Source organism: Brevundimonas sp. LM2 (assembly GCF_002002865.1).
Lineage (GTDB): Bacteria > Pseudomonadota > Alphaproteobacteria > Caulobacterales > Caulobacteraceae > Brevundimonas.
Genome location: NZ_CP019508.1, coordinates 56263 through 112329, shown reverse-complemented (window position 1 = coordinate 112329; position 56067 = coordinate 56263). Strand labels below are relative to the sequence as shown.

Genomic DNA, 56067 nt, shown 5'->3' with positions numbered 1-56067 from the left:
TATACGGTCGACGAGCACACGCTGCAGGCCATCGGCATCCTCAACGACATCCAGCGCGGCAAGCTGAAGGACGATCATCCCCTGGCCACCGAGGTGATCCACCTGATCGCCGATCCCGAGGCCCTGATGCTGGCCATGCTGCTGCACGACGTCGGCAAGGGCGGGGAGCGGGGCCAGCTGGAGGAGGGGGCCATCGCCGCGCGGCGGGCCTGCGAGCGGCTGGGGATCGACACCCGCCGGATCGAGATCGTGGTCTGGCTGGTGCGTCACCACCTGGCGCTCAGCGACTATGCCCAGAAGCGCGACATCTCGGATCCGGCCACGGTCCGCGCCTTCGCCGAGATCGTCGGCGACCCCGAACGGCTGCGCATGCTGCTGGTCCTGACCGTGGCCGACATCCGCGCCGTGGGGCCCGGCGTGTTCAACAGCTGGAAGGGCCAGCTGATGCGCACGCTCTACAGCCGGGTCGAGGCCCTGTTCCGGGGCGAGACGGCGGTCGGGGCCGATCCCCTGGCCGACCACGCCGATCTGGTGGCCCGCGCCGCCGTCAGCGGGGCGGCGGCCGAGGCGCGCGAAGGCCCCGGCCGGGTCGAGGCGACGACCGAGATCGCCCTGGCCGCCCGCGACCGGCCCGGTCTGTTCGCCGACCTGACGGCGGTCCTGGCCGCCGCCGGGGCCGATGTGGCCGGGGCCCGGGTGGCCACCGCCGCCGACGGCACGGTGCTGGACGTCTTCCAGGTCCAGGACGGGGCCGACCGTCCCTATGGCCGGGACGAGCCGCGTCGCCTGACCTCCCTGATCGCCGCGCTGGAGGCGGCGGCCCGGGGCGAGACCCCGGTGGCCCCACCCGCCATGCCCGCGCCATCGCCGCGCCGCGCCGTCTTTGACGTCCGCCCCGTGGTCATGATCGACGCCGCCGCCAGCGAAAGCGCGACCGTGATCGAGGTGTCGGGCGCGGACCGGCCGGGCCTGCTGGCCGAGCTGTCGCGCACCCTGTCCGACCACGACCTGTCGATCCGATCGGCCCATGTCGCCGGGTTCGGCGAGCGCGCGGTCGACAGTTTCTACGTCACCGACCGCAAGGGGCGGAAGATCACCTCGGACGCCGTTCTGGACGCGGTGCAGGTCGCGCTGGAGGCGGTGCTGGACCGCGCGCCCGAGCCGCCCAAGGGCCGCCCCATCACCGCCGCCCGCGCCAGCGCCCGCGACGTCTCGGACCTGCGCCCCCGCAACCCCGTTTCGCCCGGGCCGGAACCGCGCTAAGGGCCGTCAACCTCCCGCGAGAACCCATCGATGAGTCTGGCCCGCAACGCCTTCGTCCAGGCGTCCCTGACGCTCGGCAGCCGGATCCTGGGCTTCGCCCGCGACCTGTTCCTGTCGGCCCGTTTCGGCCAGGGACCGATGATGGACGCCTTCACCACGGCGTTGATGCTGCCCAACATGTTCCGCCGCCTGTTCGCCGAAGGGGCCTTCGCCCAGGCCTTCGTGCCCATCTATGGCGGCGTTCGCGCGCGCGAGGGCGAGGCCGCCGCCGCCGTCACGGCGTCGGAGGCGCTCAGCTTCATGTTCGCCGTGGTGGCCGGCTTCTGCATCGTGCTGCAGATCGCCATGCCCTGGATCATGCCGGTGCTGCTGTCGGCCTGGAAGGACGACAGCGGGGTGATGTTCGCGGCCACCACGGCGGCCCAGCTGACCATGCCCTATCTGGCTTGCATGACCATCGCCTCCCTGCTGTCGGGGGTGCTCAACACCTCGGGCCGGTTCGCCCTGTCGGCGGGCGTGCCGGTGTTCCTGAACCTGTGCACCCTGGTGCCCCTGCTGGCCCCCTACCTGATCCCGATGAGCCAGCCCACGACCCTGCTGGCCGTGTCGGCCGCCGTCACCCTGTCCGGGGTGCTGCAGGCCGGGCTGCTGTGGTGGGGGGTGCGCCGGCTCGGCATCCGGCTGAACCTGAGCTGGCCCCGGATGACCGCCGGCGTGGCGCGGACGCTGAAACTGGCCATTCCCGGGGTCCTGGCCGGAGGGGCGCTGCAGCTGAACTCGGTGGTCAGCCAGCTGCTGACCGGCTCCAATGAGGGGGCGCGGTCGGTGCTCTACAACGCCGACCGGCTGTATCAGCTGCCGCTGGGCCTGATCGGGGTGGCGATCGGCCTGGCCCTGGTGCCGCGTCTGACCAAGGCCTTCGTCTCCGGCGACCATGAGGGCGGGCGGCGCACCCTGGACGACGGCATCACCCTGTCGATGGCCTTCACCCTGCCGGCGGCCGTGGCCCTGTTCGTCATCCCCTTCTTCATCATCGACGCGACCGTCACCCGCCTGGCCTTCACCAGCCAGGACGCGGCCCGCACCGCCGACGTGCTGCGTCAGTTCGCCTGGGGCGTGCCCGCCTTCGTCCTGGCCAAGGTCCTGACCCCGCCCTTCTTCGCGCGGGAGGACACCCGCCGGCCGATGATCTTCGCCATCATCTCGGTCGCCGTGACCGTGGCCCTGGGGTCGGGCCTGTTCTTCTGGTTCAGCCGCATCGGCGTCGACGGCGTGCTGGGCCTGGCCATCGCCACCAGCGTCTCCGCCTGGATCAACGTCGCCCTGCTGGGCGGCACCCTGCTCCGCGAGGGGGTCTGGGGGGCCTCGCCCCGCTTCGTCAGCCGGATCGCCCGCGTCGCCGCCGCAAGCGCGGTGATGGCCGCCGCCCTGGTGCCCGCCAGCGTCTTCTACCGCGACATCAGCCGGCTTCTGTGGGCCAAGGAGATCGCCGTGATCGCGGTGGTCGCCGCGGGAGGCCTTGTCTATGCCGCCTGCATCGTGCTTTTCCGCGCCGTCAGCGTGTCCGAACTGAAGGCGACGCTGCGACGTGAACCGGGGGCTCCCACCCCGACCGGACTGGACTGATGACCGACGCTGCCCCCACCGAGACCCCCGCCTATAGCGGCCCGCGCCGCATCCTCAGCGGCATCCAGGCCTCCGGCGCCCTGCACCTGGGCAACTATCTGGGGGCGCTCAAGCGGTTCACCGCGCTGCAGGACTCGGGCGCGCCCTGTTTCCTGTTCGTGGCCGATCTGCACGCCATCACCGTCTGGCAGGACCCGGCCCTGCTGGCGGCCCAGACGCGCGAGATCGCCGCCGCCTATCTCGCCTCGGGCCTCGACCCCGCCCGGTCGACCATCTTCCCCCAGTCGGCCGTGCGCGCCCATGCCGAACTGGCCTGGATCCTGAACTGCGTCGCCCGCCTCGGCTGGCTGGACCGGATGACCCAATTCAAGGAGAAGTCGGGCAAGCACAAGGAGCGCTCCTCGGTCGGCCTCTATACCTATCCGGTGCTCCAGGCGGCCGACATCCTGCTGTACAAGGCCACCGAGGTGCCGGTGGGCGAGGACCAGAAACAGCATCTGGAACTGACCCGCGACATCGCCGCCAAGTTCAACACCGACTTCGGCGCGCCCGGCTATTTCCCCCAGCCCGAGCCCCTGATCCAGGGTCCGGCGACGCGGGTCATGTCGCTGCGCGACGGGGCGGCCAAGATGTCCAAGTCCGACCCGTCGGACCAGAGCCGCATCAACCTGACCGACGATGCCGACACCATCGCCGCCAAGATCCGCAAGTCCAAGACCGACATGGGCGTCATGCCCGAACCGGGCGAAAGCCTGGACGACCGGCCCGAGGTTCGCAACCTGATCGCCATCTACGCCGCCCTGTCGGACCGCACGCGCGACGACGTGACCGCCGAATTCGCGGGCCAGGGCTTCGGGGCCTTCAAGCCCGCCCTGGCCGACCTGGCCGTCTCGGCCCTGGCCCCGGTCACCGCCGAGATGCGCCGGCTGATGGATGATCCGGCCGAGATCGACCGCGTCCTGAGGGACGGGGCCGAGCGCGCCGCCGCCATCGCCGATCCGGTGGTCGACGAGGTCAAGAAGATCGTCGGCTTCTGGCGCTGATCGTCCCCGCCTTCGCGGGGATGACAAATCCCGCCTTCGCGGATGACAAAGGGCGAGCGATTTTCGGACGCGGCGTCGGCGTCCAGGCTGGCGCGGCATCGCGCACCCGCTAAAGCTTGGCCATGACCCATCCTCTGGACCGCGCCGTGTGGAACGCCCTGACGACCCGGCTGTCGGGCTTCGTCACGGCGGACTCCGATGATCGGGCCGTGCGGATCGATCCGGAGGTCGGGGTCTTCCTGTCCGGCGCCGACGCCACGCCGGAGAGCCTGGCGGCCATGGCGGCCCTCGCCCTCGCCCACCCCGGCGCCGGCATGGTCGAGGCGACCGGCGGGCCCATGGCCGAACTCGACCTGCCGGGGGTCGGGGTCGTCGACCGTATCCCCCTGGTGCAGATGGTGGCCACGGCCCTGACCCCGGGCGGGCCCGACCTCGCCTTCGAGATCCTGACCGAGGCCGACGTGCCGGACATGCTGGCCCTGGCAACCCTGACCAGGCCGGGTCCGTTCCGCTCGGCGACGCGGCGGCTGGGGCCCTTCATCGGCATCAAACAGGACGGCCGGCTGGTGGCCATGGCCGGGCGGCGGTTGCGGGTCGACGGCTTCACCGAGCTGAGCGGGGTCTGCACCCATCCGGACTGGCGCGGACGCGGCTATGCCGCCGGCCTGTCGCGGGCGGTGGCGGGCACGATCCTGGCCTCGGGCGAGCAGGTCTTCCTGCACGCCTTCGCCGCGCACGACGCCACGCTGGCATTCTATCGTTCGCTGGGCTTCGAGGCCCGAATCGGGATGACCTACACGCTGTTCAACTGAGGGGCATCGGCATGAGCGAACACCTGGTCACCGTCGAATGGACGCGCGCGGCCCAGCCCTTCACCGACAACCGCTATTCGCGCGCGCACGACTGGATCTTCGACGGTGGTTCGGTGGTGCGGGGCTCGTCGGCCCCGACCAGCGTGGCGGAGCCGATGTCCGACCCGACCGCCGTGGATCCGGAAGAGGCCTTCGTGGCGGCCCTCAGCAGCTGCCACATGCTGTTCTTCCTGGCCTATGCCGCACGGTCCGGCCTGGTGGTCGACCGTTACCACGACAAGGCGGTCGGGATCCTGGGCAAAGACGATCGCGGCAAGATCTCGATGACGCGGGTGACGCTCCGCCCCGAGGTCGCCTTCAGCGGTTCGGCCCCCGACCCCGTGACCCTGTCGGAGCTGCATCGCCGGGCCCACGGAGCCTGCTATATCGCCAATTCGATCAGGGCCGAGGTGCGGATCGTGCCGGTCGAGTGAACCGATCCAGGAAGCCCGCGAACCGACCCATGGATTCCCGGCTCAGCGCCTCGTCATAGCGCATGATGCGGGCCATCAGGCCGGGCTCGTCGAAGGCGTGGGTCGCGTCGACGCCCCAGATCGCGACCTCCGACCCCGCCGCGACGGCGCTGGCCAGGGCCCGCATATGCCGCCGCACCGAGGCCAGGTGATCGCGCCGGGGCACCACCGACAGCAGGGTCAGGGCCCGCGGCCAGGGCCGACCGCCGCGGCTCGCCGAGGCCAGGCCGACATAGGGATAGGCCAGGAAGGCCCCCCGCACCCCCTCCAGCGACACCGTCGCCGCATCCGACAGCCCGACCGCGCCGGGCCGGTCCAGCCGGCTCGCCCACAGGTCCATGATGGCCCAGGCCCCGTGGCTCCAGCCCGCCAGAACCAGTCGATCGGGATCGACCAGCGGCAGGCGGCGGGCCCCGGCTATGGCCGCCAGCACGTCGCCCGCCCTCTGCCCGCCCCGGAACCGCAGCCCGGTGCAGACCAGCATCTTGGCATGGTCGCGGCTCCAGCCCCGGGGGGTGAAGGAATCGATCAGCAGGGCGGCCCAGCCGACGGCCACGGCGGCCCGGGCATAGTCGTGCAGATGCTGGCGCACCCCGCCGCAGCCGTGGAAGATCAGCACGGTGGGAAACGGCCCGCGGCCGGCCGGGGTCAGCAGCTCCGCCTCGGGGGCCAGCCGCTGCCATCGCTGCCGCGCGCTGTCCATGGCGGTCAGGCGCGGCGGCGGGCGGCGATCGGGGCGGGCGCGACGTCGTCCAGCAACCGACCGAACCGGTCCAGCGCCTGCAGGCTCAGCGGTTCGTCGAACCGCATCGGCGGGGCGGTCATCGGCTCGTCGAAACTGTGGGTGCCCTCGGCCACCCAGGTCTCGACCTCGGCCCCGCAGTCGCGGACCATCGCATGGACCCGCTCGGCGTTGCGCACCGTGGTCAGGTGATCGCGGGCGGCGATGACGGCCAGGGTCTTCGGACAATGCCGCCAGGGCCGCATCCGGTTCAGGGCGGCGATCCCGACATAGGGATAGGCCAGATAGGTCGCCTTGACCCCGTTCAGCGGCACGCCCTGCGCGTCCACCAGCCCCAGGGCCCCGGTCAGGTCACGGTCGCCGCTCATGGCCTCCATGATGCCCCAGCCGCCGTGGCTCCAGCCGCCCAGCAGCAGGGTGTCCTCATCGACCTCGGGACGCGCCGACAGGCCGTGGATCGTGGCCAGGATGTCGCCGGCCCGCTCCCAGCCGCGCAGCAGCAGGCCGGTGCAGACCGTGGCCATGGCGAACTCGCGGCTCCAGCCGCGCGGCGCATAGGAATCGACGATGGCGGCCCGCCAGCCCCGCGCCTCGGCCACCGCCGCATAGCGCGGCAGATGCCCCCTCAGGCCGCCGCAGCCGTGGAACAGCAGGGCGGTCGGCCGCGGCCGGTCGTCGTCCGGCCCGACCAGGGTGACATGGGGCTCCAGCCGGGCCCAGCGGGTCGCAAGCGTATCCATCGTCAGCCGGCGGCCTGCCGACAGGCCTGGCCGGCCTCGAAGACGGGCGACACGATCGGCTCGAGGCTCGATCCTGCGCCGATCCCGACGTCGTCCTCATCGAAAAACTGCAGCCGATAGCGCCACCGCGTGGCGTGGGGTCGGGGTGCCGGAGGCACGGTGTCTTCGGCCACGCCCAGCAGATCGATCCGCCACTCCAGCATCCGGCCCTCGACCGCCTCCAACGCCGTGACCAAGGCCGGGCATGTGCGGCCATCCACGGTCCGGGTCTGTGTCTGGCTTCGCAGGACGTCGAGGGGCGACGCCATGCCGGCGAAGACGGGCGCAAGATCGGTGCGCCATGCATCGGCGTCCGGCGGAACATCCGCCGCCTTCAGAGCCTGGACCAGCGCTACGGGGTCGTACTGCTCGCGAATCCAGCTCGAAAGAGGGGTGTCCGCGCCATAGCCGCCCGCCGACGCCGACGCCGGGATCGTGATGTCTCGCATCTGCGGGTAACACCCTCTGGTGTCCGACAAGCTGTTTGTACTGGGACAGAAGATCAGGATATCCGCGACCAGTGCCAGACCCTGATCTCCGGAGGCGCGGGCCTCCATAATGGCGCTGCCGTGACGACGCATGCCTTCGGGGGTTTCCACCTCGGCCAGGGCAGCTTCCAGAGCCTCCCCCTTGCTGCGCTCGACCCACATCACCCAGCGCTGAAACAGCGTGCGGGTGTCATAGCCCTCGACCTGGCTGGGACCGTCATACTGCGCCGGCGGCGCTAGGACCTGGGCGTCGGCGCGCACGGAGATCAAGGCGAGCAGGAGCCCGAGGATGAGCGGCTTGAACCTGAGCATCTTGCCTCCCCCGATCCCCGGACCCTAGCCATGTGGTCGCCACACCGGCAAGTGAAGCCTTCGTGTAGCCTCCGCCGTCCCGATGCCTGTCGCAGCGCGCGGCCACGACAGGCGTCGGAGGCCGGGGGGGGGCGAGTCTAGCTCAGGACGACGATGGCGACGCGGCGGTTCTGGGCGCGGCCTTCGGGCGTGGTGTTGGGGGCGACGGGGGCCTCCTCGCCGTAGGAGATGGTGGCCATCCGGTTCAGGGCGACGCCCTGGACGCTGAGATAGCGGCGGACGGCCTCGGCGCGGGATTCGCCGAGCGCGTTGTTGTAGCCCTCGGGGCCGCTGGCGTCGGTGTGGCCCTGGATCTCGAGATAGACGTTGCGGTTCTCGGCCTTCAGGCGCTGGACCAGTTCGGCCAGGCGGGCCTCGGCCTCGGGCGACAGGGTGTCGGCGTCGGCGGGGAATTTGACCGAGTCGTCGCTGAGCACGACCTCATACAGGAACTTGCCCTCGGCCAGTTTCTGGGCGGCGGTGGCGCGGGTCAGGGCCTCTCCGGCGGTGCCGGCGACCTCGGTGACGCGGGCGTCGGTGGCGTCGACGCGGCTGTCCACGACGGCGACGTTGTCGCGCACGAAGCGGTGGCTGGCGCAGGCGCTGGCGGTCAGGCCGACCAGGGCAACGACACCGACGGTCATCAGATGGCGGGCGGCCGACCGGCGGGGGGCGGGGGTCAGGGCGGTGGGGGTGGCGGTGATCAAGGCATAACTCCGATGCAGGCGTCCCGGGGGCGGACGCGCGCATGACAGGTGCGAGGGGACTCAAGGCTGGGTCATGTCCCGGAAGGGGCGAGAATGGGTCCAGCCTGCCCCAGAATGGCCCCAGGCAGTCGGGAGGACTGGGTCATGACGCCGCCCCGCAACCCCGCCGGAACGCCATGAGGCGGCGCGCGAAGCTGGCCTGTCTGGCCGCGGTCCTGGGCCTCCACCTGGCCCTGCCGCTGCTGTTCCGGGGCGGCGCTGTCCCGCCCTCGCTCGCGGTCGAGCCTGCGCGGGCGCCGATCGAGCTGTGGCTGCGACCGCCTCCGCCGCTGCCTGTGCCGCCCGTCGTGTCGGACACGCCCACGGCCCAGAGCGCCGAGGGGGGATCGCCGGCCAGCGCAACCGTCGCGCCCAGCCCCCCGACGCCGCCCAGCCCGGTCCCGGTTCGTCCGGCCCGGCCGACGACGCGGGTCCCCTCCGTGCCGCTCGCCCCGGCCCAGGCCAGGCCCGAGCCGGTGCCCGCCGTCCCGGCCCTGACGGTCCTCAGCGGGGGTCAGCTGGCGGGGGCTCTGAGGGCCGGTTCCGGTCGCGCCGGCACCGGCGGCGGGTCCGGGGCCGGCGACGGCGCGGGGGCCGGCGACAGTTGCGATATGGTGGCCCGGCTGGAGGCGGCCCTTAGGGACGACGCCGAGATCAACGCCGCCGTGGCCGCCGTGCCCGGCGCGGCGGCCGGGGCCGTGCTGGTCTGGAACGGCGACTGGATCCAGAGCCCCGGCCAGGCCGGCAAGGGCCTGGCCACGGTGCGCCAGGCCATCGCCCTGGAGGTCGCCTTCGCCCCGCCCGCCTGCCGCGCGACGGCGGTCCGGGGCCTGGCCCTGATCCGCCTGGCCGAGGGGCCGGATGCCCCCCGGCTCGCGCTCGGCAAGGCGGCCTGGCGCTGGTCCGACCTGGTCTCAACGCGACGCTGACACCCTGTCTGTCCTCAGACGGCGGCGACCCCGCCATCCACGAAGAGTTCGTGACCCGCGATGAAGCGGCTGTCCTCCGACGCCAGGAAGAGCACCGCGCGCGCCACTTCGTCAGGCTGTCCCAGTCGCCCGAGCGGCACCCCCTGATTAAGCGCCTCCTCCGCGCCCGGCCGCGTGTCCAGATAGCTGCGAATGAGGCGCGTCTCGGTGCCGCCCGGCGCCACGACGTTCACGCGAATACCGCGGTCCTTGAGGTCGGTCGTCCAGCTCCGCGCAAAAGAGCGAACGGCTGCCTTGCTTGCGTTGTAGAGCGACTGGCTGGGGATTCCTTTGGAGCCGGCGATCGAACCATTGAGGACGATCGTGCCGCCGGCGGCCATCAGCGGCAGCGCCTTCTGGACGGTAAAGACCATGCCCTTCACGTTGAGACCGAACATCGCATCGAAATGGGCTTCGTCGATCGCCTCGAGCGGGACGGCCTCGTGCATGCCGGCGTTGGCGAACACGACATCGACCTTGCCGTGGTCCCGCTCGATACGCGCGTAGAGCCTCGCAAGGTCTGTGAGGCTCGTGGTGTCGCCCTGCACGCCGACCGCACCGTGTCCGATCTGGCTGACCGCCTGATCGAGCAGGGCCTGACGCCGGCCGGTGATGTACACCCGGCCACCTTCCTCCGCGAACAGCTGTGCCGTCGCCAGGCCGATGCCGTCGCTGCCGCCGGTGATCACCACGACCTTGTCTTCAAAACGCTTTGCCATATGCCTACCTTCTACGAAAATGGAGGGTTGTTCCACTTACAATATGGAGGCACCCTCCGTTTGGCAAGGCGGACGGAAGAGATGAGCGACGACACGGAACTGCGCGCTGATGCGCGACGGAATCGCGAGAGCATTCTCATGGCAGCGGAAGACCTCTTCCTCGAGCGGGGCGTCGGCGTCGCGCTGGAGGAGGTCGCAAAGCGGGCCAAGGTCGGGATCGCCACGCTCTATCGTCGATTTCCGACGCGCGAGGCGCTTCTGGCCGCCACCAGCAATGAACGGTTCCTGGCCCTCGCGGAAACCAGCCGTCTGCGAGATACGGAAGATGATCCCGGCCCCGCCCTGCGCGCCTATCTCGAGGAGCTCGCCCTGAACACCAGCATCTACCAGAGCTTCGCGGGCGCTCTGGGCACGGTGATTCAATGCGGCACCCCGGGTTGCAATGCCATCACGGCCGAAGGACACCGACTGCTTCGGCGTGCCCAGGACCATGGCCGCATCGGTCCAGCGGTCACGTTCGACGATGTCATCACCGTCGTCAGCGCGATCTCGATCGCGATCGAAAAAGAGAGTTCACCCCAATCCCGGGTCGCTCATCTGGTCGATCTCTTCCTCTACGGCATCCTTCGGCGTTAGCGAGCACGTCTTACCCGCAGCCGCGCTCAAGCCACGAGGCGTCGGTCCGGGGCCTGGCCCTGATCGCCCTCGATGACCGGCCGAACGGGCCGAATGTGGTCCTCGGCCGGGGTGCCTGGCGCTGGTCAGACCCGGTCTCGACGCGGCGATGGGCGGACGGACGCCGAAACACCGTCCGACCCGTCCGACCCGTTCGGATCGACCGGGTGCTGTCCTTCACGTGTCAAAAGACCGTGGGCGCGATCTGGGAGCGGGCATGCCCCGCCGCAAGGGGTCAATAGGAAAATATTCCCTCAGCGCCCTTGCGAAGCCAGGCCTGACCGAACGGGGCATTCGTCGTTTGCGTGGACGCCAGGTTGACCGACGCTGGCGGGTTCATCACAAAGGGCACGAAGGCAAGCCACAAAGGACACAACGGGTCCTGTGAGGTCGCTTGAACCGGGTTCATCTTCGCCCTGGATCAAATGCGGCGTACGCCGCGAGTCAACCAACCCCGGACGGCATCGACCTCAATACGACTCCGCTGCCTTCGTGTCCTTTGTGGCTCCCTTTGTGCCCTTTGTGATGAACCGGTCTGCCGCGCCCTGGTCCGGCGGTTTGGCGACCATCCAACTCAACGGACCTTGGCTCTAGTGCCGGAACACCCGCACGCCGGTGAAGGCCATGGCGATGCCGCGCTCGTCGGCGGCCGCGATGACCTCGGCGTCGCGCATCGAGCCGCCGGGCTGGATGACCGAGGTGGCCCCCGCCGCCACCGCCTCCAGCAGGCCGTCGGCGAAGGGGAAGAAGGCTTCCGAGGCGCAGGCGGATCCTTGCGCCAGGGAATGGGCCAGGCCCTTGGCCTCGCCGGCCTCTTTCGCGCGGATGGCGGCGATGCGGGCGCTGTCGCGGCGGTTCATCTGGCCTGCGCCGATGCCGGCGGTCTGGCCGTCCCTGGCATAGACGATGGCGTTGGACTTGACGTGCTTGGCCACGGTGAAGGCGAACAGCATGTCCTCGATCTCCTGCGGCGTCGGCTGGCGGCGGGTGACGATCTTCAGGTCGGCCGGCTTGATCAGGCTGCGATCGCGCGACTGGACCAGGAAGCCGCCGGCGACGCTGCGGAACACCTCGCCCGGGCCGTGCGGGTCGGGCAGGCCGTCGGTGATCAGCAGGCGCAGGTTCTTCTTGGCCGCGAAGACGGCCCGGGCCTCGTCGTCGGCCCCGGGGGCGATGACGACCTCGGTGAAGATCTCGGTGATGGCGCGGGCGTCGTCACCGTTCAGCGGCCGGTTGACGGCGATGACGCCGCCGAAGGCCGAGACCGCGTCGCACTCCAGGGCGCGGGCGTAGGCTTCGGACAGGGTGTGGCCGACGGCCACGCCGCAGGGGTTGGCGTGTTTGACGATGACGCAGGCCGGGGCCTCGAACTCGGCGACCAGCTCATAGGCGGCGTCGGCGTCGGCGATGTTGTTGTAGCCCAGCTCCTTGCCCTGGATCTGTTCGGCGTAGGCGACGCCGGGGCGGGCGCCCTCTCCTGCGACTGGGGCGGTGCGGTAGAAGGCCCCCGACTGGTGCGGGTTCTCGCCGTAGCGCAGGGTCTGGGCCAGGGCGCCGGCGATGGACTTGCGGGCCGGGGCTGCGTCCTCCAGCTGCCCGGCGAACCAGCCGGACACGGCGGCGTCATAGGCGGCGGTGCGGGCGAAGGCGCGGGCGGCCAGCCGCTTGCGCAGGGCCAGGGAGGTCGTGCCGTCGGCCTTCAGTGCGGCGACGATCTCGCCGATCGAGGCGGCGTCGACGGCGACGGCGACATAGCCGTGGTTCTTGGAGCCCGAGCGGATCATGGCCGGCCCGCCGATGTCGATGTTCTCGATCACCGCGTCGAAGCCCGCGCCCGAGGCGACGGTTGATTCGAACGGGTACAGATCAATCCACACGATATCGATCGGGCCGATGCCGTGTTCGTCCATGGCGGCCTTGTGCTCGGCCGCGTCGCGCACGCCCAGCAGGCCGCCGTGGACGATCGGGTGGAGAGTCTTGACCCGGCCGTCCATCATCTCCGGGAAGCCGGTCAGGTCGGCCACGTCCTTCACCGGCAGGCCGAAGCCGGCGATGGCCGCCCGGGTGCCCCCGGTCGAGACCAGCTCGACGCCCGCGTCGTGCATCGCGCGCGCGGCGTCCTCCAGCCCGGCCTTGTCGGACAGGGAGATCAGGGCGCGGACGGGTTTGACGGCGTCGGGGGCGGGCGGGAAGTCGGGGGCGGCGGGCATGGAGGTCGAACCTTGGGGGGAGGAGCGGGAACGCGCGGCCCTTAGCACCGCCCGCGCCGCGTCGTCACCCCGCCGTGTCGGGCCGGGCGGGTGCCGCATCCGCCGCCCGGACCCCGGCGAAGGTCCAGCGCAGGGTCTTGGCCAGACCCATCGTGCCCGCCCGCACGAGGGGGCGGGCCAGGACCGGGGCCGGGAGGCCGTGCATGGACCGGGCCCAGACCGGCAGCAGCTCGACCCCGGCCTGCAGGGTCATGGCCTGGACGGGGGCGGCGGCCCGGCTGGACGCGGGCTGGTTCAGCACCAGGCGGGCGACCTCGCGCGTGCGGTCGTCGACGCGCAGCTGGGGCCGCATCCGGTCGATCAGCCGCCGCGCTTCGGCCCGGGTGCGGGGCAGGGGATCGGCCCCCAGCATGTCTCCCATCACCGCCATCTCGGCGAAATAGCGGTCCTGGTCGGCCGCCGACATGTCGGGCTCGCCATAGCGGATCCAGCCGTTCAGGAAGCTCCAGCACTCGGTCACATGGACCCAGGCCAGCAGCTCGGGATCGGACACCCGATAGGACTCGCCCGACGGCAGGACGCCGCCCAGATGGCTGTGAATGGTGCGGACCCGGTCGATGGCCCGTTTCGCCTCGTCCGGGCCGCCGTAGGTGGTGACGGCGATGAACCGCGCGGTCCGCCGCAGCCGGCCGTGCATGTCGGCGCGGAAGTTGGAGTGGTCCCAGACCCCGGCCAGCACCTTGGGATGCAGCATCTGCAGCAGCAGGCTGGAGACCCCGCCCACCAGCATGCCCACGACGTCGCCGTGCACCCGCCAGGCCACCGAGTCCGGCCCGAACAGACCGTCGTCGCGGCGCACGATCGGGGTCTCGCCCTTGGCCGGATCGTTGAACATGGCCACGACCTGCCGCGCGATCGCCCGCTGCGTCGCCAGGCCCAGACCCGAGGCGGACGGCGGGCGACCCATCAGGTCGGATCGGGCTGGATGGTGACGGAAGCGGCGGGGCACATCAGCCGGAACGCAGCGCTCAGCTTATAGCCCCGGCCCGCGCCGGAATAATCGCGGATGTCGCCGCTCGCCTGGTCGCGCCACACGGGGGCGACCTTGCCGTCCTCGCCGGGCTCGTCGCGGACCCAGAGGGCGGGGCTGCCGTCCGAGACGGTGCGGGCCAGGCAGTCGGCGGTCATGGTCTCGACCGGCTGCTCGACCCTTTCGGCGGCGCAGCGCGCCAGCAGGTCGGCGTCGTCGGGGCCGGCGGCGCCGATGCAGTAGTCGTAGTTGTCCTGGGCCGTCGTCCGGCCGCTCAGCCGGGCCGAGGCCGTGTCGACGCCCTCGATCGACAGGATCTCAGCGCGCGGGACGTGATTGCCGAAGTAGAAATAGCGCGTCGGCGTCGTGGCCGGGCGCGTCGCAACGATTTCGGCGGGGGCGGCCACCGGCGCGGGGGCCTCGGCGGCCGGGCTGCAGCCGGTGACGAGCAGGACCAGGACGGCGGCGGTCGGCTTCATGGCGGTCCTCGGCGGGTCGGCATCAGGTGGGATCGCCCGCGGCCCCGGCGGGAGACAGCTTCCACCGGATCTTGGTTTCGGCGTCGGTCCGGGCCGAGCCGCGCACCACGACCTGCAGCGAGCGCCGCGTCAGCCCGTCCTCGACATGGACCGAGGGCTCGATGGCCACGTCCGGCCCGTCGGTCCGGAACCACCAGCCCCGCCCGGAATGACCGCGCAGCAGGATCGAGCGCCGGTCCCGGGCCAGCGAGGCCTGGGCCCCCGGCTCCAGATGGAAGCGCACCGCATAGGGGGCGGCGATGACCCGCACCGCGTCGCGATGGTCGGGGCTGGGGTGCAGCCGTTCCTCGGCCCTCAGCTCGTCCAGGCGCTGGTCCAGATACAGGCGGCGCTGATGCAGCAGGCCGTAGGGCACGGCCCAGGCGTCGTGCTCGACCTCCAGCCAGACGGCCTGGTCGCCGTCGCGCTGCTCGACGCTGCAGGCGTAGGTCCGGCCGAACAGACGGGGCCCCAGCAGCTCGCCCTTCCATCCGCCCAGAGGCTCGGCGAACGACTGCTCGCCCAGGGTCAGGGTCGAATGGCCGGGGGCCAGGCGCAGCCCCTGACGGTCGGCCGCGCGCGGGGTCCAGCCGCAGCCGGTGACCAGCCGGTCCTTGCCGCAGACGATCTCCAGCGCCAGGGGCTGGGCGCAGGCGGTCTCGGACCAGGCCCCCCGCCCGGGCGCGCCGGTGTCGGCGACGATGGTCAGCAGCGGCGAGCGGATCCGGGTCAGCCCCCCGACCGCCCCCGCCGCGCTGCCCTGACCTTCGGTCTGGTCGTCATGGGCGCGGGCCGCCGCCACCCGGGCCGCGGTCGACGGCCCGCCGCCCTGGAACCCGGTCAGCCGGCCGTCGGGCAGGGTCTGCAGCCGCAGGGCCGTGGTCAGGCGCAGCATGGCCCCGGCCACCGCCTCCGGCACGGGCTCGGACAGCTGCGACAGGGCGTCGTTCAGGCTCAGCAGGTCCAGCAGCAGCTCCAGCCCCGCCTCGGGGCTGCGCGAGGCGTGGCCGCCGTCGCCGAAGACCGTGACCCGCAGCGCCCCCGTCAATCGTCCCAGCGCCGCCTTGCGGAGCCTCTGTCCCGGGGGCCCCGCCAGGACGCAACCGGCCAGGGCGGCGGCGACCAGACGCTCGGCCTTGCCCGCCAGCCCGCCGGGCGGACGCAGCAGCTGGCGCGCCTGGCGCCCCAGCACGTCGGCCAGCCTCAGCCGTTCGGCCTCGGTCGCCACCGCCCCCATGCGGCGGGCCGCGCAGGCCAGGTGGAAGGTGCGACGGGCCAGGATCTGGGGGTCCCAGGCGAAGGGCGACCAGCGGGCGAAGGCCTCGGCCCAGGCCAGGGTCAGCCGCACCGCCTCGCGCGCGCCGCGGTCTTCCTGCAGCATCAGCGACGGCAGCCAGGCGAAGGCGTGCAGGTCAGTGGCGAAGGCCTTCGACGGGCTGGCCCGGTTGAAGGGGTCGGCCGGGGCCTCCGCCTCCATATGGGTCCCCGCCAGATGGAACCGCCCGCCCAGCACCGCCTTGCCGGGGGCCGGGTCGACCGGGCGGAAGTCGCGCGGCGTGGCGGCGAAGGCCACCGCCTTGCCCGCCGCCAGGGTCAGGGCATAGCCGGGCAGGCCGTACAGCTCGATCCACATCTGACGCGTCAGCATGCGCCCGGCGATGGCGGGCCACAGGGCCGGCCCCGTCTGCACGCCCGAGGTCCGCACCGGGGTCCGCACCGGGGCCCCGCGCAGGCCCGGGATCGACCCCTCGGTCACGCCCACGGCCGGAGCCGGGCCGCGCTCGGCGAAGGGGCCGACCGGGCTCACGCGGCCTTCAGGGCGGCGATGTTGGCGGCATAGGCCTCGGGTCCGCCCCGGAACACGGCGGTCCCGGCCACCAGGCAGTCGGCCCCGGCGGCGACGCAGGCCCCGGCGTTGGCGGCCGTGACGCCGCCGTCGATCTGCAGATGCGCGGGCGACCCGGCGGCGTCCAGCATGGCCCGGGTGCGCTCGATCTTCCTCAGGGTCGAGCCGATGAAGGACTGGCCGCCGAAGCCGGGGTTGACCGACATCAGCAGCACCAGGTCGACCAGGTCGATCACGTCCTCCAGCACGCTCAGCGGCGTGCCGGGGTTCAGCACCACGCCGGCCTTGGCCCCCAGCTGACGGATCCGGCCGAGGGTCCGGTGCAGGTGCGGTCCGCTTTCAGGATGGACGGTCAGGATGTCGGCCCCGGCCTCGCGATAGGCCTCCAGCCAGGGGTCGACCGGGGCGACCATCAGGTGGACGTCGAACGGCAGGGTCGTGTGCGGCCGCAGGGCCTTCACCACGTCCGGGCCGATCGTGATGTTGGGCACGAAATGGCCGTCCATCACATCGACATGGACCCAGTCGGCCCCGGCGGCTTCGAGGGCGGCGACCTCGGCGCCCAGCTTGGCGAAGTCGCTGGCGAGGATGGACGGGCAGATCAGGGGCGGTTTGGACATGGTCCGGGATTAGGCCGGGAGCGGCCCACGGGCAAGCGGGGCGGAGGCCGCAGGCTTGACGCGGCGGCGACGCTGGGGTCCGGTCCGCCCGAACCGCCGCGACGGAGCCTCCCATGCGTCCCGCCCGCTTTCCGCGCCGCCTGGCGCCCGCGCTCCTGGTCCTGCTCACGGCCGCCTGCGCCGGCACGCCGCCGCCGCCCCCGCCGCGCGCCGCCGCGTCCGCCTCCGCGACCTCCGGAGGGATCAACACCGGCGTGCTGCGCGACTGGCGCGGCATCGTCCGCTCGGCCGACCGCGACCGCTATGCCCGCCGCGACGCGGCCTGGCGGCTGGCGCTGGAACAGGCGCGGCGCCAGCCCGGCTCCGGCGATCTCGCCGCGCTGGGCGACCTGATCGACCCGGGCGCGGTCCGGCGCGACGTCACGCCGCCGGTCGGCGACTACCGCTGCCGCACGGTGAAACTGGGCTCCCAGGGCGGTGATCGCGGGCTGGGCTTCGTCGTCTACGACTGGTTCGCCTGCCGCATCGAGGCCACCGGGCGGGGCCTGAAATTCTCCAAGACCACCGGCTCCCAGCGCCCGTCCGGCCTGCTGTTCCCGGAGAACGACCGCCAGATGGTGATGCTGGGGTCGCTGGCCCTGGCCGCGGAGCCGCCCGCCAACTCCTATGGCCAGCGCCCCGAGCGCGACCTGATCGCCGTGCTGGAGCGGATCGGCGAGGCCCGCTGGCGGCTGGTCCTGCCCTGGCCCCAGGCCGAGTCCAACCTCGACCTGATCGAACTGGTCCCGGCCTGACGGTGACGGGGCCCCGCGACGTCGCCATCGCCGGGGCCGGTCCGACCAGCCTTGCCCTGTCCCCGATGCCGAGACGGCAGGGCCGACGCGGGGTGGTGCACGAACGGTTCGGCCGACGGCAGGGCCCCGTCCTGGGTCCGGGACGCTGTTTTGGGCAAGCCGGCGCGCCTGCCCTTCGCGGGGCGGATACTGGCCGCGACGGTGTCGGGGGTGCTGCTGGATCCCAGGCGCTGAGGGACCGCCACCGGGGCCGCCACCATTCCGCCGCAACCATGGCCAAGCTGTAACCTTATGATCTGACGGGCTTTATGACCGGGAAGTAACTTCGCGAGGCCAGCCCGGACTGGTAGGGGCTGAGGGCATCGGTCGACGAAATGGTCGATTGCGGGGGGGATGAGACCATGATCCGACGGAAGACGCTTCTGCTCGCCGGTGCGACGCTGCTGGCCTTCGCCCCCGAGGCTCTGGCCCAAACCGTTCCGGCTCCGGCTCCGGCTCCGGCTCAGAGCGCCACAGCGCCGCAGACCGCGCCCATCCCGGCTCCCGCCCCGGCCCCCGCGACGCCCCCGACCGCGCAGGAGGCGCCCGCCGCCGAACCCGCCGAGTCGGAGCCCTCTGGCGTCGGCGACGTGGTGGTGACCGGCAGCACGACCGAGGTCCGCACCTCGATCGACTCGGTCAGCTACAGCCTGGCCAACGATCTGCAGGCCACGACCGGCAGCCTGGCCGACGCCCTGCGCAACGTGCCCTCGGTCGATGTCGACCCCCAGGGCAATGTCTCCCTGCGCGGCGATTCCGGCGTCACCATCCTGGTCGACGGCCGGCCCTCCGGCATCCTGACCGGCGAGGGGCGGGCCCAGGCCCTGCTGCAGCTGCCGGCCGACCGCTATGCGCGCATCGAGGTCATGACCAACCCCTCGGCCGCCTACAGCCCCGAGGGGTCGGGCGGGGTCATCAACCTGATCACCAAGCCCAACGCCCCGCGCGTCGGGACCCAGACCACCGGCTCGGTCCGCGCCAACGTCGGCGACAACGGCCGCTGGAACCTGGGCGGCAGCGGCTCGTGGCAGAAGGACAAGGTGACCCTGTCGGGCGACCTCAGTTACCGCGCCGATCCGAACGAGTTCGAACTGAATCGCCTGCGCGAACAGCTGGATCCGGCGACCGGGGCGGTGGTCTCGACCACCCGCAACGGCACGACCCAGCAGTCCGATCAGACCGGTACGGTCGGCCGCTTCACCGCCGAGTACAAGCTGACCGACCGCACCCAGCTGACCGGCGAGGTGCGCGGCGTGACCTTCCAGGGCGAGGGCGAGGTGGACAGTCTGTTCGAGACCCGCGACGCGGCGGGCGCCGTGACCAGCGCCTACCGGCGCGACGGCGACTCCGAGTTCGACTTCGTGAACTGGGGCGCGACCGCGCGCCTGTTGCATCGGTTCGACGACGCCGGCCACGAATGGTCGAACGAGCTGCGCTACGATTCCGCCAGCACCGAGGCTCAGGGCTTCAGCCTGACGGCGCTACTGGTGCCCGCCGGCATCGGTCCGGCCGAACGCACGGCCCAGGACCTGGATCAGATCACCCTGGGCTTCACCAGCGCCTATGTGCGGCCCACGGCCGACGGCGGCAAGCTGCGCCTCGGCTATGAGCTGACCGAGCTGCGCCCGGACCAGGAGATCATCTTCAGCCGGGGCCTCTCGGAAGGCACGCTCGTGGTCGTTCCCGGCTTCAGCAACCGGTTCGAGGCGCGTCAGACGGTTCACGCCCTGTACGGCACCTGGGAAAAGCCCCTGACGGAGAAATTCTCCGCCCAGGCCGGGCTGCGGCTGGAACAGGCCGATATCGAGATCGACGACCGGACCGGCGGCGCCTCGGCGTCTCAGGACTATTTCCGCGCCTATCCGACGGCCCACCTGCAGTATCAGCTGTCCGAGACCGAGACCCTGCGCGCCAGCTATTCGCGCCGGATCCAGCGTCCCCAGCCCGCCCAGCTGAACCCCTTCGTCTCATATGGCGACCCGCTGAGCCGCCGCTCCGGCAACCCCGATCTGGAACCGCAGGAGACGGATTCCTTCGAGGCCATGTGGCAGAAGCGTCAGGGCACGACCTTCTACCAGGCCACCGCCTATCTGCGCGACACCGACAAGGCCTTCACCGAGGTGGTCAGCGACCTGGGCGGCGGGGTGTTTCTGACCCGGCCCGAGAACCTGGGATCGCGCCGCGATCTGGGCCTGGAGACCACCGCCAACGGCACCCTGCACCCGACCCTGCGCTACAGCGCCAGCGTCAACGTCTTCCGCCAGGAAATCGACGCGGCGGGCATCCCCGGCGGCGAGGACCGCGACGGCACCTTCGCCAGCGGCCGCCTCAGCCTGAACTGGACGCCCAACGCCAAGGACTTCGTCCAGGTCTCGGGCTTCTGGCAGGGCGAAAGCCTGCTGGCCCAGGGCACGCGCGAGGCGGGTGGCATGCTGAACATCGGCTATCGCCGCAAGCTGACCGAAACCCTGTCCTTCAACTTCACCGGCCGCGACGTGCTGGCCTCGTTCAACAACACCACGGTGTACGAGACCCCCCTGTTCCGCGATCGGTCGGAGCAGACTATCAACCTGCGCGCCTTCTACATCGGGCTCAGCTGGACCCTGGGCTCCGGCCCGCGCCGCCAGCCGGAACAGTTCGACTTCTCGGCCGGTCCGACCGGGGGCTGATCCGGCGGCGAACGTCGGTTAGCCGACAGAGGAACGGGCGCGCCTGGGGGCCATTGAGGGGGTGACGCCCCCTCCGCTCCTCAGGAACGCCCATGTCCATCATCGACAAGATCGCCGCCGCCGTGACGCCCCTGCCCGACGACGAGAAGCGCGTCGAGGCGACCCAGGAGGCGCGTGCCGTCGCGACGCCGGGCGACTGGCTCAGCCTGGTGCTCGACCATCACGACCGCATCCGCGAGGCCTTCGCCGCCGGTCGTGCCGTCGAGGGGGCCGACGCCCGCATCACGGCCATGCGGGACCTGGCGCTGGTCCTGAACGGCCATTCCCTGGCCGAGGAGGTGGTCCTGTATCCCGCCCTGGCCCATGCCGGCGAGAAGGCCCACGCCGCCCAGGCCTATCTCGAACAGACCACGGCCAAGAACCAGATGGCCGAGCTGGAGAACATCGCCCCGACCGAAGAGGCCTGGCTCGACAAGTGGGAGCATATCGAGGGTGCCGTCCTGACCCACATGTATGAGGAAGAGTCCGGCTGGTTCCTCGAGCTCAAGGAAAAGGGCGAGCATCAGGAGCGTCTGACCGCCCGCTATCAGGAAGAGTTCGAACGCTACGCCGGCTGACGAATACGGATGGTCGGGGTCAGCCCCGCGTGGTCCAGGCCATCCACACCGCCACCGCCGCGATCCCGGCGGCCATGACCCGTCCGGCGGAGAGGCCCTGCATCCGCCGCAGCACCACGCCCCCGGCCGAGGCGGCCCCCAGGACGATCAGGCTGTGCACGGCCACGGCCACCAGCAGATGCAGGCTGCCCAGTGTCAGGGCCTGCGTCAGGGGCGAGGCCCGGTCCGGCCGGATGAAGGTCGGCAGCAGGGCGACGTAGAAGACCGCCGCCTTGGGGTTCAGCAGATTGCCGGTCAGGCCGCGCAGGAACAGGCCCGCGAGGGTGCGCCGGTCGGGCTCCGCGTCCGGCGCGATCCTGTCCGCCCCCGTCCAGGCCTCCCACGCCAGCCACAGCAGGAAGAGCACCCCGGCCCAGCGCACGGCCTGATACAGCGCGGGATAGGTCAGCAGCACCGTGGTCAGGCCGATCGCCGCCGCCACCATCCACACCGCCAGCCCCAGGGTCACCCCGGCCACCGCCGCCATCCCGGCAATCCGCCCCCGCCCCAGGGCCACCAGCGCCAGCCACCCCATGTTCGGCCCCGGCGTCAGCTCGATCAGCGACACCGCCACCAGGAAGGGCAGCAGGACGGCGGGATCGATGGGCCAGGCGACGGTGGACATGGCGCTATCGTCGCACATCCCGGCGGGAATCGACGACGCTCCGCTATGCGCGCCGGATCGGCGCGGATATTCTGGCCGCCGTAGCTTGGGGTGGGCGATGTCGGACGGTGGAGCGGTCAATCGACGGCGCGGCTACGTCATCGGCGACGGCCTGTCCGGCGGCTTCTGGCGACGCGTGGTGGCCTTCTGGATCGACCATGCCCTGGTCGGACTGGCGCTCAGCCTGATCGGTGTGGCCGCCTTCACGATGACCGACGGCAAGGTCCGATATGCCAATGCCGGGCCGGGGCTGACCCACTGCACGCCGATCGATGAGACCGCATCGCGCAACACCGACCGGTTGAAGGTCGTCCCCTCAGCGAGCCCCTTGCCGGGCCTGCGCCGGCATCGCCCGCCCGACCGCATCGAGGTCGCCGACTGCCAGGGCCTGGTGCCCAGCCATCGCTTGGTCCGCGTCGCCTTCATCTGGGGGACCTACCGCGAGACGGTGGAACGCCCCCTCAACCCCTCCGGCCGGGTCATGGCTCGGACCTTCGACCTGGGGGCGCTGTACCTCCCGCTGCTTCTGGTCTGGCTGGCGGTCAGCGAAGCGGTCTGGGGCGGTGGGCCCGGGAAACGGCTGATGGGGCTCAGGGTCCTCGGCCCCGACGGCGTCCGACCGGCCCGGCTCCGCGCGACGCTCGCGCGCAATGCGTTCCTGTACGGCCCGCCTGCGATCCTGGCGCTGGGCAGCGTGATCCACTCCATCCCCGGACTGTCCCTCAGCGGGTCCAGCGTCGCGGGCATCGGCATCCTCGTCGTCGCCACGTCGTTGCTCTGGAGCCTCGTGTTAATGGTCTGCGTTCTGGTTCAGCGCCCCGATCCCTTCTGGGACCGGTGGCCGGGGGTCAGCGTGCGGCGGCGGGTCTGGATCGAGGACCGGTGACCTGTCCCGGCCCCTTGTGTGACCCAATCGTCACACCCAACTGAGGCGCAACGGCGTCGCTTCTCGGAGGGCGTCGATCTACGATCCGCCTTGTCAGGGGACACGCCATGAATCTCGACCTCTATTCCGACCGCGCCAAACAGGCCGTCCAGTCCGCCCAGACCCTCGCCCTGGCGCGCAAGCACCAGCAATTCGCCCCCGAGCACCTGCTGAAGGTGCTGCTGGAGGAGCGCGACGGCCTGGCCCGCACCCTGATCACCGCCGCCGGCGGCGACCCGGTCAAGGCCGTGGAGGGGGCGGAGGCCCTGCTGAAGAAACGGCCCCAGGTCGAGAGCGCCACCAGCCAGCTGTATCTCGACGGATCGACCGCGCGCGTCTTCGCCGGCGCCGAATCGGCCGCGAAAAAGGCCGGCGACGCCTTCGTCACCACCGAGCGGATCCTGGCCGCCATCGCCCGCGAGGTTGGCGCCGCCGGCGACGCCCTGAAATCCGCCGGCGTCACCGCCGACAAGCTGGACGCCGCCGTCGCCGATATCCGCAAGGGCAAGACCGCCGATTCCGCCGGGGCCGAGGACGCCTATGAGGCGCTGAAACGCTATGCCCGCGACCTGACCCAGGCCGCCCGCGACGGCAAGATCGACCCGGTCATCGGCCGCGACGAGGAGATCCGCCGCACCATCCAGGTCCTGGCCCGCCGCACCAAGAACAACCCCGTCCTGATCGGCGAGCCCGGCGTCGGCAAGACCGCGATCGTCGAGGGCCTGGCACTGCGCATCGTCAACGGCGACGTGCCCGAGAGCCTTAAGGACAAGGCGGTGATGGCGCTCGACATGGGCTCCCTGATCGCCGGGGCCAAATATCGCGGCGAGTTCGAGGAACGGCTGAAGGCCGTGCTGGGCGAGGTCACGGCCGCCGAGGGCCAGATCATCCTGTTCATCGACGAGATGCACACCCTGGTCGGGGCCGGCAAGGGCGACGGGGCCATGGACGCCTCGAACCTGCTGAAGCCCGCCCTGGCGCGCGGCGAGCTGCACTGCGTCGGGGCCACGACGCTGGATGAGTACCGCAAATATATCGAGAAGGACGCCGCCCTGGCCCGCCGCTTCCAGTCGGTCTTCATCGACGAGCCGAGCGTGGAGGACACCATCTCCATCCTGCGCGGCCTGAAGGAGAAATACGAGGTCCACCACGGGGTGCGGATCAGCGACAGCGCCATCGTCGCCGCCGCCACGCTGAGCAACCGCTACATCACCGACCGCTTCCTGCCCGACAAGGCCATCGACCTGATCGACGAGGCCGGCAGCCGCGTGCGCATGGCGGTCGACTCCAAGCCGGAGAGCCTGGACGAAATCGACCGCCGCCTGGTCCAGCTGAAGATCGAGCGCGAGGCCCTGAAGAAGGAGACCGACAGCGCCTCCAAGCTGCGCCTCGAGCGGCTCGACGACGAGATCTCGGACCTCCAGGTCGAATCCGACGACCTGACCCGCCGCTGGAAGGCCGAGAAGGACAAGGTCGGCCAGGGGGCCCAGCTGCGCGAGACCCTGGACCGGCTGCGCGCCGAACTGGCGGCGGCCCAGCGCAACGGCGACCTCGGCCGGGCGTCGGAGATCGCCTATGGCCAGATCCCCCAGATCGAGAAGCAACTGGCCCAGGCCGAGGCCGACGAGACCTCCGGCCGGGGGCCGCTGACCGCCGAGGTGGTCGACGCCGAACAGATCGCCGCCGTCGTCTCGCGCTGGACCGGCGTCCCCGTCGACAAGATGCTGGAGGGCGAGCGCGAGAAGCTGCTGGCCATGGAGGACGCCCTGCGCGGCCGCGTCGTGGGTCAGGACGCCGCGCTGGAGGCCGTGGCCGACGCGGTCCGCCGCGCCCGCGCGGGCCTCAACGACCCCAACCGCCCGCTGGGCTCCTTCCTGTTCCTCGGCCCCACCGGCGTCGGCAAGACCGAGCTGACCAAGGCCCTGGCCGCCTTCCTGTTCGACGACGAGACCGCCATCACCCGCATGGACATGTCGGAATACATGGAGAAACACTCGGTCAGCCGCCTGATCGGCGCCGCTCCCGGCTATGTCGGCTATGACGAGGGCGGGGCCCTGACCGAGGCCGTGCGCCGCCGGCCCTATCAGGTCGTCCTGTTCGACGAGGTCGAAAAGGCCCACCCCGACGTCTTCAACGTCCTGCTCCAGGTGCTGGACGACGGCCGCCTGACCGACGGTCAGGGCCGGGTGGTCGACTTCAAGAACACCCTGCTGATCATGACCTCCAACCTCGGCTCCGACGCCCTGGCCAACCAGGCCGACGGCGAGGACGTCGAGGCCGTGCGCCCCTATGTCATGGAGGCCGTCCGCGCCCATTTCCGGCCGGAGTTCCTCAACCGCATCGACGAGATCATCCTGTTCCGCCGCCTCGGCCGCGACCAGATGGGCAGCATCGTCCGCATCCAGCTGGGGCGTCTGGAAAAGCTGATGGCCGACCGCAGGTTGACGTTGTCCATCGACGACGGCGCCCTCGCCTGGCTGGCGGACAAGGGCTACGACCCCGTCTATGGCGCGCGGCCGCTGAAGCGGGTGATCCAGAAGGACCTGGTCGACCCGATGGCGAAGAAGCTGCTGGCCGGGGCGCTGGAGGACGGGTCGGTGATCGCGGTGTCAGAGGGGCGCGACGGGCTCGAGATCGGGAAGGCGCGGGTGCACTGATGCATGACGATACAACGCGCGTCACTCCGCCGACTGATCATTCTACAACCGTTTCCATCGCCGAACACGATCCCAATGAAGCAATCATTTCTTATTTAGACAGTTATCTAGCTGCACAAGCTAAACTTCAGTACGCCGTTCTACTTGAAGGTCCTTGGGGCTCCGGAAAGACGTTTTTTATCCAACGATACCTTGAGCTTGTAAATCAGCCGTACATCTACGTCAGCATGTTTGGGGTTGCATCGGCTAGTGAAATCGATGACCAAATACTTCGGCAAATTCACCCCATACTCACGTCCCGGCCAGTCAGGCTGGCAGGCATAGTCGCTAAGGGAATTCTAAAAGGCACTCTAAAAATAGACCTTAACGACGACGGCAAGGACGATGGAACGATTAGTTCGACGCTTCCTGATGTAAAGATTTCTGATTTTGCCAAAAATGCCGCCGGTCGAATTCTCGTATTCGATGATCTAGAGCGAGCGTCTATGAAAATTCCGGATGTTCTCGGTTACATAAATGCGATTGTAGAGCACGAAGACATTCGATGCATAATAATCGCCAACGAGAAAGAGATGGACAGAGAAGATGTATACTTCAAGCGAATAAAAGAGAAACTTATTGGACAAACGCTCCGTTTAATACCATCGATAGATGATGCCTACCCGGAGATCACAACTCTTATAGATAACCTTTGGGTGAGAGATTTTCTTGAATCTCATAAAGATGAAGTCTTAGAAACATTTTCACTATCCGGAGTGTCAAATCTACGTGTTTTAAAGCATGCGCTTTGGGACTTTGAACGCGTTGCGCGGGTCATTTCTGATGAAGATCGATCCCATACTGATGCAATGGCTCACATTGCTCGTGTTATCGTCGCTCTATCGATTGAGGTTAGGACGGGACAACTTACCATTGAGGACCTTAACGAACTGAAGGGAAACCGATATTCAAGACTGTTTGGAGCCGGTAAAGATCGGGAACCCAGCGCCATGGAGCGCGCAGAAGATAAGTATACAGGCCTAGAACTCAGACCATCATTCCTCGACGTCGATCTGGTGTGTGACCTGCTGTCAAAGGGATACGTTGACGCTGATCAATTCCGAGCAAGCCTGCACCGGTCTGCGCCATTCGTTCCCACGTCTGAGGAGCCTGCTTGGCGCACTGTGTGGCATGGGTTCGAACGAACTGACGCCGAATTCGGCACAGCGTTGGCAAGACTTCAAGATCAGTTTGTCGGCCGAGAGATTTTGGTACCCGGCGAAATCCTGCATCTAATCAGCTTATGGCTCTGGCTTGCGAAAATCGAAGCCATACCGAAGACGGTCCCCGAAGCCGCCGCTGAAGCCAAAGCCTATATCGATGATCTGTATTCAGCCGGGAAACTTTCGCCGCAACTGCACGAAGACTTCGGTTCCTTCTCAATGCGGTTTGGCACGGGCTATGGCGGCTTAGGCTTTATGGAGCCAGAGGCCCCAGAATTTCGCGAGGCCGCCAAATATTTTCAGGCCAAACGCGCAGACGCAGACAAGGACCTGAACCCCGAACGAGCGAAGTCTCTTTTGGAGGATCTCAAATCAGACCCAGATACGTTTTACAGAAGGGTCACGGTTACAAACAACAGTGACAGCTTACACTATAATATGCCCGTTCTAGCATCCATGGAACCGGATGACTTTGTGAGCGCCTTATTGGCGCAACACCCGGCACATCAGCGCACGATTCTGTCGGCCCTGAAGGTGCGCTACGAGCACGGACAGCTATCCGGCCGTCTTCTTTCAGAGAAGCAATGGTTAGAGAAAGTCAGGTCGGCTGTCCTTGAATCCGCTGAGAAGCTCGATCCTATGCCTCGCTATCGAACCCAACGTAACGTTCAGTGGTTCCTGAACCCGTCTCTCAATCTTGACGGCGAATCCGATGACCAGCCGGCGCTTGCACCAGGTTGACTTGGGCCCCCGCGTCTCCACGGGGGCCTCCGATCTTCTCGCCGTCGCGCGTCCGCGACCTAGGGGTTGATGACGACCTTGATGCAGCCGTCGGTCTTTTCCTGGAACATCTTGTAGGCGTCGGGGCCGTCTTCCAGCTTGATCTTGTGGGTGATCAGGAAGCTGGGGTCGATCTCGCCTTCCTCGATGCGGCGCATCAGGGGTTCCAGATAGCGCTGCACGTGGGTCTGGCCGGTCTTCAGGGTCAGGCCCTTGCCGACGAAGGCCCCCATCATGGTGGGGATGACGCCGACGAAGACGCCGGGCAGGCTGATGGTGCCGCCGGGGCGGCAGGCGACGATGGCCTCGTTTAGGGCATAGGGGCGTTCCATCTTGCCGGCGACGGTCTCCTGGACCTTTTCCATCAGGCCGCCCGAGCCGTGGCTTTCCAGGCCGACGGCCTCGATCACCGAATCCGGGCCGACGCCGTGGGTCATGGTCTTGATCCGCTCCTGCAGGTCGCCCTCGGAGAAGTCGATGGTCTCGGCCCCGGCGTCGCGGGCCAGCTGCAGGCGTTCCGGCACCTGGTCGATGGCGATGACGCGCTCGGCCCCCATCATGAAGGCGGAGCGGATGGCGAACTGGCCGACGGGGCCGCAGCCGAACACCAGGACGGTGTGGCCGGGTTCGATGTTGGCGTTCTCGGCGGCCATCCAGCCGGTCGGGAAGATGTCGGACAGGAACAGGACCTGGTCGTCGGTCAGGCCGTTGGGCACCTTGATCGGGCCGACGTCGGCATAGGGGATGCGCAGGTATTCGGCCTGGCCGCCGGGGATGCCGCCGTACATGTGGGTGTATCCGAACAGGCCGGCGGTCGGATAGCCGGTCTGTTTCGCCTGTTCCGCGCCGTTCGGGTTGGATCGTTCGCACACGGAGTACAGGCCGCGCTTGCAGTAGTCGCACTCGCCGCAGCTGATGGTGAAGGGCACCACGACGCGGTCGCCGACCTTCAGTTTCGTGTTGTCCTTGCCGACGGCGACGACCTCGCCCATCGTCTCGTGGCCCATGATGTCGCCGGACTTCATGCCGGGGACGAAGCCGCCGTACAGGTGCAGGTCAGACCCGCAGATGGCGCAGGAGGTGACGCGGATGATGGCGTCGCGGCCGTCCTGAATTTCGGGGTCGTCCACCGTCTCTCAGCGGATGTCGCCCTTGCCGTGCCAGCATAGCGCTTTCATGTCGATCTCCTCGGGGAATGAGGAGGGGAAAGGCGCGGGGTGGCGTGCGATTCCGGCTTTTCGGCGTCTCCTCCCGCCGAAGGGCAATGGGAGGTGTCTCATCGCGATCAGCGATGTGGAGGAGAGATCGCGAAGCGATCCGACGACGGGAGGGGGCGGCTCGGAAATCGGGGTGCTGGCCGGTGCTCGCCCGGCGAAACCCGGTCGCCCCCTCCGTCCTCTCGCGGATCGCGAGAGGCCACCTCCCCATGCGCCTTCGCGCATGGGGAGGAGACCGCGGGCTCAGATTTCCTGGTTGTATTCGCCGACCTCGGGGTGGGCGGCCAGGCGGGGTTTGACCTCTTCGTGGAACAGGGCGCGCATGTCGTCCTCGGATCGCATGGATTCGACAACGACGACCAGTTCCGGCTTGTTGGAGGAGGCGCGGACCAGCACCCACGACCCGTCTTCCAGATGCACGCGCGCGCCGTTAACGGTGATGACCTCGACGATCTTCCGTCCCAGGATCGAACCGCCCTCGGCCCCCAGTTTTTCGTATTCGGCGACGATCTTGGCCAGGACGCCGTATTTGATCTCGTCGTCGCAATGCGGCGACATGGTCAGGCTGGTCCAGGCGTCGGGAAGGGACGACTTGAGGTCGAACAGGGTCTTGCCGGGGTTGCGGTCCATCATCTGCAGGACGGCGGCGGCGGCGACCAGGCCGTCGTCGTAGCCACGCCCGATGGGGTTGGCCAGGAAGAAGTGGCCCGACTTCTCGAAGCCGGCCAGGGCCCCCAGTTCGGCGGTCTTGCGCTTGATGTAGGAGTGGCCGGTCTTCCAGTAGACGGTGGTCGCGCCGTTGGCGGCCAGCACCGCGTCGGTCTTGTACAGGCCGGTCGATTTCACATCGACGACGAAGGTGGCGTTGGGGTGCAGGGCCGACAGGTCGCGAGCCAGCAGCAGGCCGATCTTGTCGGCGAAGATCTCCTCGCCCGTGTTGTCGACCACGCCGCAGCGGTCGCCGTCGCCGTCGAAGCCCAGGGCCAGGTCGGCCCCGGTCTCGCGCACCCGCTCGGCCATCTGCATCAGCATGGCGTGGTCTTCCGGGTTCGGATTGTACTTGGGGAAGGTATAGTCGAGGTCGGTGTCCATCTCGATCACCTCGGCCCCCATGCGGCGCAGGGCCTCGGGCGCGAAGGCCCCGGCCGTGCCGTTGCCGCAGGCGCAGACCACCTTCACCGGGCGGCTCAACTTGATCGATCCGACCACCTCCTGGAGGTACTGTTCGCGGAAGCCCTCGACCCGCTCCAGCCGCCCGCCGGGCCGGGCCACGCCCTGGCCCTCCAGGACGATCTCCTTCAGACGGCCGATCTCCTCGGGGCCGAAGGTGACGGGCGGATTGGTGCCCATCTTGACCCCGGTCCAGCCGTTCTCGTTGTGGCTGGCCGTGACCATGGCCACGCAGGGGGCGTTCAGGGCGAACTGGCCGAAATAGGCCATGGGCGACAGGGCCAGGCCGATGTCCAGCACCTCCATCCCGCCTTCCAGCAGGCCCAGGATCAGGGCCTGTTTGACGCTGATCGAATAGGACCGGAAGTCGTGGCCCACGACGATGCGCGGCTGGATGTCGTTCTCATGGACGTAGGTGGCCAGGGCCAGACCCAGGGCCTGGATGCCCAGCAGGTTGATCTCCTTCTCCAGGATCCAGCGGGCATCGTACTCCCGGAAGCCCGTTGGCTTCACCAGGGCGATGGTTTCATAATCGAAACTGTTCGGGACGAGATCCTGGCGGGGCTTCTGCATGGCGCTTCCTTGGGGAGGGGGCTGACCGGCGCGGTATAGCCGCAGGACCCCGGGCGGACAATAACGTGCGAACGGTGGTATGGGTGCGATCGGGATGACGAGGGGTGCGGCGATGCGGTCTCTGACGATCACGGCCCTGGCGGTCGCGCTTCTGTCCGCAAGCGGATCAGCCCTCGCCCAAGGCGTGGCCGACGGGCCGACGGCGACCGCATCGCAGGGGCTGTCGGCGATGAAGGCGCGACTGGCGGCGTTCGAGGGCTATGCCGGGGTCTTCGGCGTGTCGCGGGACGGCCAGGCCGAGGTCGCGTCCATCGCCCGGCCCGACGGGGCCTATCCGGTCGATCCGTCGACCCCGGTCCGCTGGGCCTCGGTGTCCAAGATGATTACGGCGATCCTGGTGTTTCAGCAGATCGATGCCGGAACGATGGCGCTGGACGCAACCGTCGCGACCTATTGGCCCGGGACGACCGTGGCCAACGCCGACAGAATAACGATCCGCCAGCTTCTGGGGCATCGCTCGGGCCTGGCGGAAGAGTCCGAAACGCCCGACGGTCCGGCCGGCGATGCGCTGCAATATTGCGGGACGGCCAAGGCCGAGCCGGGATCGGTCTTTTTCTACAACAACTGCGACACCATCGTGGTGGGCAAGGTGCTGGAGGCGGTGACGGGCCGGACCTATCTCGATCTGGTCAACAGCCGCATCGGCGCGCCGCTGGGGCTGACGCTGACCCTGCCCGAGACACCCCGGGTCGAGGCGACGATGGCGGACGGCTCGGCCGAGGCACGCGTCTGGCTGTCCGGCTTCGGCCCCGCCGGTGGGCTTTACGGCACCATCGGCGACATGCTGAAGATCGACAGGGCTCTGATGGAAGGCCGCCTGATCTCGGCCGCGTCGCTGGCGACCATGCTGACCGGAGACCCGGCCTCGGGCTATGCCGCCCTCAGCGTCTGGTCCTATGCACCGGACCTGGGGGCCTGTATCGGCCAGACCCGACTGGTGGAACGCTATGGCGAGATCGGCGGGGTCCAGGTGCGGAACTTCCTGCTGCCGGACCTGGATCTGGCCCTGGCCGTCTATTCCAACGATCACCGCACCGACTTCGGCGAGGTCTGGCGCGGCGAAGGCCTGTCGCTCGACCTGATCCGCGCGGCGGCCTGCGGCGGACCACCCGCCGCTTGACCGCGCGGAGGTCGCGCCCTACCCCGGAGCATCGTATCCGGAAAGCCCATCATGCCTCGACTGATCCTGCTGCGTCATGGCCAGAGCCAGTGGAACCTCGAGAATCGCTTCACCGGCTGGGTCGACGTCGACCTGACCGCCGAGGGGGAGGCCCAGGCCCGGCACGCGGGCGAGCTGATCGCCCAGGCCGGGTTCAAGCCCGCGGTCATGTTCACCTCGGTTCTGACGCGGGCCAAGCGGACCGGCGCCCTGGCGCTGCAGACCGCCGGACTGACCGACGTGCCCGTCGTCGCCGACTGGCGGCTGAACGAGCGGCACTACGGCGGCCTGACCGGGCTGGACAAGGCCGAGACCGCCCGGCTGCACGGCGATGACCAGGTCAAGATCTGGCGCCGCAGCTATGACATCCCGCCCCCGTCGCTGGAGGCGGGCAGCGAATGGGATTTCGCCGGCGATCCCCGCTATGCCGGCCAGGCCATCCCGGACACGGAGAGCCTGAAGACGACGCTGGAGCGGGTCCTGCCCTATTGGAACGCGGCGATCGCCCCGCGTCTGGAGGCCGGCGAGGATGTGCTGATCGCGGCCCACGGCAACTCGCTGCGCGCCATCGTCAAACACCTGTTCGACGTGCCGGACGACCGGATCGTCGGGGTCGAGATCCCGACCGGCAATCCGCTCGAGATCGATCTCGACGCCGGGCTGAAACCGACGGCCGCCCGCTATCTGGACGCCGATCGGGCCCAGTCGCTGCCGGCCCTGGCCGCGTGAGCGCGGCCGCCGCCGATCAGGCCCATATGCGTCGGGCCATCGACCTGGCCCTGGCCCGCATGGGCGAGACCTGGCCCAATCCGGCGGTCGGCTGCGTCATCGTCAAGGACGGCGTCGTTCTGGCCGAGGCGGCGACCGCCCCCGGCGGCCGCCCCCACGCCGAGGAGCAGGCCGTGCCCGCCGCCGGACCCGACGTCGCGGGGGCCACGGCCTATGTCACCCTGGAGCCCTGCGGGGCCCGCTCGTCGGGTCGCGCCTCCTGCGCGCATTTCCTGGCCGAGGCCGGGATCGCCCGGGTCGTGGTGGCGGCCCTGGACCCGTCCCCCTTCGCCTCGGGGCGCGGCACGGAGCGTCTGCGCCAGGCGGGATTGACGGTGGAGACCGGTCTGATGAAGGCCGAGGCCGGTGTGCTGTCGGAAGGGTTCCTGCATCGGCTCGAGACCGGCCGCCCCATGGTGCGGATCAGCGCCGACGGGACGGGCTTCGACGCCCGCTTCGCCGCCTCTCCGCGCGCCGACCTGGTGACCGAGCTGAAGCGGCTGGGGGAGGCGGGCTATACCCGCCTGTGGACCGGGCCCGGCGAACTGGCCGATGCCCTGGCCGAGCAGGGCCTGCTCACCGCCTAGGCATTGAACTGAAGGCACTCTGCGCCACGCTGATCCCAAGCGTCAGCATACGGAGTTTCGTGGCCGCAAACCGGATCATTGCGCCTAAGTTGATGTTCAGGCGTGAAAAAGCCCGCTGCGGGGGATACATCGCAGCGGGCTTTCTCGCTCTCTGTGGAGCGGACGTTTCCTCCCCGAAACGCCTTCGTCCGGTGGCTGCGCCTTGCGGTGCCGCGCCGTTCGAGTGAGATCAAATGACCGCTCGGAGGGGGTCCCGTCAATCGAAGGCGACGGCATTTGCGGCAGAAAATCGACTTATCGACGATAAGTCATTCAAACCGCCTCAGGTTCTCGACGGACTGTCGATAATGGCCCGTATGCTGTTAACCAGCTCGGCGCGGGCGACGGTCCTCTGGCCGGGGCGCTCGGCCTTCCAGGCCTCGTTGTCGGTGACGCCCGCCGCGAGCTGTCGGCCGGCGTCGAGATCCTTGATCGTGACCGTGCCCGCCGCGATCTCGTCGCCGCCCAGCATGATGGCCGCCGGGGCATGGCGTCGATCGGCGTATTTCATCTGAGCCTTCATTCCCGCGCGGCCCAGATACAGTTCGGCGGCGATCCCGGCCGCGCGCAGCTCGGAGACCGCATCGAGATAGGCCTGCATGTCGTCCTGGCCGAAGACGATGACGACGACCGGCCCCCGGACCGAGCCGTCCGCGCGGCCGGCGGCGCGCAGGGCGGACGCCAGGCGGGACACGCCGAACGAGAAGCCGGTGGCGGGCGTCGACTCCCCGGTGAAGCGGGCGACCAGGTCGTCGTAGCGTCCACCGCCGCCGATCGAGCCGAACCGTACGGGCCGGCCCTTGTCGTCGGTGGTGTCGAGTAGCAGTTCGGCCTCGAACACGGCCCCGGTGTAGTATTCCAGGCCCCGCACGATGGTCGGGTCGAACCGCACGACGTCCTGGCCCACGCGCATGGCCTGCAAGGCCCGGTCGATCCCGGCCAGCTCCTCCAGCGCCGCCTCGCCCGCCGCGCCCAGGCCACCCGAGCGGGCGATCGCGTCCAGGGTCTCGGCCCGGGTCCGCTCGCCGTCCCCGGCCGAGCCCAGGAAGGCCTCGATCGTGCTGGCCACGCCGAGCGGCAGGTTGGCCCCCTTGGTATAGTCGCCGCTCTCGTCGAGCCGGCCCTCGCCCAGCAGGGCCGCGACTCCTTCCCAACCCAGGCGGTCGAACTTGTCGATGGCCCGCAGCGCCGTCAGTCTCTGGCCGGGGTCGGCGATCCCACCCGCCTCGAACAGGCCGTCGAACAGCTTGCGGTTCGAGACCCGGATCACGGCCTGGCCCGGCTGAAGCCCCGCCGCCTGAAGGCCCTCGCAGGCCATGGCGATGATCTCCGCGTCCGCCTCGGGACGGTCCGAGCCGACGGTGTCGGCGTCGCACTGGGTGAACTCGCGGAACCGGCCGGGGCCGGGCTTCTCGTTGCGCCAGACGGGGCCGAAGGCGTAGCGCCGGAACGGCTTGGGCAGGGTCTCCCAGGTCTGGGCCGCGAACCGGGCCAGGGGCGCGGTCAGGTCGTAGCGCAGCGCCATCCACTGGTCGTCGTCGTCCTGCAGGGCGAAGACGCCTTCGTTCGGCCGGTCGGCGTCGGGCAGGAACTTGCCCAGGGCGTCGGCATATTCGAAGGCCCCGGTGTCGAGCGGCTCGAAGCCCCAGCGTTCATAGACCTCGGACACCCGCTGGACGATGCGCCGCTCGGCGATCAGGCTGGGGCCGCGGCGGTCGGCGAACCCCCGGGGACTGCGGGCTTCGGGGCGGGCGGGGCTGGCGGCGTCGGTCATGGCCGCTGTTTAGAGGGCTCGGGGACGGGGGTCGAGGGGCGACGCCCGCGCCCCGGTGGCGGGATGATCTAGGCCCGGATCGGGACCCACCGACCGTAGGTCAGGCAGCGCCAGACCCACTCCAGCGGTCCCATCTGGAACCGCGACAGCCACAGCGGCGACCAGATCAACTGGGCGACCCAGACCGCGCCGACGATCCCCCACAGGGGCGCGGGCTCGACCGATCCGAACAGACGTGGGCCCCACGGCATGTAGAAGAGCGTGGTCATGATCAGGGTCTGGGTCAGGTAGTTGGTGAAGGCCATCCGCCCGACGGGGGCCAGCACGCCGGTCACGGCCCCGACACCGAGCCGGGTCAGGAGGATCAGGCCAGAGGCATAGGCCAGGGTGATCAGGATGGCGAAGGATCCGGCGACCCTGTCCAACCCGCCGGTGACGTTCGCGTCGGGGCCGGCCACCATCTCGCGCCACTCCAGCCATCCGAAGGCGGCGAGGTTTCCGGCCCCGATCCCCAGGACCAGCAGATAGACCCAGGTCGGCGCCCGGCCGGTCAGGAAGCCGGTCTTGAACAGGCCCAGACCAACCATCATCAGACCCAGGGTGCCCCAGACGATGAAGACCAGGCTGGCGAACTGCAGCATCAGCCAGTTCGCGAAATTGGCGCTCAGGGCCCCGACGAGGCCGGAACGATACTGGTCGATGATCCCCTGGATGGCTTCCGGCGTGACCTCGGGTCTGCTGGCCTCCATCTGCCGGGCGAACTCGCCACCGGCGTTCACCGTCGCATAGCCCAGTCCCGCCTCCATCAGACAGCCCAGACCCACGATCAGCCCGCCGACCCACAGCAGCCGGCCCGGCGGCCAGGACCGGAAGAACAGCATCAACACGCCGCTCCAGGCGTAGAGCAGCAGAATGTCGCCGAACCACAGCGCCAGGCCATGGATCAGGCCGAAGACCGCCAGCCAGAACAGGCGCCGCCGCAACAGACGGCCGCGGGCTTCGTCCGACCGCTCCCCGCCGACCAGGAAGATCGAGACCCCGAACAGCATCGAGAACAGGGTGCGGAACTTGTGCTCGAAGAAGACCTGCACCACCCAGTCGGCCCATTCATTGGCGGGCGCGGCCATCCACGGCAGGGTGACGGAATTCGTCTCGAGGGCGAAGGGCCAGGCGAAGGCCATGGCATTGACGGCCAGGATCCCCAGGATGGCCCAGCCCCTCAGCACGTCCAGCAGGACGATGCGATCGCCGACCTGGGTCGGGGCCAGACCGACCCCGGCCGCGGCCGGGACCGTGAGCACTGGGTGCGCGGTGTTCATGGTGAGCCCTCCCCCGAGACGTCGCTGACAAGCGAGCTTTACACAGTGGGGTGCGGCGGAAAAATGAATTCGCCTTAATGTCCAGGCCGCGCGGGCGCGCCCCAGGCCGTCAGCGCATCAGGCCGAGCCGATCCTTGACCGGCGCCGGGGCCGGTACGAAGGCGAGGAAGGCGGCGCAGACCCCGGCCCACAGCGCATAGCTGACGCCGACCAGGATCGCGACGGGCAGGCCGCCGACGCCATAGATCAGCAGGACCGTCTCGGTCGAGCCGATGGCCTCCATCGGGTTGGCGGAGCCGAGCCAGCCCAGCAGGGTCAGCGTCAGGGCCAGGACGACCTGGAGCGAGGCCGCCAGCAGTCCCCCGTACAGCATGAAGCGCCAGACGATGCCGAGCCGCGTCGCGGGTCGTCCCGTGCGCCGCCGCTCCCGGTCGATCAGCCACAGGCCCAGCGGAACGCCGACCAGGCCGATGACCAGGGCCAGCAGCCGGAAATCGAACTCGCTGCCGGGGAGCCAGTTCTGCGGCGGCCAGACGAGGAACGTCAGGATGAAGGGCGGCCAGAGCACGCCGGCGACGATGGCGAGGGCGATGGCGGAGCGGGTGCCGCGCCACGCGACCACGGTCTGGCCCGGAAACGCCGACGGAGTGTCGAAGCGCGCCCTCACCGGGTCGGGACCGGCACGTCGCCGGAATAGTCATAGAAGCCGCGCCCGGACTTGCGCCCCAGCCAGCCGGCCTCGACATATTTCACCAGCAGGGGGCAGGGCCGATATTTGCTGTCCGCCAGACCTTCGTACAGCACGTTCATGATGGCCAGCACGACGTCCAGCCCCATGAAGTCGGCCAGGGCCAGGGGGCCCATCGGATGGTTGGCGCCCAGCTTCAGCGCCTTGTCGATCGATGCGACATTGCCGACGCCTTCGTACAGCACGTAGATCGCCTCGTTGATCATCGGCACCAGGATTCGGTTGACGATGAAGGCGGGGAAATCCTCGGCGTTGGTGGTGGTCTTGCCCAGGCTTTCGGCGAAGGCGACGGAGGCCTCGTAGGTGGCGGCCGAGGTGGCGATGCCGCGGATGATCTCGACCAGTTTCATCACTGGAGCCGGCTTCATGAAATGCAGGCCGATGAACCGGTCGGGCCGGTCCGTCGCCGAGGCCAGTCGCGTGATCGAGATGGACGAGGTGTTGGATGCCAGCAGGGTGTCGGGCCCCAGGTGGGGCACCAGATCGACGAAGACGGCCTTCTTGACGGCCTCGTCCTCGACCGCCGCCTCGATGACCAGGTCAGCCCGGCCGGCCTCGGCCAGGCTGCTGATGCCCGAGATGGCGGCCATGGCGCTGTCGGCCTGGGCCTGGGTCAGGCTGTCACGCTCGACCTGGCGCGCCAGGCTGGCCCCGATGGTGCCCAGGGCCGCGGGCAGGCGATCGGCGTCGACGTCGAACAGGCTGACCCGATAGCCGCCCAGGGCCACGGCCTGGGCGATGCCGGCCCCCATCTGGCCGGCACCGATGATGGCCACTGATTTGATCGAGACAGTCATGAAGTCGGGGTCGGCAGCGGCATTTCGCCAGGACGCAGCACATTAGGAGACTGTGATCGCCGCGCAAGGCTGAATGCCGCAGTGCGGCGCCGGGGCCACGCTCCGCCCCGGCTGCAGCCTAGCCGAGCAGCATGATGATCGGGCCGGCGGCCATGTTGTTGAACAGGATGCGCGAGAAATTCAGCAGCAGCAGCACCACGATCGGCGAGACGTCGATGCCGCCCAGCGGCGGGATCACGCGACGGAAGGGCTCGAGCAGCGGACGAGTCACGGCGTCCAGGAACTGGGCCAGCTGATTCACGAACCGGTTGCGGTGGTTGATGACGTCGAACGCGAACAGCCAGCTCAGAATGGCCGAGCCGATGATGAACCAGATCATCAGGCTGATGATGGCATTGATAAGCCAGACGATGGCCACGCCCATGGGCTGTTCCTTACTCTCTATGAAAGGCGGTCATAGCCGCCGCCCGCCGGATCGCCAAGGCCACGGGGTGAGACGGATCGCCCGGGCGATTGACACCGCCCCGCCGCGCCTTCTATGTCCGCCCTCGCCTTCCACCCGGAAACGGGGCCGTAGCTCAGTTGGTAGAGCGCGTCGTTCGCAATGACGAGGTCAGGGGTTCGACTCCCCTCGGCTCCACCATCCTACTTCGCGCTGCGCGCTTCGTAGGACAGGTCCACCGGTGCCTCTGCGCGAAGCCGGGCCGGTTGCGAAAACAGGATGCCCATGACCGAACATCGCATCCGCGTCGCCGCCCTCTATCGTTTCGCGGCCGTCGGATCGCCCGAGGCGCTGCGCGATCAACTGGAAGCCCTGTGCGGCGACGATGTGCGCGGCACGCTGCTGGTGGCGCACGAGGGCGTGAACGGCACGATCGCTGGACCGCCGCCGGCCATCGAGCGGGTCCTGGACGGGCTCCGCGCCGTGCCCGGGTTCGCCGACATTGAGGTCAAATTCAGCACGGCCGCCGCCATGCCCTTTCACCGGCTGAAGGTGCGCGTGAAGGCCGAGATCGTGACGATGGGCCAGCCCGGCATCGACCCCGTCCTGGAGGCCGGGACCTATGTCGCGCCGGAGGACTGGAACGCCCTGATCGCCGACCCCGACACGATCGTGATCGACACCCGCAACGACTATGAAGGCGAAGTCGGGGCCTTCCAGGGCGCGGTGCAGCCCAATACCCGTACCTTCCGCGACTTTCCGGACTGGTTCGAGCGCGAGGGGCGCGCCCTGCTGGACCGGCCGACGCCGCCCCGCGTGGCCATGTACTGCACCGGCGGAATCCGCTGCGAGAAGTCGACCGCCTGGCTGAAGGCGCAGGGGGTCGAACGGGTGCATCACCTTCAGGGCGGCATCCTGCGCTACCTCGAGACGGTGCCGCGGGCCGAGAGTCTGTGGCAGGGGGAGTGTTTCGTCTTCGACGAGCGGGTCGCGGTCGGTCACGGCCTCGCGCCGGGCACGCACAGCCTGTGTCGGGGCTGCCGCATGCCGGTCAGCCCGGCCGGCCGCGCCTCGGCCCGCTTCGTCGAGGGCGTCTGCTGCGACCGGTGCTTCGACACCCTGACCGAGGCGCAGCGCGCGGGTGCCCTGGAGCGGGACCGGCAGGTGAAACTGGCGGCCGAACGGGGCCAGGCGCACATCGGGGTCCGACCGCCCCCGAAGGACTGACCCTTCAGACCTCTTCGTCGAACCGGCGGGCGACCAGATCGGACAGGGCCTCGATGGCCGCCTCGGCGTCCGAGCCCTCGGCCGTCACCTCGATCGAACAGCCGTTGCCGGCCCCCAGCATCAGCAGGCCCATGATCGAGCGGGCGTCGACCGTCGTGCCGTCGCGGGTGACGTGGATCTCGGCCTCGAAGCTCGACGCCAGCTTGACGAACTTGGCCGAGGCGCGGGCGTGCAGACCCCGGGTATTGCAGATGTTGGCGGTGGTCCGCGCGGTCGGCAGCGTCTGTCCCATCGCCCTATTTCTCGCCCGCCAGGACCCAGGAGGCCACCGAGATGTATTTGCGCCCGGCGTCCTGGGCGTGGGCGACGCAGGTCTCGAGGCTCTCGCGCGTGCGCACGCTGGCCAGCTTGATCAGCATGGGCAGGTTCAGTCCGGCGATGACCTCGGCATGGGTCTGTTCCATCACCGAGATGGCCAGGTTGGACGGGGTCCCGCCGAACATGTCGGTCAGCAGGATCACCCCGGTGCCGTCGTCGACGGCCGCGGCCGCATCCACGATGTCGCGCCGACGACGCTCCATGTCGTCCTCGGGGCCGATGCAGATGGCGGCCACGCCGCGCTGCGGACCCACGACGTGTTCCATCGCCGACAGGAACTCTGACGCCAGTCCGCCATGGGTGACGATCACGAGGCCGATCATGTCGGCCCCATCCTGCCCAGTCCGATCATGAAGGCGTCTTCAACAGCGAGGCATCCCAAATGGCGGCTCGGCAGCCCCCCGGGCCGATCCGCAAGCGGGTCTAGATAGAGGAAAGTCTGCGCGGGTTAAAGCCGCCTGATGGCGTGCGCCAGGGTTTCGACGGCCGATGCCGGTCGAACGTCCAGATCGAGTTGCGGCAGGGTGACGCCCGCCAGGGTGACCGACCCGGCTTCCGGGAGGCGATCCACCGTCGCGCCCCGGCAGTCCACGACCAGGCCGATCCGGCAGAGCGGGTGGTGGGTCACCGACAGAATGCCGAGCCCCCGGGCTTCGATCCGACCGGCGATCGTCTGGGCCGGGGCCGCGAACAGGCCGCCGTGCGAGCGCCAGAGGTGAACATAGTCGTCCCCGATCAGCCGCCAGCCCCGGGCGATCAGACGCAGGGCCAGATCGCTTTTTCCGGCACCCGAGGGCCCTCGCAACAGCGCGCCACGCCAGCCTCCTTGGGCATAGGTGGCGACGGCGGTGGCGTGGATCGGCGCGGTCGTCACCGGCGACCGGTGGAGGGCAGGGTGACCTCGAACCGCGCGCCCGCGATACGGCCGTCCGGCTCCACGCGGTTCGTCGCGACCACCCGTCCCCCGTGCGCCTCGACGATCTGCTTGACGATCGACAGGCCCAGTCCGGAGTTGGACCCGAAGGCCGTCCCGCGCGGGCGCGAGGTGTAGAAACGTTCGAACACCGTCTCGAGGTTTTCGGACGGAATGCCGGGTCCGTCGTCCTCGACCCGGATCGCCAGGGCGCGGTCCGGCTCGCCCTCGTCGCGCAACACGGTCACGCGGACCGCTCTGCCGGGCGGGCTGAACGATCGAGCGTTGTCGATCAGGTTGCGGAACACCTGGCCCAGGGGACCGTCGCGACCCAGGACCCGGGCCGCGCCGTCCGTCGTCAGCGCCAGCCGCACGGGCGCTTCTCCGGGCTTGGCCGTGGTTTCATAGACATTGACGATATCGGTCAGCAGGGCCGCCAGATCGACCGGCCGCGGCCGGTCGCGGGACAGTTCGGCGTCCAGACGCGAGGCATTGGAGATGTCGGTGATCAGCCGGTCCAGGCGTCTGACGTCCTGTTGCAGCACCCGGGTCAGCCGGTCGCGCTTGTCCTGATCCTGCACCAGATCGAGCGTTTCCAGCGCCGAACGGATCGAGGTCAGGGGGTTCTTGATCTCATGCGACACATCGGCGGCGAACCGCTCGATGGCGTCCATCCGGTCGGACAGGGTCTCGGTCATCGACTCCAGCGACCGCGCCAGATCGCCGATCTCGTCCTTGCGGTCCTCCAGGTCGGGCAGGGAGATGGCGCGGGCCCGCTGCAGCCGGACCTGATCCGCCGCGGCCGACAGGCGCATGACGGGCCGGGCCACGAACAGATGCAGCAGCAGCGAGGCCAGCAGGTTCACCGCCAGGGCCACCAGGGCGAACGGCACGAGGGCCCGGCGCTGGGCGCTGAGGATCTGGTCGACGTCGCCGGCCTCCAGCGTCAGCACGCCCAGAACCTGCTGGACATGGCGCACCGGCAAGGAGACCGAGACGACCCGGGCCCCTTCCTCGGAGCGTCGCACGGTCGCCTGGGGCTCGCCCGCCAAAGCGGCCTCGATCTCTTCGCCGAGCGCGATATTGGCACGGGCGAGGTCGGCCTGATCCTGCACGGGATCGGTCGTCACGACCGGCGGCGACCCCGCCGGCAGGGAGGGCGGCAGCGGCTCGCCGGGGATCTCGTCAGAGACGGCATAGCTGTCCGACACCAACAGGCCGTCGCTGTCGTACAACCGCGCGCGCTGGCCGGTCGGAATGAAGTTGTCGCGCAGCCAGCGGCTGGCCTGGATCTGATCCAGGGCCGGCGTCGGTTCCCCGCCGGTGATGCCCAGCTGGCCCAGCACGTTCGACAGCAGCTCGGCCTGGACCATCAGGCTTTCCTGACGCGCCTGCACCAGGCCGCGATCCCACTGGTTCAGCGCCAGGGCGCCCCCGAACAGGATCAGCAGGCTCAGGAGGTTGAGCGCGAGGATCAGCCCACCCAGCCGGGATCCGCCGAAGCGGATCAGCCGACGGCGCAGTGGCGCATCGTCCTGACCATCGAGCGTGTCAGCTCTCGCGGTAACGATAGCCGACGCCATACAGGGTCTCGATCGCGTCGAACTCGGGGTCGACCACGCGGAACTTCTTGCGCATGCGTTTGACGTGGCTGTCGATGGTGCGGTCGTCGACATAGACTTGATCGTCGTAGGCGGCGTCCATCAGATTGTCCCGGCTCTTCACGAACCCGGGCCGCTGGGCCAGGGCCTGCAGCAGCAGGAACTCGGTGACCGTCAGCTTGACCGGCCGGCCGTCCCAGGTGCTTTCGTGACGCGCCGGATCCATCAACAGCTTGCCGCGGCGGATCGCCTTGCCGCTGACCTCGGCCGAGGGTTCCGGCTCGCCGCCGTCCCCGCCCGAGCGCCGCAGCAGGGCCTTGACCCGCTCGATCAGCAATCGCTGGCTGAACGGCTTGTGCATGTAGTCGTCGGCCCCAAGGTTGAAGCCCAGGATCTCGTCGATCTCCTCGTCCTTGGACGTCAGCATAATGACCGGGATCTGGCTGGTCTGGCGCAGCCGGCGCAGGACCTCCATTCCGTCCATGCGGGGCATCTTGACGTCGAGGATGGCCAGGTCCGGCGGAGACGTCTCCAGCGCCTCGAGGCCGGTGGCCCCGTCGTGATAGGCGACCACCTTGTGGCCGTGGCTTTCCAGCGCCAGCGACACGGAGGCGACGATGTTCTCGTCGTCGTCCACCAGGGTGATATTGGCCAAATCGGTCTCCTCGTCTCGCTCCCGACACAGGTCGGGGCCGTGTGAACGCATGGCAAGCGTTACCGTTCGCCCGGGATCGCGGTGACTTTACGGCCACAGTCGGGCGGTGACCAGTTTTCGTTCACGAAACCGGGCCTTAAGCCCTTTTGCGTAGGGTTCGGGCAAATCTTGAGCGAGACCCATGGCCGGACCTGTCCATTACGAACTCTATATTCGCAAGACGGCACCCTCGCCCTGGGCGCTGATGATGGCCACGGAAGAACGCAAGCATGCGGTCGATACCGCCGAGGAGATCCTGCGGGACAAGACCGCTGTCGCGGTGCGGGTGACCAAGGAAACGCTCGATCCCGACACGATGGCGTTCAACAGCGTGACGGTCCTGACCCGGGGCATCCCCGAGCCGCCCAAGAAGCGCGTCGTCAGCGATGCGGACCGTCCGAACTGCATGACGCCGGCCGATCTCTATACACCTCATGCGCGTGAGCTGGTCGGCCGGGTCCTGGAGGACTGGCTGATGCGAAACGGCGCCACGCCCTTCGAACTGCTTCACCGGCCCGATCTGATCGAGCGGCTCGAGGCGTCGGGCGTCGAGGTGCAGCACGCGATTCAGAAGGTTTCGGTGCCCGAGAGCCAGGCGACGGGCCAGCCCATTCACGAACTGGTCCGCCACTATCAGCGCCTCAGCACCTTGGCGATGGAGCGGGTCGTGGCCGCCGGACGCCGGGGTCTGTTTCCGGATCTGGCCAATCGGTCGCTCGCCGACGTGGCCCATCGGCTATCCGGCTCCGCCGATCGGGGCTTCGTCATGGGCGGTGTCGTCGCGGGGGCCCTGGTCGGCGTGCGCGGCGCGCGGGCGCGGCTCGACCGCCTGATGGACCTGGCCGATCGCGCCCCCATGGACGGCCCGCCCCGCGCCCTGGTCATGGTGCCGATCGAACAGATCCTGGTCGAGCTGCTGGGCGCGCGGACGGGCCTGGCCCAGATCCTGGGGCCGGCACTGGATCAGGGGGGCAGTCTGGCCGCCGTGGTCCGCATGGTGGCTCCAAAGGAGATCGGCGCCCTGATCGCGCACGATCCCCGCACCGCTCTGCTGATGCCCGCCGTCGACGGGGCCGCCGCGCGGCTGGGCGAACGGCTCGAGGCCGGCGACTATCCCATTCTCGCGGCTTCGCTGGCGCGCATGGTGCTGCGCGAACTGCAGGGCCCTCGGCGCCTGCGTCCGTCCGACGGGCCGGGCGAGATCGACATCCTGCGCACCCTGGCCATGGCCTTGACGGCGACGGCCGGGCGGTTGCTGACGCTCGAAGAGGTCCAGAACGCCTTCATCGAACGGTCCAAGAGCCTGGTCACGGCCGATTTCGTCCAGGCCTATGTCGCCCCCTGCGACACCGTCCTGTGCGAGGCGGAGCAGCTGATGCGCCTGTGCGAAAACGTGACCGGGTCCGCCAACAAGCGCGCGGCGGCGCGGTGGCTGCTGGCCTGCGTCGGTTCGCTCCGCTTCGAGACCGAGATGCGGACCGCCGGTCCCACCGCCGCGCGGAAGCTCCAGGTCCTGGCCCAGCTTCAGCGCTCCCTGCGCACGGCCGCCCTGGCGGAGCACGACACCGAGCAGATCAGCACCGCGATCGGCCTGGTCGGCGGGGTGGTCGAGGCCGAGGCCAAGCTGACGGCCCAGCTCGGCCGCGCCTCCGCGCCTATCCCCCAAAAACTGTCGGCCCTGCTTCGCCTGGCGGCCGGAGAGACCGCGCCCCTCGGACCGGCCGCGGACCGCGCCAAGGCGGAAGCGATCCGGATCTTCCGCAACCCCGAGGCCCGCGCCGCCCTGGGCACCTCGTCCGAAACCTTGGCGCCGCTGAAGACCCTGATGCAGGCCGCCGGCCTGGCCGCCTGAGCGCCGCCGGTCCGGTGGGCCGTCGGGGGCTCGATCAGTCGAAGATGTCGAAGATGCTGTCGCGTTTCTTCTTCTTGTAGTGGCGATCGTCGTCGTCGCGGTACCGCGGCTGCTCCCTGTAGGGCGACGGGGTCTGTCCCCAGGGCTGGCTCTGCGGCGGCGGAGATGCATAGGTGTGGGGCGCGGGCGCCGCCGCGGCCGGCGCGCCCTCCATCAGCTTTTCCAGTTCTCCGCGGTCCAGCCAGACGCCGCGACAGGTGGGGCACATGTCGAACTGGACACCGTTCCGGTCCAGGGTCTGCATCTGGGCATTGTCGTTCGGGCACATCAGAAGCGGCATCGGCGGTCTCCTTGCGAACAAGTCTCAATCCGTAGAGTGACGGAGTTGCCCCACCTCAGCAAGCCGGCCGGGTGTCGCGGCGCCGCCGCGCCCGCACGGCCTGATCAGCACGGCGTGATGCATTGAAGTTGCCCGTGGACTTTGGTCGCCGAGCATTTTGCGCCTAGAAACAGGCCTTCCCGTCTGTTCGAGATTGTTCATGCGCTATCTGCACACCATGGTCCGGGTCGCCGACCTCGACGCGTCCCTGCATTTCTGGACCCACCAGCTGGGCCTCCAGGAAGTTCGACGGCTTGAGAACGAAAAGGGTCGGTTCACCCTGGTCTTTCTGGCCGCGCCACGCGATCTCGAACGCTCTGAGGCCGAACGGTCGCCCGAGGTCGAACTGACCTATAATTGGGATGCGGAAACCTACAGCGGCGGCCGCAACTTCGGTCACCTGGCCTACCGCGTCGCGGACATCTACGCGACCTGCCGGCACCTGATGGACTCGGGCGTGGTGATCAACCGCCCGCCCCGGGACGGCAACATGGCCTTCGTCCGGTCGCCCGACGGCATCTCCATAGAATTGCTTCAGGAGGGCCCGGCCCTTCCGCCCGCCGAGCCGTGGCTGTCCATGCCCAACACCGGCACCTGGTAGGATGCGGTCGGTCCTGATCGGCCTCGGCCTCCTGCTCGGGGCCTGCGCCTCCACCAACGAAAGTTATACGGGGCGCACGGCCACCGAGCAGTTGCTGATGTCGCGCGCCGCCGACGAGGCCGTCGAGGGGCTTCGCCTGCCGATTCCCGCGTCTTCGAAGATTTTCGTCGATACGCGCTTTTTCCAGGGCGAGGGGTCGAGCTACGCCACATCGGCCATCCGCAGTGCTCTGTCCAAAGCCGGGTTCTCCCTGGCCGACGATCGGGCCGGCGCGGATGTGGTGTTCGAGCTGAGGGCGGGGTCGCTGTCGCTGGAACAGATGCGGCGCGTCGTCGGCATTCCGGCCTTGGCCGTACCGATCAACGAGACGCTGAACGTGGTGTCCTTGCCCGAGTTGAGCCTCTACAGCCGCCGGGACCGCGTCGGCGTGGCCGAGTTCTCCGGCTTCCTCTACGACGCGCGTACGGGTGCGCCCCTGGGGGCCGTCGCGCCCATGATCGGGGAGTTCAGGATCCGGAGCCACAAGGTGCTGATGGTCGTCGCCTGGGGCCAGCAGTCCGTCCGCCCGGGCCAGAACGACCCGGGCGACAGCTGGCGCGAGTTCTAGGTCCTTAGGACAGAGTGCTCATGTCGATCACGGCGCGGTAGCGGACCGCGCCGTTCTCGACCCGGGTGAAGACCTCGTTGATGTCCTTGATGTCGACGATCTCGATCTCGGGCGCGATGCCGTTGGCGGCGCAGAAGTCCAGCACGTCCTGGGTCTCCTGCAGATTGCCGATCAGCGATCCCGAGACGCTTTGGCGCTTGAAGGCCAGCTTGGAGTTGTCGACGCCGTCGACGACATCCAGGTTGCCGACCACCACGAAATGGGCGTCGCGCTTCATCAGCGCCAGCAGGTCGCCGACCTCGTGCTTTTCGGGCACGGTCGACAGGATGAAGTCGAACGATCCGGCCAAGGGCGTCAGGGCGGTCTTGTCGGTCTCGATATAAGCGGCGTCGGCCCCTTGAGCCTTGGCGTCGGCGATCTTCTCGGGGGTGGAGGTCAGCACCGTCACCTCCGCCCCGATGGCCTTGGCCAGCTTGGCCGCCATGTGACCCAGGCCGCCGAAGCCCAGGACCGCGACCTTGTCGCCAGCCTTCACGCCCCAGTGCTGCATCGGCGACCAGGTGGTGACGCCGGCGCACAGGATCGGGGCAGCGGCGGCGGGATCCAAACCCTCGGGGATCGACAGGGCGAAATCCTCCTTCACCACCACGGTGTCCGAATAGCCGCCGAAGGTGTTGTCGCGGCCGTACATGTTCGACGCGTCCTCGGTCTCGGTCGCCGGGGTCATCGGACCGTTGTAGGTCGCCAGCCACCCATTAGGCCCCTCGCAGTAGTTCTGGTCGCCGTCCTTGCAGGGCTCGCACGACCGGCAGCTGTCGATCATGCAGCCGACGCCGACGATGTCGCCTTCCTTGAAGCGCGTGGCGTTCGCGCCGGTCTTCCTGACGCGTCCGACGACCTCGTGGCCGGGCACGCAGGGGTAGACCGTGTTGCTCCACTCGTTCTTGGCCTGGTGGATGTCGGAGTGGCAGACGCCGGTGAACATGACCTTGATCTGGATCTCGTCGTCCTTGGGCTCATCGCGCTCGATCTCCATCCGCTCCAGCTTGGCGGCGGCGGACTTGGTGCCATAGGCGAGGGAGGTGATCATGATGGAGGCTCCGGGGAGGGGAAGCCGTGACAACCCGAGGCCCCGTCTGTTGTTCCGAACGGTCAAGGCCGGTTTCGACGCGCGCCCCGGTGACGGGGGCAGGACGTCCGCCTATGTTCGCCCCATGTCCGATGCCGCCGACCTCGATGCCCCCGCCGCCCAGCCCGGGGAGCGCCCCCTGACCCAGGACGGGCCCGCGGTGCGCCTGTGGCTGATCGACGCCTCCGCATACATCTTCCGCGCCTACCACGCCCTGCCGCCCCTCACCCGCAAGTCCGACGGTCTGCCTGTGGGCGCGGTCCAGGGGTACTGCAATATGCTTTGGAAGCTGCTGAAGGACATGCGGGGGGCGGACGGGCCGACGCATCTGGCGGCGATCTTTGATCATTCGGAGAAGACGTTCCGGAACGATCTGTACGATCAGTACAAGGCCAACCGGTCGGCGCCGCCGGAGGATCTGATCCCGCAGTTTCCGCTGGTCCGGGAGGCGACGCGGGCGTTCGGCGTGCATTGCGTCGAGCTGCCCGGCTATGAGGCCGACGACCTGATCGCCACCTATGCCTGCAAGGTCAGGGACGCGGGCGGAGAGTGCGTGATCGTCAGCTCCGACAAGGACCTGATGCAGCTGATCGGCCCGTCGGTGGTCATGTGGGACCCGATGAAGGACCGCCGCCTGGCCGAGGAGGCGGTGTTCGAGAAGTTCGGCGTCACCCCCGACAAGATGATCGACCTGCAGGCCCTGATCGGCGACAGCGTCGACAACGTCCCCGGCGCCCCCGGCATCGGCCCCAAGACCGCGGCCCAGCTGCTGGACGAATACGGCGACCTGGACACCCTGCTGGAGCGCGCCGGGGAGATCAAACAGCCCAAGCGCCGCGAGACCCTGATCAATTTCCGCGACCAGATCCTGCTGAGCCGCCAGCTGGTCCGCCTGACCTGCGACGCCCCCGCGCCCGAGCCCATCGACGACTTCGCGATGCGCGACCCCGACCCCCAGACCCTGGCCGACTTCCTGGAGGCGATGGAGTTCCGCTCCCTGCTGCGCCGCGTCGGCGACGGCAGGCTGGAGGGCCACGACGGCTCCGCCTTCGCCCCCGTCCGCCCCGCCCCCCTCAGCGCCCCCGTCATCTCCCCCCGCTACGCCCCCCAGGCGGTCCCGGCCGACGTCGAAAAACAGGCCGTCGACCACGACGCCTATGCCTGTATCCAGACCCTGGAACAGCTGGACGCCTTTATCGAAAGGGCCCGGAAGGCGGGGGTGGTCGGGTTCGACACCGAGACCGACGCCCTGTCGGCGACCCATGCCGGGCTGTGCGGCGTCTCCCTGGCCATCGGCCCCAACGACGCCTGCTATGTGCCGCTGACGCATGAGCATCCGCCGGTCGAGGGATCGGGCGGGCTGGATTTCGGCGGCGAGGGCGGCGAGACCCGCACCCCGCTGGACCAGCTGGACAAGCCCACGGTGCTCCTCCGGCTGAAGACCCTGCTGGAGGACCCCGGCGTCCTCAAGGTCATGCAGAACGGCAAATACGACATGGCCGTCATGGCGCGTCGGGGCATCCGCGTCGCCCCGATCGACGACACCATGCTGATCTCCTACGTGCTCGAAGGGGGCCTGCACGGCCACGGCATGGACGAGCTGAGCCGCCTGCACCTGGGCCACGAGCCGATCCCGTTCAAGAAGGTCGCCGGCACCGGCAAGGCGCAGAAATCCTTCAAACACGTCGAGCTGAAACCGGCCACCGCCTATGCCGCCGAGGACGCCGACGTCACCCTGCGGCTGTGGTCCATCCTCAAGCCCCGTCTGGCCGAGCAGCAGCTGGTCGCCGTCTATGAGACGCTGGAGCGCGGCATGCCCGCGGTCCTGGCCGACATGGAGCGGGCCGGCATCCGCGTCGACCCCGCCCGCCTGCGCCGCCTGTCGTCCGAGTTCGGGCTGAAGATGGCCGAGCTGGAGGCCCAGGCCCACGCCCTGGCCGGCCGCCCCTTCACGATCAGCAGCCCCAAACAGATCGGCGAGCTGCTGTTCGGCGAGCTGAACCTGTCGGGCGGCAAGAAGACCGCCAGCGGCCAGTGGGAGACCGGCGCCGCCACGCTGGAGACCCTGGCCCTGACCCACGACCTGCCGCGCGCGATCCTGGAATGGCGCCAGCTGGCCAAGCTGAAGGGCACCTATACCGATGCCCTGGTCGCCGCCATGGACCCCGAGACCGACCGCATCCACACCAGCTATCAACTGGCCGCCGCCACCACCGGCCGCCTGGCCTCCAGCGACCCCAACCTGCAGAACATCCCGATCCGCACGGAAACAGGCCGCCAGATCCGCCAGGCCTTCATCGCCGCCCCCGGCCACGTCCTGATCAGCGCCGACTATTCCCAGATCGAGCTGCGCCTGCTGGCCCATATCGGCGACATCCCCGAGCTGAAGCGCGCCTTCAAGGCCGGGATCGACATCCACACGGCCACGGCGTCCGAGATGTTCGGCGTCCCCGTCGCCGACATGGACCCCGAGACGCGCCGCCGCGCCAAGGCCATCAATTTCGGCATCGTCTACGGCATCTCGGCCTTCGGCCTGGCCAACCAGCTGGGCATCGATCAGGGCGAGGCCGGGGCCTATATCAAGACCTATTTCGAACGCTTCCCCGGCATCCGCACCTATATGGACGCCACCCGCGCCGAGGTCCGCGCCGCGGGCTTCGTCTCGACCGTCTTCGGCCGCAAGATCCACATCCCGGCCATCCACTCCAAATCGGGGGCCGAGCGCCAGTTCGGCGAACGCGCCGCCATCAACGCCCCGATCCAGGGCGCCGCCGCCGACATCATCCGCCGCGCCATGATCCGCATGCCGGGCGCGCTTGAGGCCGCGGGGCTGGAGACGCGGATGCTGCTGCAGGTGCACGACGAACTGGTGTTCGAGGCCCCGGAGGCGGAGGTCGAGGTGGCCATCCCCCTGATCAAGCGGATCATGGAGGGGGCGGCGGAGCCGGCCGTGGCGCTGAGTGTGCCGCTGGTGGTGGATGCGCGGGCGGCGGGGAACTGGGATGAGGCGCACTAGGGGGCGGGATCTGTCGCAGAGCTAGCGGCTGGCTGAAGGACGACATCTCGTATCGCGCGCGCCAGTTGACAGGCCCACAACCTGTACGGCTATCCTCGCGCAGGCAAGGGTGTGGACATGGAATGCAGTGGCGATAGTCTCGATGACGTTCTTATCCAACTTTACAATGCGTTGGGAAAAACCACCCGCAGAAATGAAGAGGGCAGCCGAGGATCAAATTTTGAGATTTTAGGCGTCTCTCTCCACGTTTCTAATCCTCGTGCACGCCTGAGCCGCTCGGAAAATCGAGGCAAGACGTTTAGCGCCTTGGGCGAACTACTTTGGTATTTATCGGGCCGCGAAGATCTCGGATTCATCGAACCCTACGTCCCGATCTATAGAGACGAAGTTGTCAATGGCATCATTGAGGGGGCCTACGGGCCCCGTCTTTTCGATATGCGCGGAATCAACCAAATTGATTCCATTATCTCGATTCTAAGTCGTAAACCTGGCACCAGGCGAGCAGTCATTCAGCTGTTCAATGCTGAAGATATAGCCATCGATAAAAAAGAAATTCCATGTACGACAACTCTTCAGTTTCACCTTAGAGAAGATGGGCTTCACTTATCAGTAACTATGCGCTCAAATGACGCGTATTGGGGCCTTCCGCACGACGTGTTCTGCTTTACGATGATGCAAGAGCTTATAGCAAGAAGACTCAACGTAGAGCTCGGCACCTACATGCATTATGCTGGAAGCATGCACGTATATGATAATTTTTACGACGATATGAAATCATACGTGTCTGAAGGTTACCAACGACCGGCACCCATGCCGGAAATGCCGATAGGTGATAACTTTGCACTCGTACCGGCCATATTGGCGGCGGAAGATAGTATAAGGCACGGCGAACCAATCGGTGCAGCGCTGCAGAGCAATGCGTACTGGAAGGACATAATCATTCTAGTCGAGGCGTATTGGGCAAGCGGGCAACCAGAAAAGTTGGATAAACTGAAGGAGCAGCTTCATGAGCCAATGTATTTCCCATACATTGATGCCAGAAAAACCATGGCCGTTCGCGCACCGTTGAAGCGGCAATAGGACCGAATACGATGTGGCCAAGTCGAGAAGCTGATCGCCTCCGAATATCAAATGCTCTAGCGGTTCATAATCTGCATCGACAGCCTTTGCCTGGAATATCTAGCAAATCTGCTCAGGAGGTATTGGCACTACAGATTGTTGCCAGCTTGAGGCGTGAGGACTTCTACAAGGCCATCCAATCAAAGCCGGCAGCAGACTTCAGGGCAGATCCGTTGGATCCCCGGTTCGATCCAGAGCGAGCTGTAGCGTTTCATAAGGCGGCAGGAAATTTGGATGAAGCGTTTTGGCTAATTTTTCTGATGACGCACTTCGCAAAGCCTGCGGATAGCGGTTGGCTTCGACTACGGGATTTTTACGGAAAACTGGGTAGCGGGCGCTGGGATTGGGCGACCGTGCAAAACTCTCCAAATTCAGTAAACCTTTGGCTCAAGGCCAATTGGCAGAATATTGGAGGAAAGTTTGGTAATCATCGAAAGTACCAAAGTCTTCGACCGGGGGCAAAGCTCTACACCGGCGAAGTTGTCGAGAGTTACGTTTCTTGGATTGGGAGTGGAGGCCACGCCGCCCGTTTCTCGCAGCTAACTAAGCAGGGCGGCAACGACCCATTTGACGGCCTCTACAGCGCTTTTGTGGTCAAAAGTTTCGGTAGACTCGCTCGCTTTGACTACTTGATGCTGGTCAGCCGATACGGCCTTGCAAATATCAGCCCGACCTCCGCTTACCTTTCGGGAGCCACCGGGCCAAGAGGCGGGGTGAGTCTGCTGTTCACCGGAGTGATAAAGGGACCGCTGAGTCCCAAGCAGCTCCAAGAAAAACTGACCATGTTGGACGATGATCTCGGAGTGGGAATGTCAGTATTAGAAGATTCATTGTGTAACTGGCAAAAAAGTCCCAATAAATTCGTTCATTTTAAAGGATAGATCAGACTAGAGCCGGGTCGATGTCAGCCCAAGCCCATCTGCGCTTAAGCGAGTTAAGCTTGCTATGACTAATTAACTTCAGATGCTGCATTTGCCCTACAGTAAGGCCAGGAGATATTCCGTTAATCTTACTAAAGCTGAGAACCGATCTGCGATCCGGAGAGAGTGAAGCTAACTGACTTCGTTCTGAATCAGGCAAGATGCAATCAGCGGCGAATTGATTCGCCTCCTGCTCTAACGCATCGACAATCGTGTCTTCTGCATCCACAAAGGTTTGACCTCCATGCAGTATAAGATGGCCTAACTCGTGGAAGACGGTAAACCAAAAATGGTCATCGGCACGATGGCGGAAACTTAGTAGCATCATAGCCTTATCGGCTGAAATCATTCGGCTCGCACCGCTGGCATGGCATCCTGAAGGCGTCTTCACTACAACAACTGCTACGCCCGCCTCAGCGCACAGCACTTTTAGTTTTGGCAGGAAGCGGTCAGGTTTGCTTATCCGAGTTAGCTCCCTGATCGCAGGCAACACCTCACGCAAGCGAGATTCTCGGAACGGCTTCGTGATCGCCAGATCGGCCTCCAATTCTCCTCGTCTTAGCCAAAGCGTTGTAGCTGCCTTGGAGGATTGAAAACTTGGCGATGTCCGAAATTTGGTATCTGAGAAAACATTGCCGTACCGCTGTTGCCAAGCATCCAAAGTCGGCACGCTAAAGAATACGAGTCGGCGCTCCAACTCGCTTCGCATTGCTTCCTCGGTAAACTGGCCGCGCCGCGCAGGCCCTGGCGTGGGCACGACGTCTAGCCACTCATCAACGCGCGGAAGTGCGGCGCTAACCGCTCGTTCTAATGAGATTTCGTAGTTCGCCTGACGTTGGAGCCAGAACGTCGAGGTTGCTCCAAGCGCTCTTGCCAACGCACCAGCGGTGTTCTCGTCGATTGCGAGCGACCCCTCCATAAGCCCACGAACCTCCTGGAGGCCGCCGTTTAGATGAGATGCTAGGTCGTCGGCAGACTTTCCTTTGCGCTGCATTGCAGCACGCATCGAATCACCGGGCTTTGAAAACCAATCAGTGGAGGTCAGCTGATTGCTCATGAGCGCTTCCAAAGGGTCAGGATTTTCAATCGAGTGACACTCTTCCAGTCAACTTTACCGCAGGCATCACGTGTAATTTTCGTGCCGACCGGGACGAACGTTGCGACGTAGACTGGACCAACCGCGAATGAAAGGGAATCGTCCGCGTGAAGCTCGGCGTCTTCAGCCCGAAACTCGAGGACCTCCGCTGCGGTCGTAAACGCCTCCATCTCCGCAAGAGCAGTCATGAGTGCTCCTGCATGTCCGGGGCCAAGCTCAGCTTCTGCCGCGCCAATGCTACAGCATATGTCTTGTAGCACCTGCGTCTCGAAAGAGATGATCAAGGATTGCGCCTAAAAGTCCGTCTGGCCGTGCCTACTCCGGCAGCGGCGACCCAGGTGGTTTGGACGCTTGCTTTTGTCTGATCGCGTCTATTCGCGCCCAGTTTTTGGCAAGCTCACGCTCGCCTGCGCCAGCCAAGTCGACCTCAGTAGCGCTGCACAATGCCGCCAGCGTCACCAGTACGCCGCCGGTTTCTGCATCTGGCTGGCCGGTCGGACGCCCGTAGACGTATGAGACTAGCGTAATGGCGTCTTCCTTCGAGCACCCATGCGCTTGAGCGAGCTCCAATGACTCCTCGAGGAAGCGATGAACACGCTCATGCTTGTTTGACCATGACTCGGGGGGGAAACAGGCGACAAGCCATTCCTCGACTCTGTGTTGATAGTCTTTCACCGAGCGAACCCCGATTGCGAAGCATAAGCTTGCACGGCCACCGTGTGCTGCCAACTGGAAACGTGTCTCAGCACGTAGTGCCCGCTCCGTCTGCCGCAACAGTACCCTCACACCCCCGCCGGGTGCACCCCCTCCTTCAGCGACCACGTCCACACCGTCTCGTGCTGGGGGCCCCAGCCGCGCTCGACTTGGATGCGTCCCCGCTTTCGCGGGGATGACAAAGCCGTTGTAGGGCGGACGGGGCGCTTTCGCCCGAAGAGCCGGGAGCCTTGGCCCCCTCCACCGCCTTCGGCGGTCCCCCTCCCCCGATGGGGGAGGATTGGGGGTGTCCGTCTGAAGCGTCCGAGTTGTCCGCGATGGGGCGGAATCGCGCTTTAATTTCAAGGGGCGGGTTCGCCAAGACGGGGCTAAACTCGCCCGGGTTACGGGCTGGCTTATCATCGCCGGATGGGGACAGGGCGGCCGGGACGATCGAAGCTGGCGGAGGACGTGTGGATCGCCCTGCTGGAACGCTATGTGGCCGGGGAGGTCGCCAGCGCCCTGGCGGACGAGCACGGGGTCAGCGTGTCGGCCATGAACTGGCAGGCGCGGAACCGGGGCTATCGCAAGAAGGACCGGCCGGGGGCGGTCTATCGCTGGTCGCAGCCGCCACCGATCACCCCCGCGCCCGATCCCGTGGTGGCGCGGGGGTTCGCCTTCGATCCCCTGGACCTGGAGGGGTCCGAGGCGCGGGCGCTGGAGCGCGCGCGGCGGGCGGCGGACGAGGGGCGGCTGCCGGACTTTCTGGCGCTGACGCAGAGCGCGCGGGCGGTGCGGCGGTTGAAGAATGGGGTTGGGTCGCCGGGCCGTCCCCACCCCGTCGCCCAAGAGGGCGACGACCCTCCCCCTCAGGGGGAGGGAGAAGGGTGGTGCGAGCCTGAGCTGCGGGCGGCGCAGAGGGAGCCCGAGGGGGACTGGACGACGTGGCTGTTCCTGGGGGGACGGGGGGCGGGGAAGACGCGGGCGGGGGCGGTGTGGCTGTCGGATCAGGCGGAGGCGCTGGGGGCCGGGGGACGGCTGGCGCTGATCGGGGGCAGTCTGCACGACGTGCGCGAGGTGATGGTCGAGGGCGTGTCGGGGATCGCCGCGCTGGCGCGCTGGAACGATCCGAAATGGGGCGGGGTGCGGCCGGTGTTCGAACCGTCGAGGAAACGGCTGGTGTTTCCGAACGGGGCGGTGGCCCAGGCCTTTTCCGCCGAGGACCCGGAGGCGCTGCGGGGGCCGCAGTTCGCGGCGGCCTGGGCGGACGAATTCTGCGCCTGGCCGCGCGGGCGGGGCGGGCCGGGGGCGACGCTGGCGCTGTTGCGGATGGGGTTGCGGCTGGGAGAGCGGCCCCGGCTGGTGGTGACGACGACGCCGAAGCCGATCGGGGCGCTGAGGGACCTGAGGGCCGAGCCGGGGCTGGTGGAGACGCATGCGGCGACGCGGGACAATGCGGCCAACCTGGCGGCGGGCTTCGTCGAGGGGCTGGAGCGGCTGTACGGCGGCACGCGCAAGGCGGCGCAGGAGCTGGAGGGGCGGGTGGTGGACGTCGAGGGGGCGCTGTTCACGGCGGAGATGATGGGGCGGGCGAGGGAGGGATTAGGGAGTAGGGAGTGGGGAGTAGGGACTAGGGAAGGGGGGACGGACGGCCGTGCGCGCGAACCTTTGGAGCCGGGTTCTGATCTCCAATCCCTACTCCCTACTCCCCACTCCCTAGTCCCTAGTCCCTCCTTCGACCGCATCGTCGTGGCCATCGATCCGACGACGACGGCGGGGGGCAATGCCTGCGGGATCGTGGTGGCGGGGCGCGCGGGGGACCGCGCCCATGTGCTGGCGGATCGCTCGGTGGCGG

At 68.3% G+C, this 56067-nt stretch carries 52 protein-coding genes and 1 tRNA gene (2 of these 53 cut by a window edge); 25 read left to right on the top strand and 28 right to left on the bottom strand.

From position 1 onward, the window contains the following. From glnD to BZG35_RS00490, 5 genes are all read left to right on the top strand, one after another. Nucleotides 1-1263: the end of a [protein-PII] uridylyltransferase gene (glnD, locus tag BZG35_RS00510; RefSeq protein WP_077353810.1), read on the top strand. 1410 nt of this gene lie to the left of the window's left edge; 1263 of the gene's 2673 nt are visible here — the last part of the coding sequence; the start codon falls outside the window, past its left edge; it ends in the stop codon at nucleotides 1261-1263. Between the two features lie 30 nt (nucleotides 1264-1293). After that, a complete protein-coding gene (gene murJ / locus BZG35_RS00505; RefSeq protein ID WP_077353809.1) occupies nucleotides 1294-2889 on the top strand; it encodes a murein biosynthesis integral membrane protein MurJ in 1596 nt (531 codons plus the stop codon). Beyond that, nucleotides 2889-3932 carry a tryptophan--tRNA ligase gene (gene trpS / locus BZG35_RS00500; protein ID WP_077353808.1) on the top strand — a complete coding sequence of 348 codons (1044 nt, stop codon included), beginning with the start codon at nucleotides 2889-2891 and terminating at the stop codon, nucleotides 3930-3932. The genes murJ and trpS overlap by 1 nt, the downstream gene beginning before the upstream one ends. Nucleotides 3933-4054: 122 nt before the next feature. Beyond that, a complete protein-coding gene (locus tag BZG35_RS00495; protein ID WP_077353807.1) occupies nucleotides 4055-4744 on the top strand; it encodes a GNAT family N-acetyltransferase in 690 nt (229 codons plus the stop codon). An 11-nt stretch (nucleotides 4745-4755) separates the two neighbouring features. Continuing rightward, the gene (locus BZG35_RS00490; RefSeq protein WP_077353806.1) at nucleotides 4756-5217 is read left to right on the top strand and encodes an OsmC family protein; all 462 of its coding nucleotides are present in this window, start codon (nucleotides 4756-4758) and stop codon (nucleotides 5215-5217) included. On the opposite strand, the gene BZG35_RS00485 is transcribed toward BZG35_RS00490, so the two are convergent. The 4 genes from BZG35_RS00485 to BZG35_RS00470 form a co-directional block, all read right to left on the bottom strand. After that, the gene (locus BZG35_RS00485) at nucleotides 5183-5959 is read right to left on the bottom strand and encodes a dienelactone hydrolase family protein (protein ID WP_077353805.1); all 777 of its coding nucleotides are present in this window, start codon (nucleotides 5957-5959) and stop codon (nucleotides 5183-5185) included. The two genes, BZG35_RS00490 and BZG35_RS00485, sit on opposite strands and share 35 nt — an antisense overlap. A 5-nt stretch (nucleotides 5960-5964) precedes the next feature. Continuing rightward, a complete protein-coding gene (locus tag BZG35_RS00480) occupies nucleotides 5965-6738 on the bottom strand; it encodes a dienelactone hydrolase family protein (protein WP_077353804.1) in 774 nt (257 codons plus the stop codon). A gap of 2 nt (nucleotides 6739-6740) precedes the next feature. Beyond that, a complete protein-coding gene (locus BZG35_RS00475; RefSeq protein WP_077353803.1) occupies nucleotides 6741-7577 on the bottom strand; it encodes a hypothetical protein in 837 nt (278 codons plus the stop codon). A gap of 137 nt (nucleotides 7578-7714) precedes the next feature. Continuing rightward, nucleotides 7715-8260 carry an OmpA family protein gene (locus tag BZG35_RS00470; protein ID WP_077357685.1) on the bottom strand — a complete coding sequence of 182 codons (546 nt, stop codon included), beginning with the start codon at nucleotides 8258-8260 and terminating at the stop codon, nucleotides 7715-7717. Nucleotides 8261-8499: 239 nt separating this feature from the next. On the opposite strand from BZG35_RS00470, the gene BZG35_RS00465 reads away from it, so the two are divergent. Next, nucleotides 8500-9291 carry a hypothetical protein gene (locus BZG35_RS00465; RefSeq protein WP_077353802.1) on the top strand — a complete coding sequence of 264 codons (792 nt, stop codon included), beginning with the start codon at nucleotides 8500-8502 and terminating at the stop codon, nucleotides 9289-9291. Between the two features lie 14 nt (nucleotides 9292-9305). Here BZG35_RS00465 and BZG35_RS00460 read toward each other — a convergent pair whose 3' ends face one another. Next, nucleotides 9306-10049 (bottom strand): SDR family NAD(P)-dependent oxidoreductase, encoded by a 744-nt coding sequence (locus tag BZG35_RS00460; protein WP_077353801.1) that lies wholly within the window; start codon nucleotides 10047-10049, stop codon nucleotides 9306-9308. Between the two features lie 81 nt (nucleotides 10050-10130). Between BZG35_RS00460 and BZG35_RS00455 the strand changes: the two genes are divergently transcribed. Next, nucleotides 10131-10685 carry a TetR/AcrR family transcriptional regulator gene (locus BZG35_RS00455; RefSeq protein ID WP_077353800.1) on the top strand — a complete coding sequence of 185 codons (555 nt, stop codon included), beginning with the start codon at nucleotides 10131-10133 and terminating at the stop codon, nucleotides 10683-10685. 629 nt (nucleotides 10686-11314) lie between these two features. Here the strand turns inward: BZG35_RS00455 and purH are convergent. The 5 genes from purH to rpe form a co-directional block, all read right to left on the bottom strand. Then, entirely contained in the window at nucleotides 11315-12934 is a 1620-nt protein-coding gene (gene purH, locus BZG35_RS00450) for a bifunctional phosphoribosylaminoimidazolecarboxamide formyltransferase/IMP cyclohydrolase (RefSeq protein WP_077353799.1), read from the bottom strand. 64 nt (nucleotides 12935-12998) lie between these two features. After that, a complete protein-coding gene (locus tag BZG35_RS00445) occupies nucleotides 12999-13901 on the bottom strand; it encodes an oxygenase MpaB family protein (RefSeq protein WP_077353798.1) in 903 nt (300 codons plus the stop codon). Beyond that, on the bottom strand, nucleotides 13901-14443 hold the full coding sequence (locus BZG35_RS00440; RefSeq protein ID WP_077353797.1) for a hypothetical protein: 543 nt from the start codon (nucleotides 14441-14443) through the stop codon (nucleotides 13901-13903). The genes BZG35_RS00445 and BZG35_RS00440 overlap by 1 nt, the downstream gene beginning before the upstream one ends. A 22-nt stretch (nucleotides 14444-14465) precedes the next feature. Continuing rightward, the gene (locus BZG35_RS00435) at nucleotides 14466-16289 is read right to left on the bottom strand and encodes a heparinase II/III family protein (RefSeq protein WP_077353796.1); all 1824 of its coding nucleotides are present in this window, start codon (nucleotides 16287-16289) and stop codon (nucleotides 14466-14468) included. Continuing rightward, on the bottom strand, nucleotides 16286-16948 hold the full coding sequence (rpe, locus tag BZG35_RS00430; protein WP_077353795.1) for a ribulose-phosphate 3-epimerase: 663 nt from the start codon (nucleotides 16946-16948) through the stop codon (nucleotides 16286-16288). Before rpe ends, BZG35_RS00435 begins: the two co-directional genes overlap by 4 nt. 113 nt (nucleotides 16949-17061) lie before the next feature. On the opposite strand from rpe, the gene BZG35_RS00425 reads away from it, so the two are divergent. The 3 genes from BZG35_RS00425 (at nucleotide 17062) to BZG35_RS00415 (ending at nucleotide 21067) form a co-directional block, all read left to right on the top strand. Then, nucleotides 17062-17742, top strand: coding sequence for a DUF4893 domain-containing protein (locus BZG35_RS00425; protein ID WP_077353794.1), 681 nt, complete (start codon nucleotides 17062-17064; stop codon nucleotides 17740-17742). A gap of 401 nt (nucleotides 17743-18143) precedes the next feature. Beyond that, nucleotides 18144-20450 (top strand): TonB-dependent receptor domain-containing protein, encoded by a 2307-nt coding sequence (locus tag BZG35_RS00420; protein WP_077353793.1) that lies wholly within the window; start codon nucleotides 18144-18146, stop codon nucleotides 20448-20450. Nucleotides 20451-20542: 92 nt separating this feature from the next. Next, a complete protein-coding gene (locus BZG35_RS00415; RefSeq protein ID WP_077353792.1) occupies nucleotides 20543-21067 on the top strand; it encodes a hemerythrin domain-containing protein in 525 nt (174 codons plus the stop codon). Between the two features lie 19 nt (nucleotides 21068-21086). Here BZG35_RS00415 and BZG35_RS00410 read toward each other — a convergent pair whose 3' ends face one another. Continuing rightward, a complete protein-coding gene (locus BZG35_RS00410; RefSeq protein ID WP_077353791.1) occupies nucleotides 21087-21731 on the bottom strand; it encodes a LysE family translocator in 645 nt (214 codons plus the stop codon). A gap of 97 nt (nucleotides 21732-21828) precedes the next feature. Here BZG35_RS00410 and BZG35_RS00405 point away from each other — a divergent pair, with 97 nt between their 5' ends. From BZG35_RS00405 to BZG35_RS00395, 3 genes are all read left to right on the top strand, one after another. Continuing rightward, entirely contained in the window at nucleotides 21829-22656 is an 828-nt protein-coding gene (locus BZG35_RS00405) for an RDD family protein (protein ID WP_171981843.1), read from the top strand. Between the two features lie 107 nt (nucleotides 22657-22763). Beyond that, nucleotides 22764-25352: an ATP-dependent chaperone ClpB gene (clpB, locus tag BZG35_RS00400; protein ID WP_077353789.1), complete on the top strand. Its 2589-nt coding sequence runs from the start codon at nucleotides 22764-22766 to the stop codon at nucleotides 25350-25352. After that, the gene (locus tag BZG35_RS00395) at nucleotides 25352-27295 is read left to right on the top strand and encodes a P-loop NTPase fold protein (protein WP_077353788.1); all 1944 of its coding nucleotides are present in this window, start codon (nucleotides 25352-25354) and stop codon (nucleotides 27293-27295) included. Before clpB ends, BZG35_RS00395 begins: the two co-directional genes overlap by 1 nt. A 59-nt stretch (nucleotides 27296-27354) precedes the next feature. Here the strand turns inward: BZG35_RS00395 and BZG35_RS00390 are convergent, their stop codons facing one another. Next, nucleotides 27355-28464, bottom strand: a complete 1110-nt coding sequence (locus tag BZG35_RS00390) for a zinc-dependent alcohol dehydrogenase (protein WP_253189224.1) — start codon at nucleotides 28462-28464, stop codon at nucleotides 27355-27357. A 330-nt stretch (nucleotides 28465-28794) separates the two neighbouring features. After that, nucleotides 28795-30294 (bottom strand): phosphomannomutase/phosphoglucomutase, encoded by a 1500-nt coding sequence (locus BZG35_RS00385; RefSeq protein WP_077353787.1) that lies wholly within the window; start codon nucleotides 30292-30294, stop codon nucleotides 28795-28797. 112 nt (nucleotides 30295-30406) lie between these two features. On the opposite strand from BZG35_RS00385, the gene BZG35_RS00380 reads away from it, so the two are divergent. From BZG35_RS00380 to BZG35_RS00370, 3 genes are read left to right on the top strand one after another with little or no spacing between them, the layout of a single operon-like run. Then, a complete protein-coding gene (locus tag BZG35_RS00380; RefSeq protein ID WP_171981842.1) occupies nucleotides 30407-31474 on the top strand; it encodes a serine hydrolase in 1068 nt (355 codons plus the stop codon). Between the two features lie 51 nt (nucleotides 31475-31525). Further along, nucleotides 31526-32242 (top strand): 2,3-diphosphoglycerate-dependent phosphoglycerate mutase, encoded by a 717-nt coding sequence (gpmA, locus tag BZG35_RS00375; RefSeq protein ID WP_077353785.1) that lies wholly within the window; start codon nucleotides 31526-31528, stop codon nucleotides 32240-32242. Continuing rightward, nucleotides 32239-32868 (top strand): bifunctional diaminohydroxyphosphoribosylaminopyrimidine deaminase/5-amino-6-(5-phosphoribosylamino)uracil reductase RibD, encoded by a 630-nt coding sequence (locus tag BZG35_RS00370; RefSeq protein ID WP_077353784.1) that lies wholly within the window; start codon nucleotides 32239-32241, stop codon nucleotides 32866-32868. The genes gpmA and BZG35_RS00370 overlap by 4 nt, the downstream gene beginning before the upstream one ends. A 322-nt stretch (nucleotides 32869-33190) precedes the next feature. Here the strand turns inward: BZG35_RS00370 and hisS are convergent, their stop codons facing one another. From hisS to BZG35_RS00345, 5 genes are all read right to left on the bottom strand, one after another. Next, on the bottom strand, nucleotides 33191-34681 hold the full coding sequence (hisS, locus tag BZG35_RS00365) for a histidine--tRNA ligase (protein ID WP_077353783.1): 1491 nt from the start codon (nucleotides 34679-34681) through the stop codon (nucleotides 33191-33193). A 68-nt stretch (nucleotides 34682-34749) separates the two neighbouring features. Next, nucleotides 34750-36000: a DUF418 domain-containing protein gene (locus tag BZG35_RS00360; protein ID WP_077353782.1), complete on the bottom strand. Its 1251-nt coding sequence runs from the start codon at nucleotides 35998-36000 to the stop codon at nucleotides 34750-34752. 109 nt (nucleotides 36001-36109) lie between these two features. Further along, the gene (locus BZG35_RS00355) at nucleotides 36110-36667 is read right to left on the bottom strand and encodes a phthalate transporter (RefSeq protein WP_077353781.1); all 558 of its coding nucleotides are present in this window, start codon (nucleotides 36665-36667) and stop codon (nucleotides 36110-36112) included. Continuing rightward, nucleotides 36664-37545 carry a 3-hydroxybutyryl-CoA dehydrogenase gene (locus BZG35_RS00350; RefSeq protein WP_077353780.1) on the bottom strand — a complete coding sequence of 294 codons (882 nt, stop codon included), beginning with the start codon at nucleotides 37543-37545 and terminating at the stop codon, nucleotides 36664-36666. Before BZG35_RS00350 ends, BZG35_RS00355 begins: the two co-directional genes overlap by 4 nt. A 118-nt stretch (nucleotides 37546-37663) precedes the next feature. After that, nucleotides 37664-37969, bottom strand: a complete 306-nt coding sequence (locus BZG35_RS00345) for a YggT family protein (protein ID WP_077353779.1) — start codon at nucleotides 37967-37969, stop codon at nucleotides 37664-37666. A gap of 143 nt (nucleotides 37970-38112) precedes the next feature. On the opposite strand from BZG35_RS00345, the gene BZG35_RS00340 reads away from it, so the two are divergent. Together BZG35_RS00340 and BZG35_RS00335 are read left to right on the top strand one after the other, a co-directional pair. Then, a tRNA-Ala gene (locus tag BZG35_RS00340) sits at nucleotides 38113-38188 on the top strand. A gap of 84 nt (nucleotides 38189-38272) precedes the next feature. Continuing rightward, entirely contained in the window at nucleotides 38273-39214 is a 942-nt protein-coding gene (locus BZG35_RS00335; RefSeq protein ID WP_077357683.1) for a rhodanese-related sulfurtransferase, read from the top strand. 4 nt (nucleotides 39215-39218) lie between these two features. Here the strand turns inward: BZG35_RS00335 and BZG35_RS00330 are convergent, their stop codons facing one another. The 5 genes from BZG35_RS00330 to BZG35_RS00310 all read right to left on the bottom strand — a co-directional run bounded on the left by BZG35_RS00330 (nucleotide 39219) and on the right by BZG35_RS00310 (nucleotide 42761). After that, nucleotides 39219-39506, bottom strand: coding sequence for an HPr family phosphocarrier protein (locus tag BZG35_RS00330; protein ID WP_077353778.1), 288 nt, complete (start codon nucleotides 39504-39506; stop codon nucleotides 39219-39221). A gap of 4 nt (nucleotides 39507-39510) precedes the next feature. After that, nucleotides 39511-39915: a PTS sugar transporter subunit IIA gene (locus BZG35_RS00325; RefSeq protein ID WP_077353777.1), complete on the bottom strand. Its 405-nt coding sequence runs from the start codon at nucleotides 39913-39915 to the stop codon at nucleotides 39511-39513. Nucleotides 39916-40040: 125 nt separating this feature from the next. Beyond that, a complete protein-coding gene (locus tag BZG35_RS00320; RefSeq protein ID WP_077353776.1) occupies nucleotides 40041-40466 on the bottom strand; it encodes an HPr kinase/phosphorylase in 426 nt (141 codons plus the stop codon). After that, nucleotides 40463-42088: a stimulus-sensing domain-containing protein gene (locus BZG35_RS00315; RefSeq protein ID WP_077353775.1), complete on the bottom strand. Its 1626-nt coding sequence runs from the start codon at nucleotides 42086-42088 to the stop codon at nucleotides 40463-40465. Before BZG35_RS00315 ends, BZG35_RS00320 begins: the two co-directional genes overlap by 4 nt. Further along, nucleotides 42057-42761, bottom strand: coding sequence for a response regulator transcription factor (locus BZG35_RS00310; RefSeq protein WP_077357681.1), 705 nt, complete (start codon nucleotides 42759-42761; stop codon nucleotides 42057-42059). The genes BZG35_RS00315 and BZG35_RS00310 overlap by 32 nt, the downstream gene beginning before the upstream one ends. Before the next feature lie 181 nt (nucleotides 42762-42942). Here BZG35_RS00310 and BZG35_RS00305 point away from each other — a divergent pair, with 181 nt between their 5' ends. Next, nucleotides 42943-44652, top strand: coding sequence for a hypothetical protein (locus BZG35_RS00305; protein WP_077353774.1), 1710 nt, complete (start codon nucleotides 42943-42945; stop codon nucleotides 44650-44652). Between the two features lie 34 nt (nucleotides 44653-44686). Here the strand turns inward: BZG35_RS00305 and BZG35_RS00300 are convergent, their stop codons facing one another. Further along, nucleotides 44687-44992 carry a zf-TFIIB domain-containing protein gene (locus BZG35_RS00300; RefSeq protein WP_077353773.1) on the bottom strand — a complete coding sequence of 102 codons (306 nt, stop codon included), beginning with the start codon at nucleotides 44990-44992 and terminating at the stop codon, nucleotides 44687-44689. A gap of 199 nt (nucleotides 44993-45191) precedes the next feature. On the opposite strand from BZG35_RS00300, the gene BZG35_RS00295 reads away from it, so the two are divergent. Continuing rightward, nucleotides 45192-45632: a VOC family protein gene (locus BZG35_RS00295; protein WP_077353772.1), complete on the top strand. Its 441-nt coding sequence runs from the start codon at nucleotides 45192-45194 to the stop codon at nucleotides 45630-45632. Nucleotide 45633: 1 nt separating this feature from the next. Next, nucleotides 45634-46239 (top strand): DUF6655 family protein, encoded by a 606-nt coding sequence (locus BZG35_RS00290; RefSeq protein ID WP_077353771.1) that lies wholly within the window; start codon nucleotides 45634-45636, stop codon nucleotides 46237-46239. A gap of 4 nt (nucleotides 46240-46243) precedes the next feature. Here the strand turns inward: BZG35_RS00290 and BZG35_RS00285 are convergent, their stop codons facing one another. Then, nucleotides 46244-47329, bottom strand: a complete 1086-nt coding sequence (locus tag BZG35_RS00285; protein WP_077353770.1) for an NAD(P)-dependent alcohol dehydrogenase — start codon at nucleotides 47327-47329, stop codon at nucleotides 46244-46246. A gap of 124 nt (nucleotides 47330-47453) precedes the next feature. On the opposite strand from BZG35_RS00285, the gene polA reads away from it, so the two are divergent. From polA to BZG35_RS00270, 3 genes are all read left to right on the top strand, one after another. Beyond that, nucleotides 47454-50384 carry a DNA polymerase I gene (gene polA / locus BZG35_RS00280; RefSeq protein WP_077357679.1) on the top strand — a complete coding sequence of 977 codons (2931 nt, stop codon included), beginning with the start codon at nucleotides 47454-47456 and terminating at the stop codon, nucleotides 50382-50384. Between the two features lie 117 nt (nucleotides 50385-50501). Further along, nucleotides 50502-51464 carry a thymidylate synthase gene (locus BZG35_RS00275; RefSeq protein ID WP_077353769.1) on the top strand — a complete coding sequence of 321 codons (963 nt, stop codon included), beginning with the start codon at nucleotides 50502-50504 and terminating at the stop codon, nucleotides 51462-51464. 11 nt (nucleotides 51465-51475) lie between these two features. After that, entirely contained in the window at nucleotides 51476-52384 is a 909-nt protein-coding gene (locus BZG35_RS00270; protein WP_077353768.1) for a hypothetical protein, read from the top strand. A gap of 1 nt (nucleotide 52385) precedes the next feature. Here the strand turns inward: BZG35_RS00270 and BZG35_RS00265 are convergent, their stop codons facing one another. The 3 genes from BZG35_RS00265 to BZG35_RS00255 form a co-directional block, all read right to left on the bottom strand. Continuing rightward, nucleotides 52386-53480: an ImmA/IrrE family metallo-endopeptidase gene (locus BZG35_RS00265; protein WP_077353767.1), complete on the bottom strand. Its 1095-nt coding sequence runs from the start codon at nucleotides 53478-53480 to the stop codon at nucleotides 52386-52388. Beyond that, complete coding sequence (locus BZG35_RS00260) at nucleotides 53477-53707, bottom strand: hypothetical protein (protein WP_077353766.1); 231 nt, start codon at nucleotides 53705-53707, stop codon at nucleotides 53477-53479. The genes BZG35_RS00265 and BZG35_RS00260 overlap by 4 nt, the downstream gene beginning before the upstream one ends. Before the next feature lie 127 nt (nucleotides 53708-53834). Beyond that, nucleotides 53835-54194: a hypothetical protein gene (locus BZG35_RS00255; RefSeq protein ID WP_077353765.1), complete on the bottom strand. Its 360-nt coding sequence runs from the start codon at nucleotides 54192-54194 to the stop codon at nucleotides 53835-53837. Nucleotides 54195-54683: 489 nt separating this feature from the next. On the opposite strand from BZG35_RS00255, the gene BZG35_RS18165 reads away from it, so the two are divergent. Then, nucleotides 54684-56067, top strand: the 5' portion of a protein-coding gene (locus BZG35_RS18165) for a DNA-packaging protein (protein ID WP_253189223.1). Its footprint extends 413 nt past the window's final position; only the first 1384 of its 1797 coding nucleotides appear in the window; its start codon is at nucleotides 54684-54686; its stop codon lies off the right edge, out of view.

Excerpts from the sequence above, each read along its gene's own strand:
- murJ (WP_077353809.1), top strand. The coding sequence starts at position 1,294 with ATGAGTCTGGCCCGCAACGCCTTCGTCCAGGCGTCCCTGACGCTCGGC.
- trpS (WP_077353808.1), top strand. The coding sequence starts at position 2,889 with ATGACCGACGCTGCCCCCACCGAGACCCCCGCCTATAGCGGCCCGCGC.
- BZG35_RS00495 (WP_077353807.1), top strand. The coding sequence starts at position 4,055 with ATGACCCATCCTCTGGACCGCGCCGTGTGGAACGCCCTGACGACCCGG.
- BZG35_RS00490 (WP_077353806.1), top strand. The coding sequence starts at position 4,756 with ATGAGCGAACACCTGGTCACCGTCGAATGGACGCGCGCGGCCCAGCCC.
- BZG35_RS00485 (WP_077353805.1), bottom strand. The coding sequence starts at position 5,959 with ATGGACAGCGCGCGGCAGCGATGGCAGCGGCTGGCCCCCGAGGCGGAG.
- BZG35_RS00480 (WP_077353804.1), bottom strand. The coding sequence starts at position 6,738 with ATGGATACGCTTGCGACCCGCTGGGCCCGGCTGGAGCCCCATGTCACC.
- BZG35_RS00475 (WP_077353803.1), bottom strand. The coding sequence starts at position 7,577 with ATGCTCAGGTTCAAGCCGCTCATCCTCGGGCTCCTGCTCGCCTTGATC.
- BZG35_RS00470 (WP_077357685.1), bottom strand. The coding sequence starts at position 8,260 with ATGACCGTCGGTGTCGTTGCCCTGGTCGGCCTGACCGCCAGCGCCTGC.
- BZG35_RS00465 (WP_077353802.1), top strand. The coding sequence starts at position 8,500 with ATGAGGCGGCGCGCGAAGCTGGCCTGTCTGGCCGCGGTCCTGGGCCTC.
- BZG35_RS00460 (WP_077353801.1), bottom strand. The coding sequence starts at position 10,049 with ATGGCAAAGCGTTTTGAAGACAAGGTCGTGGTGATCACCGGCGGCAGC.
- BZG35_RS00455 (WP_077353800.1), top strand. The coding sequence starts at position 10,131 with ATGAGCGACGACACGGAACTGCGCGCTGATGCGCGACGGAATCGCGAG.
- purH (WP_077353799.1), bottom strand. The coding sequence starts at position 12,934 with ATGCCCGCCGCCCCCGACTTCCCGCCCGCCCCCGACGCCGTCAAACCC.
- BZG35_RS00445 (WP_077353798.1), bottom strand. The coding sequence starts at position 13,901 with ATGGGTCGCCCGCCGTCCGCCTCGGGTCTGGGCCTGGCGACGCAGCGG.
- BZG35_RS00440 (WP_077353797.1), bottom strand. The coding sequence starts at position 14,443 with ATGAAGCCGACCGCCGCCGTCCTGGTCCTGCTCGTCACCGGCTGCAGC.
- rpe (WP_077353795.1), bottom strand. The coding sequence starts at position 16,948 with ATGTCCAAACCGCCCCTGATCTGCCCGTCCATCCTCGCCAGCGACTTC.
- BZG35_RS00425 (WP_077353794.1), top strand. The coding sequence starts at position 17,062 with ATGCGTCCCGCCCGCTTTCCGCGCCGCCTGGCGCCCGCGCTCCTGGTC.
- BZG35_RS00420 (WP_077353793.1), top strand. The coding sequence starts at position 18,144 with ATGATCCGACGGAAGACGCTTCTGCTCGCCGGTGCGACGCTGCTGGCC.
- BZG35_RS00415 (WP_077353792.1), top strand. The coding sequence starts at position 20,543 with ATGTCCATCATCGACAAGATCGCCGCCGCCGTGACGCCCCTGCCCGAC.
- BZG35_RS00410 (WP_077353791.1), bottom strand. The coding sequence starts at position 21,731 with ATGTCCACCGTCGCCTGGCCCATCGATCCCGCCGTCCTGCTGCCCTTC.
- BZG35_RS00405 (WP_171981843.1), top strand. The coding sequence starts at position 21,829 with ATGTCGGACGGTGGAGCGGTCAATCGACGGCGCGGCTACGTCATCGGC.
- clpB (WP_077353789.1), top strand. The coding sequence starts at position 22,764 with ATGAATCTCGACCTCTATTCCGACCGCGCCAAACAGGCCGTCCAGTCC.
- BZG35_RS00395 (WP_077353788.1), top strand. The coding sequence starts at position 25,352 with ATGCATGACGATACAACGCGCGTCACTCCGCCGACTGATCATTCTACA.
- BZG35_RS00385 (WP_077353787.1), bottom strand. The coding sequence starts at position 30,294 with ATGCAGAAGCCCCGCCAGGATCTCGTCCCGAACAGTTTCGATTATGAA.
- BZG35_RS00380 (WP_171981842.1), top strand. The coding sequence starts at position 30,407 with ATGCGGTCTCTGACGATCACGGCCCTGGCGGTCGCGCTTCTGTCCGCA.
- gpmA (WP_077353785.1), top strand. The coding sequence starts at position 31,526 with ATGCCTCGACTGATCCTGCTGCGTCATGGCCAGAGCCAGTGGAACCTC.
- hisS (WP_077353783.1), bottom strand. The coding sequence starts at position 34,681 with ATGACCGACGCCGCCAGCCCCGCCCGCCCCGAAGCCCGCAGTCCCCGG.
- BZG35_RS00360 (WP_077353782.1), bottom strand. The coding sequence starts at position 36,000 with ATGAACACCGCGCACCCAGTGCTCACGGTCCCGGCCGCGGCCGGGGTC.
- BZG35_RS00350 (WP_077353780.1), bottom strand. The coding sequence starts at position 37,545 with ATGACTGTCTCGATCAAATCAGTGGCCATCATCGGTGCCGGCCAGATG.
- BZG35_RS00345 (WP_077353779.1), bottom strand. The coding sequence starts at position 37,969 with ATGGGCGTGGCCATCGTCTGGCTTATCAATGCCATCATCAGCCTGATG.
- BZG35_RS00335 (WP_077357683.1), top strand. The coding sequence starts at position 38,273 with ATGACCGAACATCGCATCCGCGTCGCCGCCCTCTATCGTTTCGCGGCC.
- BZG35_RS00330 (WP_077353778.1), bottom strand. The coding sequence starts at position 39,506 with ATGGGACAGACGCTGCCGACCGCGCGGACCACCGCCAACATCTGCAAT.
- BZG35_RS00325 (WP_077353777.1), bottom strand. The coding sequence starts at position 39,915 with ATGATCGGCCTCGTGATCGTCACCCATGGCGGACTGGCGTCAGAGTTC.
- BZG35_RS00315 (WP_077353775.1), bottom strand. The coding sequence starts at position 42,088 with ATGGCGTCGGCTATCGTTACCGCGAGAGCTGACACGCTCGATGGTCAG.
- BZG35_RS00305 (WP_077353774.1), top strand. The coding sequence starts at position 42,943 with ATGGCCGGACCTGTCCATTACGAACTCTATATTCGCAAGACGGCACCC.
- BZG35_RS00300 (WP_077353773.1), bottom strand. The coding sequence starts at position 44,992 with ATGCCGCTTCTGATGTGCCCGAACGACAATGCCCAGATGCAGACCCTG.
- BZG35_RS00295 (WP_077353772.1), top strand. The coding sequence starts at position 45,192 with ATGCGCTATCTGCACACCATGGTCCGGGTCGCCGACCTCGACGCGTCC.
- BZG35_RS00290 (WP_077353771.1), top strand. The coding sequence starts at position 45,634 with ATGCGGTCGGTCCTGATCGGCCTCGGCCTCCTGCTCGGGGCCTGCGCC.
- BZG35_RS00285 (WP_077353770.1), bottom strand. The coding sequence starts at position 47,329 with ATGATCACCTCCCTCGCCTATGGCACCAAGTCCGCCGCCGCCAAGCTG.
- polA (WP_077357679.1), top strand. The coding sequence starts at position 47,454 with ATGTCCGATGCCGCCGACCTCGATGCCCCCGCCGCCCAGCCCGGGGAG.
- BZG35_RS00275 (WP_077353769.1), top strand. The coding sequence starts at position 50,502 with ATGGAATGCAGTGGCGATAGTCTCGATGACGTTCTTATCCAACTTTAC.
- BZG35_RS00270 (WP_077353768.1), top strand. The coding sequence starts at position 51,476 with ATGTGGCCAAGTCGAGAAGCTGATCGCCTCCGAATATCAAATGCTCTA.
- BZG35_RS00265 (WP_077353767.1), bottom strand. The coding sequence starts at position 53,480 with ATGAGCAATCAGCTGACCTCCACTGATTGGTTTTCAAAGCCCGGTGAT.
- BZG35_RS00260 (WP_077353766.1), bottom strand. The coding sequence starts at position 53,707 with ATGACTGCTCTTGCGGAGATGGAGGCGTTTACGACCGCAGCGGAGGTC.